Below are 56,937 nucleotides of genomic sequence, written 5' to 3'. Positions count from 1 at the left end.
CTCGCTTAGCGATACGGCGCGTCTATTTCCAGATTGCGGGCGATCTCGGCTTCCCAGCGTTCGCCGTTATCCAGCAGTTTTTCCTTGTCGTAGAACAACTCTTCGCGGGTTTCCGTGGCGAATTCGAAATTAGGACCTTCGACGATGGCATCGACCGGGCAGGCCTCTTGGCAGAAACCGCAATAGATGCACTTGGTCATGTCGATGTCATAGCGCGTGGTACGGCGGCTGCCATCTTCGCGCGGTTCGGCGTCGATTGTAATGGCCTGTGCAGGGCAGATCGCCTCGCAGAGTTTGCAGGCAATACAGCGTTCTTCACCGTTGGGATAGCGACGCAGGGCGTGTTCACCGCGAAAACGCGGAGACAGAGGACCCTTTTCATGCGGGTAGTTCAGGGTGGCCTTCGGTGCGAAGAAGTACTTCAGTCCCAGCTTCATGCCGACCCAGAAGTCCTGTAGCAGGAAGTACTTAGCGGCGCGGGTGTAGTCGATTTGGGTCATGTCAGCCTCCTACGCTCCAACGGGCGAATGCCCCCCAGAACCAGTCGAATTTCGCCGCAAAGGCCACGAAGACTACCCAAGCCAGCGAGAAGGGCAGGAAGACTTTCCAACCCAGCCGCATCAGCTGGTCATAGCGGTAGCGCGGCGTGATCGCCTTGACCATTGCGAAGAGGAAGAAGAAGAACGCCATCTTCGCGACCATCCACAACACGCCGTCGGGCAGGCCCGGGATCGGGGACAGCCAGCCGCCGAAAAACAGCAGCGTGGTCAGCGCGCACATCAGGAAAATGGCGATATATTCGCCAGCCATGAACAACAGGAAAGGCGTGGCCGAGTATTCGACCTGATAGCCCGCGACCAGTTCGGATTCCGCCTCTGGCAAGTCAAACGGTGGGCGGTTGGTTTCGGCCAGCGCCGAGATGAAGAACAGGAAGACCATTGGGAAATGCGGCAACCAGTACCAGCTGAAGAACCCAAAGCGCCCGTCTTGCGCATGCACGATGTCACCGAAGTTCATCGACCCGGTCGACAGGATCACACCGATGATGATCAGACCAATCGAGACCTCGTAGGAAATCATCTGAGCGGCAGAGCGCAATGAGCCAAGGAAAGGGTACTTTGAGTTCGACGCCCACCCCCCCATGATCACGCCATAAACCTCCAACGAGGACACGGCGAAGACATACAGGATGGCGACATTTATATCCGACAGCACCCAGCCGTCGTTGAACGGAATCACGGCCCAGGCGATCATCGCCAGAACAAATGAGGTCAACGGCGCGAGGATAAAGACGGTGCGGTCTGCACCCGCTGGGATAACCACCTCTTTAACAACATATTTCAGCGCATCGGCCACCGATTGCAGCAGGCCATAGACGCCCACCACGTTGGGGCCACGGCGCATCTGAACCGCCGCCCAGATCTTCCGGTCTCCATAGACAAGGAACAACAGCGAGATCATCACAAAGGCCACAACGGCAAGCACTTGTGCCAGAATGATGAGGGCTATTCCGCCTGGGGTGTTAAAGAATTCAGCCATTGGTCCTCACACCGTGGGTATTCCGTTTTCCGCACGAAATGCTAAGGCCATGTGCCTGCGTAAAGTGCGTCTGGGTCGGCGCGTTGGTGTAAACAGCATCTGCAGCCTCTACGCCACCCTTTTTATTCCGTTTCATAGGCAAAACAGGGGCGAGCCCCTGTCCGACCAGCACAGGGTCGAAATGCGATATGACAGAGTTTCGGTTCATTCCGCCGCGATCTTTTCGCCTTTGCGTGCCTGCGTCTGCGCCGATAGCTCAGCCATCAACTGCGAGGCCCGTGCAATCGGGTTGCTCAGGTAGAAGTCCTTGACGGTGTGACGGAAGCTCGCCTTGCCCAGAGGGCCGAGCTTCAGCGCCTGAACCTCGTTTTCGATCACCTCGTCGATACGGGCCAGATGCGGCACCGCCTCGATCAGCGCGGTGCGTAGTTGCGCCAGCGAGTCATAAGGCAGCGTCGCACCCAGTTCGGCAGACAAAGCGCGCAGGATCGCCCAGTTTTCCTTCGCCTCACCTGGTGCAAACCCGGCACGCATCGCCAGTTGCGGGCGGCCTTCGGTGTTCACGAACAGGCCGTTTTCCTCGGTATAGGCTGCGCCCGGCAGGATCACGTCGGCGCGGTGCGCACCTCGATCGCCATGGCTGCCCTGATAGATGACAAAGGCGCCGTCGCCGATTTCAACTTCATCGGCACCGAGATTATAGATCACATCCGCCGCGCTGATTGTATCCATGCCACCTTCGTTGGTGGCATCGACATCCATAGAACCAACACGTGAGGCGGCTGTGTGCAGGACAATCAAACCGCTTTCGGTATTCGCCGCAATGGTTTGCGCAGCGGCCAAAACCGCAGCGCCATCCGCTTCCTGCAATGCACCCTGACCAATGATGACCAACGAGCGTTTGCCCTTGACCTCATCATCTCCGCCCATATCCACCACCTGCTGCAATGCCGCACGATCATCGCCGACATGGTGGTAATCATAGGTCAGATCGACTGCTGGACCGACCACAGCAATCTCAGCCCCATGCGCCCAGGCTTTGCGAATGCGCGCGTTCAGCACCGGCGCCTCATCACGCGGGTTGGTTCCGATCAGCAGAATGCGCTCGGCGCTGTCGATATCTTCGATCGCAGCGGTCCCGGCATAGGCCGCGCGGTTGCCCGTTGGCAACTTGGCGCCATCGGTACGGCATTCGACAACCCCGCCCTGCCCTTCAATCATCTGCTTCAGAGCAAACGTAGCCTCGACCGGGGCCAAGTCGCCCACGATACCGGCGGGCTTTTCAGCCCCTTTCAACGCCTCGGCCGCTTTGGTCAACGCCTCGGGCCACGTCGCCGGGCGCAGCTTACCGTTTTCACGCAAGTATGGCTTGTCCAGCCGCTGACGACGCAGGCCGTCCCACACAAACCGCGTCTTATCACTGATCCATTCTTCGTTCACGCCATCATGATTGCGCGGCAAAAAGCGCATGACTTCGCGCCCTTTGGTATCCACACGAATGTTCGAACCCAATGCATCCATCACGTCGATGCTTTCGGTCTTGGTCAGTTCCCAAGGGCGCGCGGTAAAAGCATAGGGTTTCGAGGTCAGCGCCCCGACGGGGCACAAGTCGATGATATTACCTTGCAGATTCGAATCCAGCGTCTGGTTCAGATATGACGTGATCTCGGCGTCTTCGCCCCGTCCGGTTTGACCCATCTGAGTGATCCCGGCCACTTCGGTTGTAAAGCGCACGCAGCGGGTGCAACTGATGCAGCGGGTCATCGCGGTACCAACCAGCGGACCCAGATCCAGATCATCGACCGCGCGCTTGGCTTCCTTAAACCGCGTGCCCGACATCCCATAAGCCATCGCCTGATCCTGCAGATCGCACTCGCCACCCTGATCGCAGATCGGGCAATCCAGCGGGTGGTTGATCAGCAAGAACTCCATCACTCCTTCGCGGGCCTTCTTGACCATGGGCGAGTTGGTTTTGACCACCGGTGCTTGCCCTTCCGGCCCCGGACGAAGATCGCGCACCTGCATGGCACAAGAGGCCGCAGGTTTAGGCGGCCCCCCAACAACTTCGACCAGACACATCCGGCAGTTCCCGGCAATCGACAGACGCTCGTGATAGCAAAAGCGCGGCACTTCAACCCCGGCCTGTTCGCAGGCCTGAATCAGGGTCATCGCACCATCGACTTCGATTTCCTGTCCGTCGATGTTAACTTTGCGGAGGTCAGACATGATTTAAACTACCCTTTCAGGAATGTGCCGATAGCAGATTTTTTGGCGATTTCGCTTCGCCCTGCCGAGCACATCGTATCTGGAACGCCAATCACGATGCCGTTTCCTTGGATATAACGAATAGCGTCGTCCTGTATCCGCTTCCGCGGCAAATTTCTTTCGAGATAGACAAAATCACTTTCCCGATACCCCTTGGCTTCTAGGTCGTCAGCTACCGTTTTCATGCTTTGCCTGATCTGCGATCGATTGAGCGACAAATTCGGACAACCGCCTGCAATCTGCTCTGCCATAGCGTTGGCAAAGGCCACATCATAGAGGCTCTGCGGAACCTGTGTACGAAACTGAGCGCGAGATGTGTCAGCGTCCAAAGCTTGGCTGGATGTTGACTCGCATCCAGCTAAGACCAAAAGCAAAACACCAGCAAAGCCCGTCATCAAAGCTCTGAAACCCATACTCAATTCGCCCTCAAATACACGCCGATGGCGCTGTTTCTTTCAATTTCCGCACGACCAAGCGTACAGAAGGAATTCGGCCGGTCATACGACACGCCATTTTGGGCCAGATAGGCCTCGCCCTTGGCGCGCATTCGGTCTTTTTCTGCATCCGAATCGACATAAGAGCGGATTTCACTGTCGGAATAGCCCAACTGGTTCGCTTTCGACCGCAAGCCCCACATCACACCAATCGCCTTCATACGCCGTCCGCTGATGGAGGGGCAGTATTCCGAAATTTCGTTCGCGATTGCGATGTAATAGAGTTCGTTGTCGATCTCTTTGACTTCGCGCAAGGGAGGTTTAGCCAAAGCAACCGCAGGCAGTGTCAGCGCCGTTGCAACGGCAAGCATTTTGATACCAGACATGACAAATCCTTTCGTCTTGGAAAGACCAAGACGACGGAGGCCAGCATTGCTATGCAATAGCAATGGGCCTGTCACGGCGTGATATGCAAAAACCCGCTTCATGGACGGCGGCAGCTCCCGGCAAAGGTTAGTCTGTCATCGTTGATCTGAAGGTTTTGTGGTTCGGTATCCGGCCCGACCTTCCAGTCGATCCTGGAGGATCCGAAATTCGCGATGCAAAACTTAGTGCCCTCATAACGGCCAGCCTCGCGCGCACCATCCAATGAGGCAGATACTCCTTTGATCACAACGGTGAAATCCGAAGGAGACGCTTTTTTGTTGATGTGCTTTGCTTTGGCTCTGAACGACTTGCCATCGAATAGAATACGATCTTCCGAAGGCTTAACCAGCCCGCAGGCCGAAACCGCCACCAGCAGTAAAACTGCGCCGATGAGGGAAACATTCTTGGTTCTGGTCACAAGATCAACAGTTCGTTCAATCATTAAAACGCCGCCACCAATGCCATGATCCCCATCACGAACATGCAAAGCCAGGCAACCACGTAAAGAACCGAGCGCAAGCCAGAGTTCGGCTTACCCAGTCCACGCAGATGAACAAACAGCATTGCCAGACGCGAAACCAGTGCCACGGAGGCGAGCAAGTTTACCCAAAACGGGCTGACCCCCAACAAAATTGCCGCTATCGTCACAGCCGCAAAAGCAGGAAGCGTTTCAGTGCCGTTCAGATAGGCACGGTTCAACCGATAGGCCCTGTCTGAATAATCTTGCTCGGGCGTGGCGCCTGGCGCCAGCCCCTTACCCTGTTTGGCCATTGCCGAAAATGGGGCTAGGAACAGGACGACGAGGGTGAAGATCATCACCGATGCAAGTGCATGGCCATAGTCCGAAAATACTTCCATTTGAATCACTCCGCTGCCATCGCACCCGTGCGGCCCGATTTCTGGGCCTTGATGCGGTCTTCGATTTCTTCCCGGAAATTGCGGATCAGGCCCTGGATTGGCCAGGCTGCCGCATCACCGAGGGCACAGATCGTGTGGCCTTCCACCTGTTTGGTCACGTCAAACAGCATGTCGATCTCTTCCAACTCGGCCTCACCGCGCACAAGGCGGTCCATGACGCGCATCATCCATCCGGTGCCTTCGCGACACGGCGTGCACTGACCGCAGCTTTCATGTTTGTAAAACTTCGACAATCGCCAGATCGCTTTGATTATATCTGTGGATTTATCCATCACGATCACCGCAGCCGTACCCAGGCCCGAGCCCAGATCGTTGCGCAGGTGGTCAAAGTCCATGATCGCGTCGCGCATATTCTCACCGCGCACACAGGGCACCGACGAACCACCCGGAATAACCGCCAGCAAATTGTCCCAGCCGCCGCGAATGCCGCCGCAATGGGTTTCGATCAGCTGTTCAAACGGGATCGACATTGCCTCTTCGACCACACAGGGGTTGTTCACATGGCCCGAGATCGCAAACAGCTTGGTGCCTGCATTGTTCTGACGGCCAAAGCCTGCGAACCAGTCGGCCCCGCGACGCAAGATCGTCGGCACTACCGCAATGGATTCCACATTGTTCACCGTGGTCGGGCACCCATACAGACCTGCGCCCGCCGGGAACGGTGGCTTCATCCGCGGCATGCCCTTTTTGCCCTCAAGGCTTTCGATCAGGGCAGTTTCTTCACCACAGATATAGGCGCCCGCCCCGTGATGCAGAAACAAGTCGAAATCCCAGCCTGACCCAGCGGCGTTCTTGCCCAACAAACCGGCGTCATAGGCTTCGTCAATCGCGGCCTGCAGCGCCTCACGCTCGCGGATGTATTCCCCGCGCAGGTAGATATAGCAAGTATGCGCATTCATCGCGAAAGAGGCTATCAGGCAGCCTTCGATCAGCGTATGCGGATCGTGGCGCATGATTTCACGGTCTTTGCAGGTGCCAGGCTCGGATTCATCCGCGTTCACCACCAGATAGGACGGGCGACCGTCACTTTCCTTGGGCATGAAGGACCACTTCAGACCGGTTGGAAAACCCGCGCCGCCCCGGCCGCGCAGCCCTGAATCCTTCATCGTCTGGATGATCCAGTCGCGCCCGTTGCCGATCAGGCCAGCAGTGCCGTCCCAATGCCCCCGGGTCTGTGCACCGCGCAAAGTACGCTCGTGCATCCCGTAGATGTTGGTAAAGATCCTGTCCTGATCCTTCAGCATCATGTATTACCTTCAGCTGTCCTGACGCATGCGCCAGAGTTGAAATATGTTGACGCCCGCATAGATGAAACCGGCCAGCGCGGCAAAATCAAACAACAGCGCATAGCGTCCCGGCAGTTCCATCGCAGGGCCAATGAACATCGTCATGGCAAGCCAGATCAGCATGGTCACGGCGATGACCACTCCGATATGTCGACCCTTGCGGGCCATGGCCTGTTCCTTGTCCTTGTCCATCTTGTCCTAAATGCCCAGAGCGGGCACACATCCTAGTCTTCGTATGTACCGTCGTCCTTGGCCCGCTTGGCGAACTCGGTTTCTTCACCCGCCGCCAGCTTGGTGGCCTGATCAATCCAGCCGTCTCTCTCGATCCGGCCTTTGAACTTCAGCCGCGCATCAACCCAGGCAACCTGCTCAGGCGTCCATTTGGCGATCTGATCATAATGATAGAAGCCCAGCTCGTTCAGCGTCTTCTCAAGCTTAGGCCCGACACCTTTAAGCAGCTTCAGATCGTCCGACTTGCCGTCCCGCGCACCCGAAAGCGTGTCGGGCTGGTCTTCTTTGACCGCCTTCGCCTCAGCCGCTTGTTTCACCGCGGGTTTGGCCGGTGCGGGGGCCTTGGGAGGATTCGGAGCAGCCTTTGTCGCCGCCGCCTTGCCATCCTTGCCCAGCCATGGCGTCAGGATCGGAACCTCGGTCCCGTCGATGCGCTTGACGGTATCCCCCAGATCAGTCGCCAACTGAACGCTGGCGTTATACTGGGTTCGGCCGCTGTCATATTCTGACAGGCTGGTCAGCCCCTTCAAAGGCTCTGCCGCATAGCGCCCGTTCTGAGGGCCCGGTGTCGGCACCTTGCCAGCGGCCAGATCGTCGATGATCTTGCCAAAACCCTCGGCGGTCAGGTCTTCGTAATAGTCCTTGCCGATCTGCGCCATTGGCGCGTTGGTGCAAGAGCCAAGGCATTCGACCTCTTCCCAGCTCAGCTTGCCATCGGCGGACAAAGCATGCGGCTTGGCGGCGATCTTGTCCTTGCAGACCGCAATTAAATCCTCGGCCCCGCAGATCATGCAGGACGTGGTCCCGCACACCTGAATATGCGCCACCGAGCCAACCGGCTGCAGCTGGAACATGAAATAGAACGAGGCGACTTCGAGCACGCGGATATAGGCCATGCCCAGCATGTCAGCGACGGATTCAATCGCCGGACGGCTCAGCCAGCCCTCTTGTTCTTGCGCGCGCCACAGCAGAGGGATCACCGCGCTGGCCTGACGGCCTTCGGGGTATTTGGTGATCTGCGCTTCGGCCCATTGCCGGTTGGCAGCAGTGAAGGTGAAGTTCTCGGGTTGTTCGGGGTGAAGCCTACGCAGCATTCGACGATTCCTCCGCAGGACAGGAGAGCGAGAATCCACCAGCAGTATCGATTTCCATGATACCAACTAATTCAGCTCGGTTGTTGTTCAGTGTCGAAATGAAAATTCCTTCGCAGAAATTCGCATATTCTCGGCTCATCGATGTTTCCCCCGATCGAATTTTGACGAGCAAAGTCGGTGCATCTATCGCTTCTGAATGATTAGTGGAACCTAAAGACCAGCCATACTCCCCAACGATGTAGTACCAGTTGTCCACCTGCTCTTTTATATAGCAGTCGGAATTGCCCCAACCGCTTCGGGCGTTAGGTTCGGCCAATGCGTCTTTTTTGAAGTTACAAATCATTGAACGTTCAAAGTGCTCAGTCGGACCACGAAGAACTGGCATCGCGAATGCAAGCACGACAACTAATGCTCCTGATCCAACAAGATGCGCTTTCTTCACCGGTCAATCTCCCCGAACACGACATCCATGGTCCCAATAATCGCGGCGACGTCGGCCAGTTGGTGGCCTCCGGCGATGTGATCCATGGCTTGCAGGTGCAGGAAGCCCGGCGCGCGCAGTTTGGCCCTGTAAGGCTTGTTGGTGCCATCGGCGACCAGATAGACGCCGAACTCACCCTTCGGGGCCTCGACGGCGGCATAGACCTCGCCCGCGGGCACGTGGAAGCCTTCGGTATACAGCTTGAAGTGATGGATCAGGCTTTCCATCGAGGTTTTCATATCCGAGCGTTTCGGCGGGGTGATCTTGCCGCGGGCCAGCACATCTCCGGGGCATTCGCGGATTTTGGCGATGGCCTGACGGATGATCAGCAAGGACTGGCGCATCTCTTCCATGCGGCAGAGATAGCGGTCATAGCAGTCGCCGTTCTTGCCGACCGGAATCTGGAACTCGAATTCGTCATAGCATTCATAGGGCTGCGCGCGGCGCAAATCCCAGGCCAGCCCCGATCCGCGTACCATGACACCCGAGAAACCGTATTTCTGGATGTCATCCTCGGTCACCACGCCAATATCGGCGTTGCGCTGTTTGAAGATGCGGTTCTCGGTCAGCAGACCGTCAATATCGTCGAGAATGGTGGGGAATTCGTGGCTCCACGTCTCGATATCGTCCAGCAGTTCCGGCGGCAGGTCCTGATGTACGCCGCCGGGGCGGAAATAGGCCGCGTGCAGGCGGGCACCGCATGCCCGCTCATAGAACACCATCAGCTTTTCGCGCTCTTCAAACCCCCAGAGCGGCGGGGTCAGCGCCCCCACATCCATCGCCTGCGTGGTCACGTTCAGCAAGTGGTTCAGGATGCGCCCGATCTCGGAATACAGCACCCGGATCAGAGAACCTCGGCGCGGCACCTCAACTCCGGTCAGCTTTTCAATGGCCAGACACCAGGCATGTTCCTGGTTCATCGGCGCAACGTAGTCGAGACGATCGAAATACGGCAGGTTCTGCAGATACGTCCGGCTTTCCATCAGCTTTTCGGTGCCACGGTGCAACAAACCGATATGCGGGTCGCAACGCTCAACAATCTCGCCATCCAGCTCAAGCACAAGCCGCAAAACCCCGTGCGCCGCAGGGTGTTGCGGGCCAAAGTTAATGTTGAAATTGCGGATCTTCTGTTCTCCGCTCAGCGCGTCCGTGCTGCCGTCATCATATCTTGAGCCGTCCATCAACGCCCCCGCTTATTCTTTTTTGCATCAGCCCGAACCCGGACCTTTTCGGCCTCGGCCGCCTTGGCTGCAGCCCCCGCCAGAAGGACCCCCAGCGCACCCAGCACGATCAGTTCCCCCAGCATCATCATCTCAGCGGCGCTCCAGCTCTTGCAGTTTCAGCCCGACCCACCACAGCAACGCGATCGTGCCAAAGGGGATCAGACAGAGCAGGCACCAGTATTTGTTAATCCCGAAGAACGGCAAAATCTTCACCATCGGGATGATGGTCAGTGCAGATAGGATCAGCCACCAAATGCCACCCATTATTCGCTCTCCTGTTTCTCATCGCCGGGCAGGATGTAATTCGCACCCTCCCACGGAGACATGAAATCAAACTGACGGTATTCCTGCACCAGATTGACCGGCTCATAGACCACACGCTTTTGCGCCTCGTCATAACGGACCTCGGTATAACCGGTGGTCGGGAAATCCTTGCGCAGCGGATAGCCACGAAAGCCATAGTCGGTCAGGATTCGCCGCAGATCAGGATGGCCCGAGAAAAGGATGCCGAACATATCGAACACCTCGCGCTCGAACCAGTTGGCCGAAGGGTGAACGTCGACAATCGACGGCACCATGTCATCCTCACGGATCGACACGCGCAGGCGGATACGCTGGTTCTGGTACATCGACAGGAAGTGATAGACCACATCGAACCGCTTGGCCCGCTCGGGATAGTCAACGGCTGTGATGTCCACCAGGGTCGAGAACTTGCAACTGGCATCGCCCTTCAGAAATTCGATAAATTCCACAAGGTTCGACGGGGCCACGTCCACGTTCAACTCATCATGGGTGACATCCCAGGACAGAACGCAATCGGTCCGTTTGAGTTCCAGCTGCGCGCCGAGTTCTTTGAGTGCTTCGCTCATTGCCCTCTCCTCAGCGTACAATGGTGCCGGTGCGGCGGATTTTGCGCTGCAGCTGCATCAGACCATACAACAGCGCCTCAGCCGTCGGAGGGCAACCGGGCACGTAGATATCGACCGGCACAATGCGGTCACAGCCGCGCACAACAGAATAGGAATAATGGTAATACCCGCCGCCGTTGGCGCAGGATCCCATCGAGATCACATAGCGCGGCTCGGGCATCTGGTCATAGACCTTACGCAGCGCAGGCGCCATTTTGTTGGTAAGCGTTCCGGCCACAATCATCACATCCGACTGACGTGGGGACGCGCGTGGCGCGATACCAAACCGTTCTGCATCATAACGCGGCATCGAGGTATGCATCATCTCAACTGCGCAACAGGCCAGCCCGAAGGTCATCCAGTGCAACGACCCGGTGCGCGCCCAATTGATGATATCCTCGGTCGAAGTTAGCAGGAACCCTTTGTCCTGCAGCTCGGCATTCAGGGCCTGGGTGGCGACTTCTTTATCGACGCCAGCGGTGTTTGCACCCGTCATCACTCCCATTCCAGGGCCCCTTTCTTCCATTCATAGGCAAAGCCGATGGTCAGAACGCCCAGGAATACTATCATGGACCAGAAGCCCACATCGCTGATGTCCTTGAAACCGACGGCCCAGGGAAACAGAAACGCGATTTCCAGATCGAAGATGATGAAGAGAATCGAAACCAGGTAAAACCGAACGTCGAATTTCATGCGCGCATCGTCGAAGGCGTTGAACCCGCACTCGTATGCGCTGACCTTTTCCGGGTCGGGATTGCGGACGGCCAGCACCACAGCGGCAAGAATCAGGACGATTCCAAGGCCCGCAGCGACGACCAGAAACACCAGGATCGGGAGGTACTCCCGCAGCAGGTCTTCCACGAATAGCTCCTTTCCTGCGCGTGCCCCGTAGGGGAGCGCCGTCAATTAGCGTGTTGACTGGACATTCTCTATCCGCGCGGGGTCAGAGGGTCAACCAAACACAACCGCATGGCACCCTAATATTCCGTTTCATTCCAGCCGAACTTCGATCCGTGAAACGCCCAGACCGACAGAACGTAAACCTAACTATTCCATACAGGTTTTCGCTTGTCGAAGAATGCGCTGATTCCCTCATGCGCCTCGTCAGTTTCCCAGCGCGCAACCAGCGCCCGGATCGTTTGGTCGATAACGGGATCGTCAACACGCGGCCCCAGACTATGGACCAAGGCCTTGGCCGAGGCCACCGCACCAGGCGCACATGACAAATAGGGTTCAACCTCGGCCTCGACAGCGTCCGCCAGATCTTCTGCTGAGACCGTTTTGGCCAACAGGCCCAAATCGACGGCCTCGGCCGCGTCAAACAATCGGGCCGACATAAAGACCCGCCGCGCACGTGCCGCCCCCATCCGAGCGACAACATAGGGGCCGATGGTGGCCGGGATCAGACCCAGTCGCGTCTCGGTCAGGCCCATTTTGAGGGTCTCGACACCTACTGCCACGTCGCAGACGGCGGCAAGGCCCACGCCGCCACCGAAGGCGTTGCCCTGTAACGCTCCGATCAGCGGTTTGGGCATCACGTTCAACGCCTGCAACATCTCGGCCAGTTTGCGTGCTTCGACAAAGCGTGTCTGAGGATCCGCTGCCATCTGGTCCTGCATCCAGCCCAGATCCCCACCGGCACAAAAGCTTTTGCCTGCTCCGGTCAGAACGACGACGCGCACAGTTCCATCGCTGCCCAACTGTACTGCCGCTTGTGTCAGTTCCCGGATCATCTGCGCGGACATCGCATTATGCTTTTCCGGGCGGTTCAGCGTCAGGGTTGCAACGCCACGTGGATCAACCGTGACCGAGATCGTTTCAAACATCGCCTACTCCGCCCTCATGGCCAGTGCCATTTGTGCCGCTTGTTCCACGATCCCCAGATCAAGTCCCGTTTCATATCCAAGACGCTCTAAATGCGCGACCACGGCTTCGGTGGCCACGTTCCCTGCGGCGCCGGGTGCATAGGGGCAACCGCCCAGCCCCCCGACTGCTGAGTCAAATGTCCGCACGCCCAGCGTCAATGCAGCGTCGATATTGTCGATGGCCCGACCATTGGTGTCGTGGAAATGTCCCGCCAAGCGGGTAACAGGCACCGTCTCACGCACCGCCAGAAGCATATGGGCGATAGTGTCCGGTGTTCCCTGCCCGATCGTATCTCCCAGCGATACCTCATAGCAACCCAGCGCAAATAGTGTGTCCGCAATCTCGGCCACCTTCTCGGGTGGGGTCGGACCATCATAGGGGCAGTCGGTCACGCAGGACACGTAACCGCGCACTGGCAGGTCAATATGGCGCGCAGCCTCTAGGATCGGTTTGAACCTCTCAATGGATTCGGCGATGGTCGCGTTGAGATTGGCCTTCGAGAACCCTTCCGAGGCAGACGCGAATACGGCAATCTCATCCGCTTTGGCAGACAAGGCGTCCTCGTACCCGCGCATATTTGGCGTCAGCGCCGCATAGCGCACCTTACCAACCCGCTGGATCCCGGCCAGAACATCGGCACTGCCAGCCATCTGGGGCACCCATTTCGGAGACACAAAACTGGCAACTTCGATCCGATTGAAGCCCGCCTTGCTCAGGCAATCGATCAGAGCGACCTTCTCGGCAACAGGAATTTCCCGCTGTTCGTTCTGCAGCCCATCACGTGGCCCTACTTCAAAAATGTCGACCCGTTCACCCATAGCTTTCGCCTCCCGTTATGCCGTGTTGTCCCGACTGTGCCACGTTGCGGCGCAGCGGGACAGATCATTCCTCCTCCAGCCGGACCAGCGCCGCGCCGGCCTCGACCTGAGCGCCCGTTTCGGCCAGCACCTCGGCGATCACGCCATCACGGGCAGCCAGCAAGGAATGTTCCATTTTCATCGCTTCCAGAATGGCCAGTCGATCACCTTCTGAAACGGCTTGCCCTACGGTGGCGAACATGGCCTTGACCAGACCGGGCATCGGCGCCTCGATCACATTGGTATCGCCCAAGGCGCTTGCATCGCGATCCAGCGGATCGACATGCTCAAACACTTGCCCATAGTCATCGAATACTGTGATTGTCGCACCAGCCAGTGCCACGGGCGGCATCGGGCGATCATCAATGTACCAGCCTCCATTGCGCCGTTGCGCCAGAACCGTTGTGTCCTTGATCTGCCAGACCTGCCGGTCAGGTCCTTCGACCTGTACGTCTAGATCAATGAGCTCGCTATCGTACTTCAACTGGACGGCCCGGTGCAGCGGCGCCCACAGGCTGAAACCCGTGTCGGGCCCGGTCTCGACCAGATCAAGCGCCGTCATGGCTGCTGCAACAATCAAGCCCGCGCGCGCATCAGAAGTTCGGACCAGCCCGTCGATATCCCGACCGATCAGCCCGGTATCGACATCGCCCGCCACAAATCCGGGGTGCCGGGTCAGCGCGCCAAGAAACGAGAGATTCGTGACCGTCCCGGCAACCTCGGTCCGCCGAAGAACCCGGTGCAGGTTTTCCAGCGCCACTGCACGCGTCGGGCCATGCACCACGACCTTGGCAATCATCGGATCGTACCAGGGGCTGATTGTATCGCCGGACCGCACTCCGCTATCGGCGCGGCATTCCGCAGGAAAGCGCAGATGTGTCAGCGTACCTGTTGCGGGCAAAAACCCTTTGGGCACGTCCTCGGCGTAAAGCCGGGCTTCGAACGCATGCCCGTTGATCGTCAGGTCATCCTGCGTTTTTGGCAACGCCTCACCCGAGGCGACTCGCAACTGCCATTCGACCAGATCAACGCCGGTAATCGCCTCGGTCACGGGGTGTTCCACCTGCAAGCGCGTGTTCATCTCCATGAACCAGAACCGATCCGGGCGCAGCCCGTCCGATGCATCAACGATGAACTCAACCGTACCTGCGCCTTTGTAGCCAATCGCCTCGGCGGCGCGCACGCCCGCCTGCCCCATGGCCTCACGCATTTCAACCGTCATTCCGGGCGCCGGAGCTTCTTCGATCACCTTCTGGTGCCGCCGCTGCAGCGAACAATCGCGTTCGAACAGATGCACCGCCTGGGTGCCATCGCCGAACACCTGCACCTCGATATGCCGGGGCTTGGAAACGAATTTTTCGACCAGAACGGCATCGTTGCCAAAGGCGGTTTTCGCCTCTCCCCGCGCACTGTCTAGAGCCTCAGTAAAGTCTTCGGGGTGCTCTACCAGCCGCATCCCCTTGCCGCCGCCCCCCGCAACGGCCTTGATCAGCACTGGATATCCGATGGTCTGGGCCGCGCCCGCCAGATGATCAGGGTCTTGGTTATCGCCGTGATAACCCGGAACCACGGGCACGCCCGCCAGCTCCATCAACACTTTTGCCGCGTCTTTGAGGCCCATCTTGCGGATCGCATCCGCCGAGGGCCCGATAAAGATCAGACCCGCAGCCTCAACCGCGTCAACGAAACCGGGGTTTTCAGACAGAAACCCATAGCCCGGATGAATCGCCTGCGCGCCCGTATCCAGCGCTGCCTGAATGATCACATCACCCTTTAAATAGCTGTCCGCCGGGGCCGCGCCACCGATATGCACCGCCTCATCCGCCATTCGCACATGCTTGGCCGAGGCGTCCGCGTCCGAGTACACTGCAACACAGGACACACCCATTTTCTGAACCGTTTCCATCACCCGACAGGCAATCTCGCCTCGGTTAGCAATCAGGATTTTATTGAACATGGCTTATCCCTCAACCCCGAGATCTTCGACAAGTCGGAACCGCTCGCAGAGCAATTCCATTTCGGGATCAAACCCGCCGTTTCGCTCGAAATACCGGCGGTGATCTTCGCGCCATCCTTCAAGCGCCTCATTCTCGCCCTCGGCCAGCGCGAAATCCTCGGTCACATCGCAATATCGGCAGGTCGTTACCTCATTCGTTTCGATCACCAGCGCGGGACGACCATCCCAGTCCAAAGCGATATCGCGCCGCCCAACGACCGGAGTATCCGCACTGCCTTCGGGATAGTCTCGCAAAGCACCGCAGGTCGCTGTTTTCCTTCCTGCACGCACTAAGGCCAAAAGTTCTGCGCTCAACGTTGCGTTGTCCCCAAACTTGAAAGTCTGAGCACCCGGATAGCGGGCCATGACATCATTCAAAGAAACGTTCATCTTACATCCTGAACACGCCGAAACGTGTCTCCTCAATCGGGGCATTCAGGGCGGCACTCAGCGACAAGGCCAGAACATCGCGACTTTTGCGCGGGTCGATAATGCCATCATCCCATAGGCGCGCCGAGGCATAGAGGGGGTGAGATTGTTCCTCGAACATATCCAAAGTTGGGCGCTTGAATTCGATCTCTTCCTCAGCCGACCAGCTGCCACCCTGCCGCTCGATCCCGTCTCGTTTGACGGTGGCCAGCACGCCCGCCGCTTGCTCGCCCCCCATTACGGAAATACGCGAGTTCGGCCAAGTCCACAGGAACCTGGGCTGATAGGCCCGCCCCGCCATGCCATAGTTCCCGGCCCCGAACGAGCCCCCGACAAGCATGGTGATCTTGGGTACCGAAGTCGTAGCAACGGCTGTCACCATCTTTGCCCCGTGCCGCGCAATGCCTTCGTTTTCGTATTTGCGGCCCACCATAAAGCCGGTGATATTTTGCAGGAAGACCAGCGGGATTTTGCGTTGCGAACACAGCTCAACAAAATGCGCGCCCTTTTGGGCGGCCTCGGAAAACAGCACGCCGTTGTTGGCGATGATCCCAACCGGGCAGCCTTTGACATGGGCAAACCCGGTCACAAGCGTTTCACCAAAGCGCGGTTTGAATTCGTCAAATCGCGAGCCATCGACAAGCCGCGCGATCACCTCGCGGATATCATAGGGCGTGCGCAGGTCGGCGGGAACAACGCCCAGAATTTCCTCGGGGTCATAAGCCGGGTCTTCGGGGCTGGCCCAATCCACGGTCTGCGGTTTGCGCAGGTTCAGAGATCCCACCGCCTGCCGCGCCAAAGCCAGCGCGTGGGCGTCGTCCTCAGCCAGGTAATCGGCCACGCCGGACAGGCGGGTATGGACGTCGCCACCGCCCAAATCCTCGGCGCTGACGACCTCTCCGGTCGCGGCCTTGACCAAAGGCGGACCGGCCAGAAAGATCGTGCCCTGATCTTTGACGATGATCGTCACATCCGACATCGCGGGCACATAGGCCCCGCCCGCCGTACACGAACCCATGACCACCGCGATCTGAGGGATTCCTTTGGCACTCATTCGGGCCTGATTATAGAAGATGCGGCCAAAGTGGTCGCGGTCGGGAAAGACCTCGTCCTGGTTGGGCAGGTTCGCCCCGCCGCTGTCAACCAGATAGATACAGGGGAGTTGGCTTTCCTCGGCAATCTCCTGCGCGCGCAGGTGTTTCTTGACCGACATCGGATAATAAGTGCCGCCCTTCACGGTGGCGTCGTTGCAAACCACCATGACCTCGCGCCCCTGCACCCGGCCAATGCCCGCAATCACACCAGCACTTGGCGCGGCATCACCATACATCCCATGCGCCGCCGTCGCGCCGATTTCCAGAAACGGGGACCCCGGGTCCAGCAGGTTCGCCACCCGACGGCGCGGCAGCATCTTGCCCCGCGATTCATGCCGCGCGCGGGATTTCTCACCTCCGCCCAGACGGGCCGCTTCGGCAGCGGCAGAGATTTGCTCCAGCGCGTCGAGATGAGCCGCGCGGTTTGCTTTGAAACCCTCAGAGGTGGGTATGGCTTTGGAATTGAGCTTCATTGGTGTTTACCCTCCAAAAGCCGTTCGGCCAATCGCAAGTTCAGCCACTTCATAGTAGCATCTAACAATAGGCATTCATTTTCAGACATGTCGGCTTCGCATTTCGTTTGAAAATCTTCGGAAGTTCGTCGCCGCGCATTCGCATAAGAGGAGCGCTTGAAACCCTTGAGGTTTGGGTTCGCTGGTAAATACCCCGAAATTTCTGCACTTCTGAGACGAATGTGCTCAATTAAAATCTCGTGGCAAATGTCCTGGTAGGAGTTTTCCTGATTATTTGTGCAATAATCCAAGGCAGATGCAACACAATCCATATCCAACGTCATTTTTGGAACAGACATCACCGTCGTTTTGCTAAGTTGCGTACACCCATCCAACCAATTTTCGACACCTATGACCGGCTCCGAAGCTTGCCCCATGCTTTCGTCCGCCTCAAGGGCCGCTGCGGAAATTAGCAGTGCAACCAACCCCGGCCAAAACATCTTACTCATGATTTCGGCCTCTTCTGCGTTTCAGTTTCCCCCGCCGCCCGCGCCTTCAATTCCTTCCGGATCACTTTCCCCGTCACAGTCATCGGCAGTTCCTCCAGAAACGCCACTTCGCGCGGGTAGGAATACTGCGCCAGACGATCCTTGACCCAATCCTGCAACTCTCGCTCCGCAACCGTGGCTCCCGGTTTCAACACGACATAGGCCTTCACGATTTCGGTCCGCAACGGATCGGGCTTGCCGACCACACCCACTGTCGCCACCGCCGGGTGGGTCAGTAGGCAATCTTCGATCTCGGCCGGACCGATGCGGTAACCGGCCGAGGTGATCACGTCATCGTCGCGACCGACGAAGCGCAGATAATCCCCCTCCCACACGCCGCGATCCCCAGTGATCAGCCAGTCGCCTCGGAACTTCTCGGCCGTGGCCTCAGGTCGATTCCAGTATTCCAGCAGCATCGAGGCCGAGCCTCGGCGGATGGCCACGTCGCCCTCTTGATCTGTGGGCTGGCCATCCTGGTCGATCACTGCAACTTCATGCCCCGGAACCGGTTTACCGATGCAACCCGGGCGCACGGGAAAATCCTGAGCGCAGGAAGACACCACCATGTTGCATTCGGTCTGGCCGTAGAATTCGTTGATCGTCAGGCCGAACGCCTGCTTCCCCCATTCCAACATCTCGGCACCTAGCGGCTCCCCTCCGGAAGCGACCGAGCGCAGACCGGGGATCGCCTGATCCGTGGCCTTGAGCATCCGCAATGCGGTAGGCGGAAAGAACACGTTCCGTACCCCGCCGCGCGCGATCACATCCGCACAGGCCTCGGGGGTGAATTTCTCGAGCCGGGCCGCGACCACCGGAATGCCCAGCGCCAGCCCTGGCATCAACACATCGAACAACCCGCCAATCCATGCCCAGTCGGCGGGCGTCCACAGACAGTCACCTTCGCGCAGATGGCTGTGGCTGATCGAGACCCCCGGCAAATGGCCGGTCAAAACCCGATGCCCATGCAGCGCGCCTTTGGCGCTGCCGGTTGTGCCGGAAGTATAGATCAGAACTGCCGGATCCTCGGGGCCGGTATCCGCAAAGGGCACCGGATCATCAGACGGAGCTATCTGATCGACCAGAACCGGTACGGCAAGATCCCCCAGCAGTGCAGCACCCTCTGCGTCTGTCAACACCAGTTGCGCCCCTGCATCCGCGACACGCGAGGCCAGCGCGTCATGTTTGAACAATTTAAACAAAGGCACCGAAATCGCGCCGATCTTCCAGATCGCAAGATGCGCCGCCGCGCAGCCGGGTGACTGACTGAGCAGTACTCCAACGCGATCCCCAGGCCGCACCCGATCGAGCAAGGCGTGTGCGATGTCATCGGCCAAGCGTCCGAGTTGTGCAAACGAGACGACCTTGCCCTCACCCCCGGTCAGGTCGATGATCGCCGTCTGCTCTGGGGGTTGTTCCAAGCATTGCCGCGCCATGTTCAACCGGTCCGGCAGGTCCCAGCCCCCACCCTGATGCAAACCAGGTATGCCTTCAGCGGGACACATTACCGAAACCCTTTGTTTTTATAGGTTTTTCCTGAATCGAGCCACCAAAGACGGTCACGGGAATTTGATGCAGATCAGAGTCGGCGGGCTTTGCTTCATGCAAAACCCGGTCATCAACAAATCCAAAGGCCGTAAAATGACCAAGAAACTCGCCGCTTTGACCCTTTCGACCGCGCTCGTCGCGTTTGCTGCGCCCGTTTTCGCCCAAAATCAGGGCGACTGGACCGTTGGTGTCGGTGTCGGCTATCTCGACCCGAAATCCGACAATGGATCCCTCGCCGGGCTGGATGCAGATGTCGATTCCGACACACGCCCGATCTTTACTGCCGAGTATTTCGTTCGGGATAATCTGGGTATCGAGCTGCTGGCCGCCACACCGTTCAGCCATGAGGTCACACTGGGTGGCAGCCTCGACGCAGGGACCGTCAAACACCTGCCGCCCACATTGTCGCTGAACTATCACTTCCCGACCAACTCGGTCTGGAAACCCTATGTCGGCGCGGGCATCAATTATACCATCTTCTTCGACGAAAAATCGGCCCTGGGTGATCTCGAGCTCGACAACTCGGTCGGCCTCGCACTGCAGGCCGGTCTGGACTATATGGTCACCGAAAAAGGCGCTGTTCGTCTGAACGTTCGCTGGTTCGATATCGACTCGGACGTCAAACTGAACGGCACCGATATCGGCACCGCTGAAATCGATCCTTGGCTGGTCGGCGTATCCTACGTTCACCGCTTCTGATCCTTTACACAGAACGCCCTGCCGTTACCTCGTCGGCGGGGCGTTTTTTTGCTCAGAGCATTTCGTTCATCAGTTCCCGTCCGATCAGCATCCGGCGGATTTCGCTGGTACCGGCGCCGATTTCCATCAGCTTGGCGTCGCGGAATATGCGGCTGACCGGCGAATCCGACAGGAACCCCGCGCCGCCCATAGCCTGAACTGCCTGATGGGCCTGCGTCATGGCCTGTTCCGAAGCATACAGACAGCACGCTGCCGCATCTTGCCGGGTCACATCCCCGCGGTCACAGGCCTTGGCGACCTCGTAGACATAAGCCCGGGCTGAATTCATGGCCGTGTACATGTCAGCAATCTTGCCTTGCATCAGCTGAAAGCTGCCAATCGGTTTGCCGAACTGCTTGCGCTCGGCCAAATACGGCATGACTTCGTCCAGACAGGCGGCCATGATTCCAGTTCCGATCCCGGCGAGCACAACGCGTTCGTAATCCAGCCCTGACATCAGAACCGCGACACCCTTACCCTCTTCGCCCAGAACATTTTCAAAGGGCACCTCGACGTCATCAAAAATCAATTCCGCCGTGTTTGATCCGCGCATGCCCAGCTTGTCGAAATGGGGCGAGGTCGAAAAGCCCGTCATCTCTTTTTCGACCAGAAAGGCGGTGATCCCTTTGGATCCAGCATCAGGATCCGTCTTGGCGTAAACGACCAGAGTATCCGCGTCCGGCCCGTTCGTGATCCAGTATTTGCTTCCGTTCAGCCGGTAGTGATCATTGCGCTTTTCCGCCTTCAGCTTCATCGAAACGACGTCTGATCCGGCGGACGCCTCAGACATGGCCAGCGCGCCCACATGTTCGCCGGAAATCAACCGAGGCAGATATTTCGCCTTTTGCTCGGGGCTGCCGTTCAGCTTGATCTGATTGACGCACAGGTTTGAATGCGCCCCGTATGACAATGAGATTGAGGCAGAGGCCCGCGCCACTTCTTCAACCGCGACGGTATGGGCCAGATAGGACATGGCCGCGCCACCATATTCCTCGGGCACTGTAATTCCTAGCAGGCCCAACTCACCCATCTCGCGCCAAAGTTCATTGGGAAACGCGTTCGAGGCATCGACCTTCGCGGCCATCGGCTTCACCCGCTCTTGCGCCCAGCGATGCACCATTTCACGCAGTGCGTTCACATCTTCACCCAGATCGAATTGCATGGCCGCCGTGAACATCGAACCCTCCCAGTAAATGAACGATTGTTCAAATAATCTGCCATGACCATGAACCCGGGTCAAGCGCTGACCGAAAAAGGTTCACCCGCGAGCCGATCCGGAGCGTCACAAATTCACCATACTCGACGATTAGATCGCCTAAGCCGTTAAGTTTTTTTGCTTCAAGGATTCTGCGAATGGCCCCAACCAATGTCATCGTAAATGGTACTTTTAATAGCGGTTCCGCAAATTGGTCTGGTACGGATATCGAAGCTGACCACACTGAGGGTGCCTATCTCGGGAATGGTTCATCGAATCGTGTGGCCGAAATGGATGGCAACGCAAGCCAAGTCACGGTGATGGAGCAAACCTTTACGCTGGATGACCCCAAATCCGGCGAGCTTAGCCTGGATTCCGCACTTAGGACGGCATCTAACTCAAATGCAGGCAGCGAAGGATTTACAGTCGAGATTCTGGACAGCAACGGCGTCGTTATCGCCTCGATGACCGTTCTGCCGACTGCGAACAGCTTTTCCACATTCACCATGCAGGTCGATTTCCCTTCCGCCGGTGACTATACCCTGCGCCTTACCGAACTTGGCCTTAATGATAGCCTTGGCGCCATTGTCGATAACATCGAGTTACTGGTGTGTTTTTGTCAGGGCACCCTGATCGAGACGGAACTCGGGGAACATCCCGTTGAAACCTTGCGTGAAGGTGATCTTGTGCTGACCCGATCGGGGCTGAAACCTGTCAGATGGATCGGACAGCGGCATCTTTCGGCAACCGATCTGGCAATCAATCCAAACCTGAAACCGGTTCGAATCGCGAAATCCGCATTAGGGGACGGTTTGCCGAAACAGGATCTTCTGGTTTCCCGGCAGCACAGAATGCAAATCTCTTCGGCGGTGGCGCAGCGCATGTTCGGATCGCCGGATGTGCTGGTCGCGGCCATCAAGCTGTCGGAATTGCCGGGAATCGAGATAGACAACAGCCTTGATCAGGTTGTGTATTACCACCTGCTGTTCGACAATCACGAAATCGTTTTTGCAAATGGCGCCCCGAGCGAAAGCCTGTTGCTGACCGACACGTCGCTGGCATCCGTTACGGCGCAGGCCCGCGAAGAAATCCAAATGATCCTTCCAAATCTGCTGGAAGCCCAGAATACAGTGCCGTCTTATCCGATCCCTGAAAATCGGCTGCAAAAACGACTGGTCGAGCGGCTGCGGAAGAACCAAAAATCCCCGCTCGAATCACAGGAAATGTGATCAGGATTGGAACACCGCGCCGACCTCGGAGCGAATGATCCGTGCGATCAACCGGCAATCATCCAGTGAAAAAGTCAATGGCACCCGCATATCCATGATCCCGGTCAAAATGCGGTCACTCGCAGGCAGAGGCGCGCTTTCCACATATCGCCAACTGTCATAGCGCGAAGTAAACCCGGTGGGCTCTGCTCCGCCGAACCATTTCAGATCCACGCCACGCGCCGCGCAGCGCTGCATCACAAGAGCAATCCGTTCGGGTGACCAGTCCAGCAGCAAGAACTGAATCGACGAGCCCACATAAGTTTCCGCCTCGGGCCGTTCGACAATGGTAAGTCCCGGCGTGCCGCGCAGCCCTTTTTCGATCTCGACATAGCGCTCATTCCACCGGTCAATCTGTTGTTCCAGATTGCGAAGCTGCGGCCTAAGGATCGCGGCCCTCAAATTGTCCATGCGCCCTGAGACATTGGGCGTGGTGTACTTGATCCGCTCGAACACCTCTGGGCCCGGCGCTGCAAGGTGGCGCTCATACAGCATGTAGGATCCTGAAAGGACCGTCGCCTTGGCAGCCAGTTCCACGTCATCGGTAATCAACAACCCGCCTTCACCGGAATTTATGTGCTTGTAGGTCTGGCAGGAATAACACCCGATAACGCCCTGCCGTCCGGATTTTTGCCCGCGCCATGCGGCGCCCATCGTGTGCGCGCAATCTTCGATCACGGCCACACCGGCGGCATCGCAGATTTGCATCAACCGATCCATGTCGCACAGATGCCCGCGCATATGGCTGAGCATCAGCACATCAGACTGATCCAGTTTGCTTTCGAGATCATCCAGATCAATCGTCAGCGCTTCGGTCACACCGACAAATACCGGCTTGGCTCCGATCGAGGCAATCGCCCCCGGCACCGGCGCCAGGGTGAAAGCGTTGGTCAGAACCGTATCTCCGGGCTGCACCCCTATCGCGCGCAATGCTGTCGCCAGTGCATAGCCGCCCGAGGAGACCGCCAGACAGTATTTTGCACCGGTCTGCGCGGCAAATTCCTGTTCTAACAGGGCGGTCTCGGCCAGTTCGCCGGGCGACACGTTATATCTGTGCAACCGGCCGTGACGCAAAACGGCCAGAGCCGCCTCGATCGCCTCATCCGGGATTGGTTCCTGCTGGGTGAAATTGCCAGTAAACTTCTCAGTCATCTTTTCGCTCTTGAGGCCGCGATGGGCCGGGGTCAAGGGGTCAGGCTGCAGCTCCGACCAAATCAAAAACAAGTTTCGGCAGGTCATCAAAATGATGTAACAGCGCTTCGGGTTTCAGCGCAGCCATGTCGTCGCCAGATGGCCCGAATGTTACAAGCACCGAAGGTACACCTGCAGCACGCGCCGTATTCCGGTCGGTGTCGGAATCCCCGATCAGAACGCACAGATCCGGGTGCCCACCTGCCCGGCGGGCAGCTTCACGCAGGGGCTCCGGATCGGGTTTGCGAACCGGCAAAGTATCCGCACCGACGAGTGAGCCGAACCGGTCGCGCACACCCATTTGGGTCAGCAACTGATGTGCCAGAGCCTCGGGTTTATTGGTGCAGATACCAACGCCATAGCCGGCCTCTTTCAACTTTCCAACCGCGTCCAGCGCGCCTGGGTAAAACCGGGTATGGGTGTCAATCGCCTCCGAGTACGCCTCTAAAAGCATAGGGTAATAAGCGTGAACAGCCTGTTCGTCATAGGCCCCAACCCGCTTCAAACCGTGGGTCAGCATCATCCGCCCACCACGCAAAGCGATACCAGCATCCTGCCCGTGGACCAGCACATCGCCGTGCCCCATATCGCGAAAACAATGGTTTGCGGCCTCCAGCAAATCCCCGGAAGTATCCGCCAGTGTCCCGTCCAGATCAAAGATGACTGTTCGCATTACGCCTCCTGCCTCGGCGGGTTTTCGCCACGTCTTGTTGCAAACGGCAATCTAGTTTGATGGCTGAACCGCTTGCGACTTTACCCTCAGCGGATAAAACGGACTGCAACAAAACACAAAGAGAAAACGATTTCATGAGTATCGCCCTTGTCATCCTTGCTGCCGGTAAAGGCACCAGGATGAATTCGGATATCCCGAAAGTCCTGCACCCGATTGCTCAGGCGCCTATGCTGGTCCATGCCATGCGCGCTGGTGCTGTTCTGTCGCCCGAGCGGACCGTCATTGTCACCGGGCACGGGTCCGAAGCCGTTGCCAAGGCAACCCTGGCCGAGGACGAGACCGCACAAATCGCCATTCAGGCCGAACAGCTGGGCACCGCCCATGCTGTCGCACAGGCGCGCGAAGCGCTGCAGGGTTTCAACGGCGACGTGGTTGTTCTGTACGGGGACACGCCCTTTTTGCAACCCGAGACGTTGGAACGTATGATCGAAGCACGGGCCAAGAACGATCTGGTCATTCTGGGTTTTGAGGCCGCAGATCCTGCACGCTATGGCCGGTTGGTCATGAACGGACAGACCCTTGAACGCATCGTCGAATACAAAGACGCCTCGGATAAAGAGCGCGATATAACACTTTGTAATTCTGGTCTTTTGGCCTGTGACGCAGAATTGCTGTTTTCGCTGATCGACAGCGTGGGAAATGACAATGCCGCCGGTGAATATTACCTGCCGGATGTCGTGGCAATCGCCCGATCCCGTGGCCTGAATGTCACCGCAGTCGCCTGTGACGAGGCACAGACGCTGGGTGTGAACTCACGCGTTGACCTGGCCGCTGCGGATGCGGTTTTTCAGGCCCGTGCCCGCGCCGATCTGCTGGATCTGGGGGTCACGCTGATGGCGCCGGAAACCGTTTATCTGGCCGCCGACACCGTCATTGGCCGCGACACGGTGATAGAACCCAATGTGGTCTTTGGCCCCGGTGTCACGGTGGAAAGCGGCGCGACGATCCGGGCATTTTCTCATCTTGAGGGCTGCCATGTCAGCCGCGGCGCCATCGTCGGCCCCTATGCCCGCCTGCGCCCCGGCGCTGAGCTGGCAGAAAACACCCGCGTCGGCAATTTTGTCGAGATCAAGAATGCTGAGATCGCCGAAGGCGCGAAGGTCAACCATCTCAGCTATATCGGGGACGCAACGGTTGGGGCGGCGACGAATATCGGCGCGGGTACGATCACTTGCAATTACGATGGCGTAATGAAGCACCAAACGACCATCGGCCAGAACGTCTTTGTCGGATCGAACACCATGTTGGTGGCACCTGTCACCATTGGTGACGGCGCGATGACGGCCACCGGAACCGTGGTGACGCGCGATGTGGAAGCGGATGCTTTGGCCGTTGCGCGCGCCAAGCAGGACAACAAGCCCGGTTATGCGCGTAAATTGTTTGACATGTTGACGGCGAAGAAGGCTCGTCGCGACAAAGGAGCCTGACAGATGTGTGGGATTGTAGGCGTATTGGGCAAGCACGAAGCTGCCCCTATCCTGGTCGAGGCCCTAAAACGGCTGGAATACAGGGGGTATGACAGTGCAGGCATTGCTACGGTCAATGGCGGATCCCTGGGTCGGCGTCGGGCTGTAGGCAAGCTGGTAAACCTCAGCGACCTGCTGGTGCATGACCCGCTTCCGGGTAAATCCGGTATCGGCCATACCCGCTGGGCCACCCATGGCGCGCCGACAGTTTCGAATGCGCATCCCCACCGGGCCGGGCCGGTTGCCGTTGTTCACAACGGCATCGTTGAAAACTATCGAGAGCTGCGGACAGAGCTGGCGGAACACGGGATCGGGTTCGAAACCGAAACCGATACGGAAACCGTCGCCCTGATGGCTGAACATTACCTCAAATCAGGGCTGCCCCCGGTTGAAGCCGCCTATAAAACCATCGACCGGCTGGTCGGCGCATTTGCCCTGGCCTTTCTGTTTGACGGCGAAGATGACCTGATCGTAGCCGCGCGCAAAGGCTCGCCACTGGCAATCGGGCACGGGGACGGAGAGATGTTTGTCGGCTCGGACGCGATCGCGCTAGCGCCGCTGACGGATCGCATCACCTATCTGGAAGAAGGTGACCGTGCGGTTCTGTCCCGCACATCGCTGGAAATCCGCAACGAAGCAGGTGAGCTTGCCAATCGCGAAACCCGCAAGATCAAAGTGGATCACAGCCGCGCCGACAAGGCCGGGCACAAGCATTTCATGGCCAAGGAAATCGCGGAACAGCCGATTGTGGTTGCCGAGGCGATCCGGTCCTACCTGCCCTCTGCCGGGGATCAGGTCGTTCTGCCGGGGGATCTGGATTTCACCAAGCTGGACCGTCTGACGATGGTCGCTTGCGGGACTGCTTTCTACGCCTGTTTGACCGCCAAATACTGGTTCGAGCAACTTGCCAGAATACCGGTCGAAGTCGATATCGCCAGCGAATTTCGCTATCGTGAACCTCCGATCCCGGAACGCACTATGGCGCTGTTTGTCAGCCAATCGGGTGAAACCGCCGACACGCTGGCCGCCCTGCGGTATTGCGACGGCAAAGCGGACAAGGTCGTCTCAGTCGTCAATGTTCCAGAAAGCTCGATCGCACGTGAAAGTGACATCGCCCTGCCGATCCATGCCGGGGTCGAGATAGGCGTCGCCTCGACCAAAGCCTTCACCTGTCAGCTGAGCGTGTTGCTGATGCTGGCGCTCAAGGCTGCCGCGGACCGTGGCACGTTGAGCGACGAGGAACTTGCCGATCACGCCGCCGCGTTGCGCGGGCTGCCTTCGGTGCTGAACACCGCGTTGGATCAGAACCGGGCTATCAGGAAATCCGCCCAGCGCTTGTCCGAGGCGCGCGATGTTCTGTTTCTGGGACGCGGCCTGATGTACCCGCTGGCGATGGAAGGGGCGCTGAAACTCAAGGAAATAAGCTATATCCATGCCGAAGGTTATGCTTCGGGTGAGCTAAAGCACGGCCCCATTGCCCTGATCGACAAACACATGCCCGTGGTGGTTCTGGCCCCGCGAGACACGGTGTTCGACAAAACCGTGTCGAATATGCAAGAGGTCATGGCACGCAAGGGTAAAGTCATCCTGGTGTCCGATGATGACGGCATCGCCGAGGCGGAAGACGGGGTCTGGAGCACGATCCGCATGCCGCATGTGCACCCCAGCCTTGCGCCGATCCTCTATTCGGTGCCCGCTCAGTTGCTGGCCTATCATACGGCGGTGGCCAAGGGCACGGATGTGGACCAGCCGCGCAATCTGGCGAAATCCGTAACGGTGGAGTGACGCATGTCCAAGCAATTTCCGGCGCTGGATGACGCCCATTGCAAGTTTATCGAGGATCAGCATCTGTTCTTCGTCGGCACCGCCGGACATGAAGGACGGGTCAATATCTCTCCCAAAGGGATGGACTCGCTGCGGGTACTGGGGCCCAATCGGATTGTCTGGATGAACCTGACCGGCAGTGGCAATGAAACCGCCGGGCATTTGCTGGAGGTCAATCGCATGACCCTCATGTGGTGTTCCTTCACCACGCGCCCGCTGATCCTGCGGACCTATGGCACCGCGCGTACATTGCATGCCGGGGACGAGGGCTGGGACGCATTGGCCGGGCTGTTTCCCGACCACCGCAGCGCCCGCCAGATCTATGACCTTGCGATTGACATGGTTCAAACCTCTTGCGGGTATGCCGTACCGTTCATGGAATACCTGTCCGAACGGGACACGATGCAGAAATGGGTCGACGGTAAGTCCGATGACGATATCCGAGATTATTGGGTTGAGCGGAACCATCAGACGATCGACGGCAAGCCAACACGCGCTGCGGACCTATGACGCCCGTCACCTATCTTGACCAGATCCGCGCCCATGCCGACCCAGAGCGCGCCGTGCAGATGGCGGCTTATCACAAGGTCGAACGCCTCTATCTGGGCGTTGCAAATCCGGTTCTGAACGACCTGACCAAACTATGGCGACAGGAACTGGACGTTGCTGCGCGGGTGGATCTGGCTGACGCCCTCTGGCAGACCGATATCCACGAGGGCCGTCTTGCCGCAGCCAAGTTGCTGACCCAAGCCCGTATCCGCCCCGATGAGGCTGCTTGGGCATTGCTGCAAAGCTGGTTGCCTGATTTTGATGCCTGGGCGGCGGCGGATCACGCCTGTATGGCGATGCAGAAACGCTTGTCCGCCGACCCGGAGCGGTTGGATCAGGTCGAACTCTGGACCGCGTCAGACCACATGTGGACACGGCGCGCCGCGCTGGTTGCCACCCTGCCCTGGACCAAACAGAACCACCCCAAGCCAGATGATCTGGACCGGCGCGACCGTATTCTTGGCTGGGCAGCGGGTTATGTGTCTGACCGTGACTGGTTCATCCAGAAAGCAATCGCATGGTGGCTGCGCGAGCTGTCGAAACATGACGCGGACCGAGTGGTTAACTTTCTGCGCGACCATAGTGCGGCCATGAAGCCCTTTGCCCGGCGTGAAGCTGGCAAATATCTGAAAGGTCAGTTGGAATAAACTTCCAGCTCGACAAGTTCGTCATAAGGCAAAAGCAGCGCCCGCATCGCATCCAGCGACAGCCTGCTGCCGCCGCTTTCGGGCCCACGGGCCGGGACCAGCGTGATATAGGCCTGCGCCCCTGTTCTAGACACGACAACGCGCCCCGTGAACTCTGTCTCGACCAAAGGCGTTTCCATCCAGCGTCCCGGCGTTGTCGGATCACCTAAGCTGGCAATGGTGGTCTTGGCACCAACCCAACCAGCGGCGGTTGCGGGGACCGGAACGGATTCGGCAACGTCTGCTTCCGCGGCGACCTCTGGTTCAGCCGCGGGTTTGTCGCGACCGAAAACCCGATCAGTTGTCGAGCGGACAGTGTCACAGCCCGCAACAAGGATACAAATGGTCAGCAGAGCGTATTTCATGGCCTGAACTTAGCCCCCCTCACAGGACTGTGCCAGCACAAAGCACAGTTCAGGCTTGTCGCAGGCCAGTCGCCGCTTTACGTATGACGCATGACAGCTCCGCTTATCGACCCGTTCGCACGTGCCATCACCTATCTCCGCGTCTCCGTTACGGATCGCTGTGATTTTCGCTGTGTTTACTGCATGTCCGAAGACATGAAGTTCCTGCCGAAAAAGGACCTGCTGACGCTGGAAGAGCTGGACCGTATGTGCACGACCTTCGTGAAGATGGGCGTGGAAAAGCTGCGCATCACCGGGGGCGAGCCGCTGGTCCGCCGAAACATCATGTCATTCTTCAATGCCATGACCCGGCATCTGGACAGCGGCGCGTTGAAAGAGCTGACGCTGACAACCAATGGCTCACAACTGCATCGCTTTGCTGACGATCTCTATGCGGCGGGCGTGCGCCGGGTGAATGTGTCGCTGGACACGTTGGATGATGAGAAATTCAGCCAGATCACCCGTTGGGGCCGGTTGAAACAGGTTCTGAACGGAATTGATACTGCCCAAAAGGCTGGCCTGCGGGTCAAGATCAACGCTGTGGCCCTGAAGGGGTTCAACGAGGCCGAACTTCCAACAATCACCCAATGGTGCGCTGAGCGCGACATGGATCTGACCTGGATCGAGGTGATGCCGATGGGCGATATCGGGAACGAGAACCGTCTGGATCAGTACTGGTCGCTCAAGGATGTCCGCAAGGAATATGAAAGCCACTATACCGTCTCCGATCTGGCAGAACGCACTGGTGGACCAGCGCGATATGCGCGGCTTGAAGAAACGGGCCAGAAGATCGGCTTTATCACACCGCTGTCGCATAATTTCTGCGAAAGCTGCAATCGCGTCCGCCTGACCTGTACGGGTGAGCTGTATATGTGTCTGGGGCAAGAGGATATGGCCGATCTGCGTGCCCCCCTGCGAGATCATCTCGATACCGAGGCGCCGCTGGAACAGGCCATCCGCGCGGCGATAAATCTTAAGCCCAAAGGCCACGACTTCGACTATTCCCGCCAGGCGGTCGATGGCAAGATGAGCCGCCACATGAGCCATACGGGCGGCTGACATGACCGCCCCCTCTGGCCAGCCGACGCTGCTTTACCGTTTGTATTGCAGCCTGACCGCCGTTGCTGCACCTTTGGCTTGGCGCACCGTGCGCAAGAAACTCCTGGCGGCAGATGTCCCGACAATTCGCCAGGATGAAAGGCTCGGCCATGCCAGCCTACCACGCCCCAAGGGCCGATTGATCTGGTTCCACGCTGCAAGTGTGGGAGAAACCCTGTCGGTCATCAGCCTGATCAAACGGCTGGGTGAACGCCTGCCGGATGCCCAGTTCCTGGTTACCTCGGGCACCCCAACTTCGGCGGCGCTGATCGAAAAACGGATGCCACCCCGTACGCGACACCAGTATCCGCCGCTGGACACCGCAGGGCCGGTCCGGCGATTTCTGGATCACTGGCGCCCCGAAGCCGGAGTATTTGTCGAAAGCGAAATCTGGCCACGCCTGATCGTTGACGCGGCTGGACGGGGAATCCCTCTGGCCCTGTTGAATGCGCGCCTTTCAGATAAATCCGTCGAAAGTTGGAAAAAACGTCCACAAACCGCACGATTCATTTTGGACAATTTCAGCCTGTTCCTGACCCAGAATGGCAAAACCGCCGCTAATCTGGTGGACATGGGGGCTGTGGCGGACCGCGTGCAACCGGGAACCAACCTCAAAGCGATGTCCGATCCGCTTCCGGTCGATAATTCTGTGTTGGAAGATATTCAGACCCAGATTGCAGGGCGTCCTGTGTGGATCGCCAGCTCGACCCATGCCGGAGAAGAAGAAATCGTTCTGGCTGCCCATGCAAAATTGCTGGAACGCTGGCCCGACCTGCTGCTGTTGTTGATCCCGCGCCACCCCGAACGCAGACAGGATGTGGCCGCGCTGTTGAAACAGGCCGGTCAATCCGCAGTTTTCCGAACATCGGAGGGGCGGATCGAAACTGAAACACAGGTCTATGTTGCCGACACACTGGGCGAGACGGGCACGTGGTATGCGCTGTGCCCAATCGTATTTCTGGGCGGTTCGCTGCACGAGATCGGCGGCCATAACCCGTTCGAACCCGCGCAGGCTGGGGCGGCGGTAATAACCGGTCCCGGATACTTCAACTTTGCCGAAACCTTCGCGCCGCTCATCGAAACCGGTGGCGCGATTGAGGTGAACTCTGCGCAAGACCTGACAAACGCGGTCACGATTTGGCTCACCGATCAGGCCGCGCTGAATGCAGCGCGCGCTGCCGCGAAATCCTGCGTCAACACGCAGAAATCCGCGCTCGATTCCATTGTCGAGACACTGTGCGCCCGGTTGAAACTGGAGACCAAACCTTCATCTGGCTAAGGGCATTAGGGGCAGCGCAGGTGCCTACCCCTTGGGGTCAAGCCGCTGGCATCCTTTGCTCCACGATTTCGGCCCACCAGCTGCATCCCGCGGGGATGGCTTCATCGTTGAAGTTATATTCGGGATGGTGAACTGCTGCGGTGTCCCCATTACCCACCAGAATATAAGCGCCGGGGCGTTCTTCGAGCATAAAGGCGAAATCCTCGCCGCCCATGATTAGCGGGGCCTGGTCACAATCGCCCGAGACGGACCGCGCCACCCGCGCTGCGAAATCGGTTTGATCATCACTGTTCACCATCACCGGGTAGCCCCGGTAATAGGTCACCTCAACCGCTCCTCCAAATGTGGCGGCCACTCCGGTGCAGATCTCGGTCACGCGCTTTTCGGCCATATCCCGCATGTCCCGGCTCATTGTACGGACCGTACCGCGCAGCTTTACAGTCTGAGGGATCACGTTGAATGCGGTTGAAGAGGTCTCAAACGAAGTCACCGACACAACCACCTGATCCACCGGATCGGCATTCCGGGAAGCGATGGTCTGCAATGCCAGAACCGCCTGCGCCGCCATAACGGTTGTGTCCACGGTTTCGTGGGGTTTGGCTGCGTGACCGCCCTTGCCCTCGAACACAATGTCGAACTGATCGGTTGCCGCGAAAAACGCGCCGGGACGGATGGCGAAACTGCCCACCGGACGTCCGGGCCAGTTGTGCATTCCGTATACTTCCTGAATGCCCCAGCGATCCATCATCCCGTCTTCACACATCTCACGACCACCGCCGCCGCCTTCTTCGGCAGGTTGGAAAATGACCACCACTGTCCCGTCAAAATTCCGCGTTTCCGAAAGGTATTTCGCCGCCCCCAACAACATCGCAGTATGACCATCATGGCCGCAGGCGTGCATCGCCCCATCGGTATTCGAGGCATAGTCCAATCCGGTCGCCTCATGGATCGGCAGCGCATCCATATCGGCACGCAAACCGATAACCTTGCCGCCCGTGTCCGCCTTGCCCTTGATCACACCCACCACGCCCGTTCGGCCAATTCCGGTGACCACCTCATCGCAGCCGAACTCTTTCAGCTTTTCCGCCACCAGCGCACTGGTGCGATGGGTTTCAAACAGGATCTCTGGATTTTGGTGGATATCACGCCGCCATTCCGTGATTTCACTCTGCAGTTCTGCGAAGCGGTTTTTGATCGGCATGTGTATCTCCCAAAATCATCGTTCGTCGCTGTCACCGGGACGCAACGCGCCTGACAACAGGACAATGAAAACAGCCAGCGGCAGCAAGGCCATGAATGCAAGACGCAATGTAAGCATCTCTGCCAGAAACCCAATAAGGGGCGGGCCAATCAACAACCCGCCATACCCTAATGTGGCCACGCTGGCGATGGCTTGACCAGGCGGGACATGCGGATCATTTGCCGCCCTGCTGAACGCAAGCGGCATGATCACTGCATATCCAAGCCCCATCAGTCCAAACCCAACCAGAGCAATCCCGGCATCATAGGCCGATACCACAGCCAGCACCCCCAAAGCGGCGCATACCCCTCCGAAACGGGCCGTCGCGGTTGGTCCGAACCGCGCGATCACGACACCACCCACCAGACGGAACGCGACCATTGTCACCGAAAAGACGGCATATCCCAGCGCCGCGACGCTTTCGGGTGCACCGGTCACATCCCGCAGGAAAATCGCGCTCCAGTCCGCGACGGCACCTTCACCCAATGCCCCGCACAGGGCAATAAACCCGACAAGTATCAACGCACCCGACGGAAGTGCAAATATCGCCCCGCCCGAGGGCGCAACGCGGCGTGAATTCCACTGCACACGGGACAGAGCCAGTGTCAGCCCAACTACGATGCCACCGGCCAGCAAAAAGTGCTGTGTCACCGTCAGGCCCATCTGTATCGCACCAAATCCGCTCAGCGCTCCCAGACCGGCCCCCAGGCTCCACATCGCGTGAAAAGACGACATAACGGGCCTGTCATAAGCGCGCTCAACCTCTGCTGCCCAGGCGTTCATCGCCACATCCATTGAGCCGTGGAAGGCCCCGAATACGAACAGGAAAAACGCCAATGCCCAAAAGCTTCCGGCAAAGGCCAGCAAGATAAGGGATGCGGTATAAAGAATGGCGATGATCCGTGTGATCACCACAGCCCCGAACCGATCTGTCAGACGTCCGGTAACCGGGAACGAACACACAGCCCCAGCCGCCATGAACAGCAAGCCATAGCCAAGCGCTTCGTGCGATAGGTCCAGGTGATCCCTGACTGCGGGAATACGCGAGGCCCAGAGCCCGAACAAAGCGCCGTTCAAAATGAACATGGCCGCCACGGCCCGCCAAGCGGCCATAATTCCGATCACGTATTTTCCTTTGCTCCGCGCCCGCCCCTGTCAGTTCTACAGCCTAGGGAAGTTTTAGCAAACGCGGATTAGGCCAACCGCTTTCGTATATGCCTGATACCCAGCCAGACACACAGGACAACCGGCAAGGTTGCCGCCGCGGTCAGCATCCCCTTGCTGATCCCGGTGGCGGTCAACGGGTACAACAGATAGCTGGCCAGTGAGACCGCATAATAGCTAATCGCCACCACGGAAAGCCCCTCGACTGTGTGCTGCAACCTCAGGGCCAGATCAGCACGGCGGTCCATACTTTCCAGCAATGCCTGATTCTGGGCGCTGCGTTCCACATCTACCCGGGTCCGCAGCAACTCACCCCCCCGGATCGCCCGGTCGGACAAGGTCTGCAGCCGACTTTCCGTGGCTTTAACAGTACGAATTGCGGGCTCATACCTGCGCATCATGAAATCGGCAAAGGACTGACGGCCCTCGAACCTTTCCTCGCGCAATACTTCGATCCGTTGGTTCACGATGGCTTCATAGGCCCCGGTAGCCCCAAAGCGAAATGCGCATCGGGCAGAAAGCGTTTCCAATTCGATGGATGTAGACAGCAGATCCGGCAGTAGTTCGTCAGGATGCGCCGAGTTATCTGTCATCTGCCCCATAAGCCGGGTCAGCTTTCCATCCAGCTCTCCGATTTTCGGCATCAGTTGCTTGATGCGAGCAAAGCCCAACATGGACATGGCCTTGTAGGTTTCGATCTCGCACAGGCGCTGGATGATGCGTCCGGTTCGGCGCTGTCCTGTTCCCTTGGTCACGAAGAGCGCGAACCGCATATGCCCAGCCGGATCAATCCGAAAGTCACTGGCACAAATCGCAGCATCATCCAGCACGCGCGCAACCGCAAGGCTTTCGGGTTCGAACCATTCGGCCAGCGCGGCTTTTACCGCCTCATCATCTGGTCTTTCGGTCACCCGAACCATGGCCGAGGTTATCCTCTGGCCCGGGCTGGCCATCAGCCAATCAGGTGGGAAAGCCTCAAAATCAGCGGGGTTGAAGGCCCGGTCACTGACATTCCGGGTGATCGCCGTATAGGTCACAAATTCCGTGTGCTGCTCCCACTTGAGCCAGTGACGCCCGATCTGACCAGCGTAATGCGTCGCGTCCGGCTGCGGGTGCTGCGCACCGTGACGGTCCAGAAGATTGACCAGATGGGCAATGTCTTCGCTCCGGTCCCGCGCAACCGCCGCCACGGGTTTCTTGATGGCCAAAAACGCAACGGTGCATGGCGTCGAGGCCACGGGAAACGGGCGCGCATGCAGCTCGTTGGCCAGCGAATAGCGCAATGGATGATCGTCGATCGGCGTCATTGAATGCTCCGGCGTTGTCCGGCGCACTATACGACAGTTCAAAAATACATCAATTATCTTTTTATTTCAATAGCTTACATGGATACTACGGTATACAAACCCCTTATGTCATTGATTTGGCTGCCACAGTTCGATTGGGTTGCCCTCAGGGTCGTGAATACGTGCGAATTTTCCAACCTCGCTATCCCATTCAGGATTGGTCTCGACGGCAATGCCTGCGGCTTGCAACTGGGTCGTCATGGCAGACAGATCATCAACCCGAAAATTGATCATCCACTGCTGCTCGGCGCGGCCAAAATAATCGGTGTCCTGCGCAAACGGGGCAAAGACCGTATAGCCTTCGCGCTGTTTCCAGGGGACGGGATCGTAATGATGAACGCCAAGATGGGTCTCGTACCAATCCCGCAACGCTTCCGGATCTCTGGCGCGAAAAAACATGCCACCTATGCCGTTGACCTTTTCCATGGGGCACCTCCTTGTCTCTCTATAATAGCCCAAGGATACCACATTCTGCCCGCCTCATCTGGCCAAAAAAATATTGGGGGCTTGGAGGCAAAGCCCCCAACATGACAAACAAGAAAAGGGCGCCCGAAGGCGCCCTTTGCATTTTGGTTAAGGCTTTAGATCAATCGATCATTGGCAGCAGCTTGTCCAGCGATTGTTTCGCGTCGCCATAGAACATGCGGGTGTTCTCTTTGAAGAACAGCGGGTTTTCGATGCCCGAATAGCCGGTGCCCTGACCACGCTTGGATACAAACACCTGCTTGGCCTTCCAGCATTCCAGAACCGGCATGCCGGCAATGGGGCTGTTGGGATCTTCTTGCGCCGCAGGGTTCACGATGTCGTTGGAGCCGATCACAATGGCAACATCCGTATCCGGGAAGTCGTCGTTGATCTCATCCATTTCCAGAACGATGTCATACGGCACCTTGGCCTCGGCCAGCAGAACGTTCATGTGGCCCGGCAAACGACCGGCAACCGGGTGGATCGCAAAGCGCACATTCTTGCCCTGCGCCCGCAGCTTGCGAACCAGTTCGGACACCGATTGCTGTGCCTGCGCCACGGCCATGCCATAGCCCGGAATGATCACCACGCTGTCGGCGTCATTCAGGGCTGCGGCAACACCGTCGGCCTCGATTGCAATCTGCTCGCCTTCGACAGCCATCTGCTCACCTTGCGGACCACCAAAGCCACCCAGGATCACACTGACAAAGTGCCGGTTCATCGCCTTACACATGATGTAGGAGAGGATCGCACCGGACGAGCCCACCAGCGCACCGACCACGATCAGCAGGTCGTTGCCCAGCGAAAAGCCGATGGCCGCAGCCGCCCAGCCTGAATAGCTGTTCAGCATCGACACAACCACCGGCATGTCGGCACCGCCGATGCCCATGATCAGGTGATAACCAATAAACAAGGCGGCCAGCGTCATCAGGAACAGGGGCAGGAATCCGCCCGTGGACGTGTACCAAACCAGACAGATCAGCGAGAGCCCCGCCGCAGACGCATTCAGCGCGTGACCACCGGGCAGTTTGGTTGCCGTCGATGTAACCTTGCCAGCCAGCTTGCCATAAGCCACGACCGAACCGGTAAAGGTGATCGCGCCGATGAAGATGCCCAGGAACAGTTCCACGTGCAGGATTGCCAGCTCTGCCGCTGTCTTCTTGGCGATCAGCTTGGCAAACGCGCCCAGGTCGGAAAGGTCGACGTCTTTGGCGGCATCAACAACCGCAAAAACTTCGGCGACATTCTTGATTTCAAAATGCGCGTTGAAACCCACGAACACAGCCGCCAAACCAACCAGCGAATGCATCGCAGCCACAAGCTGTGGCATCTCGGTCATCTGGACGCGCTGCGCCACATATTGACCGATCAGACCACCACCTATGATCAGCAGCAATGACAGCAGCCACAAGCCCGAACCGGGGCCGACCAGCGTAGCGAAAACCGCCAGCGCCATACCGACGATGCCATACCAGACAGCGCGCTTGGCGCTTTCCTGGTTCGACAGGCCGCCAAGCGAGAGGATGAACAGAACAGCCGCAACAACGTAGGCGGCAGTGGTGAAGCCATAATCCATGTGCCCGGCCTCCTTAAGATTTCTGGAACATGGCAAGCATGCGCCGAGTTACGAGGAAGCCACCGAAGATGTTGATCCCGGCCATGAAAACGGACAGAGCCGCCAGCAGAATAACCAGGAACGACCCGGATCCGATCTGCATCACTGCGCCAACGATGATGATCGACGAGATCGCGTTGGTAATCGCCATAAGCGGTGTGTGCAGGCTGTGCGCGACGCCCCAGATCACCTGGAATCCCACGAAGATCGCCAGCACAAAGACGATGAAGTGCTGCATGAAGCTGGCCGGAGCAATCAGACCGATCAACAGCATTAGCGCACCGCCGATACCCAGCAAGGTGAACTGCTGTTTGGTTTGCGCCTTGAAGGCCGCAACTTCCTGCGCCTTTTTCTCCTCCGGGGTCAGCTCCCTGACCTCAGGCTTTTTCTGAGCGGCAATCGCCTGAACTTTCGGCGGCGGTGGCGGGAAGGTGATTTCACCTTCATGCGTCACGGTTGCGCCGCGGATCACGTCGTCTTCCATGTCATGGTTGATCTGACCGTCCTTTTCAGGCGTCAGGTCTGTCATCATGTGACGGATGTTGGTTGCGTAAAGCGACGAAGACTGTGCCGCCATCCGGCTTGGGAAATCGGTATAGCCGATGATGGTCACGCCATTATCGGTCACGATCTTCTCGTCAGCAACGGTCAGCTTGCAGTTGCCGCCTTTTTCCGCCGCAAGGTCCACGATCACCGAACCCGGTTTCATCGCTTCGACCATGTCCTTGGTCCAAAGCTCGGGCGCTTCGCGGTTGGGGATCAACGCGGTGGTGATCACGATGTCCATTTCCGGAGCAAGTTCGCGGAACTTGGCCAGCTGTGCCTCGCGGAATTCATCGGACTGAACACTCGCGTAACCGCCGGTTGCCGCGCCGTCCTGCTGGTCTTCTTCGAAGTTCAGATAGACGAATTCGGCGCCCATGGATTCAACCTGCTCCGCCACTTCGGGGCGTACGTCGAACGCATAGGTGATCGCACCCAGAGAGGTCGAGGTGCCAATGGCGGCCAGACCGGCCACACCGGCACCTACGATCAGAACCTTGGCAGGCGGTACTTTACCAGCAGCCGTCACCTGACCGGTGAAGAACCGGCCAAAGTTGTTACCCGCTTCGATCACCGCGCGGTAGCCCGCTATGTTGGCCATCGACGACAGAGCGTCCATCTTCTGGGCACGACTGATACGCGGCACCATTTCCATGGCGATCACGTTGGCGCCCTTGGACTTGGCGGCCTCCATGCCCTTTTCATTCCCTGCGGGGTTGAAGAACGAGATCAATGTCTTGCCCTTAGCAAGACGCTTCAGCTCGGTTTCATTTGGCTGACGTACCTTGGCGACGATGTCGGCGGCTTTCCACAGCGCCGCCGCGGTTCCGATAACCTCGACACCCGCCTCTTTATATGTGGCGTCCGAGAACCCGGCCGCAGCGCCGGCCCCTTTCTCGATCAGGCACTCATACCCGAGCTTTTGCAGTTGACGGGCTGAATCCGGAGTCATCGCGACCCGGTTCTCACCGTCAAATGTTTCCTTTGGCGTTCCAATCTTCAACGGCGCGTCCCCCTAATTTTCGGTCAGTTCGCAAGGATAGTTGGCATTCTATCTGAAGAACCAGTTTTAACTGCGCAAGATTATTTCGCAAGCGCAGCATTGTTACGTCGTGTAAAATCCCGTCCACATCAGATCCAGCGGCGGGTTTGCCTTTCATATCTGGCGAAATCCGTGCGAAAGGCACGGCGCATACGGTTTTCTTCCGGCACAATAAACCTGCGTTCCAAAATCCAGACAAAAACAGGCATCAACACCAAGGACAGCACCGCGTCGAAACGCAGAATCAAGCCGGCCAGAATAAGTACATCGCCAACGTAGATCGGATTGCGGCTGCGCTTGAAGATACCTGTTTGAACCAGACTCGATGGAGTTTCATGCGGCAGGACGGTTGTTCGATGCCGACGAAACTCGGCAATCGCCAGCACGACAAGAACGACGCCGCCCCCGATCAGAAGGCCGCTGAGCAGGTCGGTAAACCCGCTGGCCAGCGACAGACCGAAGGACGCATAGTTCGCCTGCATCCAGGCGAGAACAGCAAAGGCCACCAACCAAGCGGGCGGAATGTCGAGTTTGCGCTTCATGCTTGTTCCTTTGATCCTGCGGTATGGATGTCGCATTTGTCGGGGTATGTACCGCTTTGCATCCACGAAAGCAAAACCACAGTTGGTCGCATCTGTGCATTTTCGGCCGAACGCGTAGACACGGCAGAACTGATCAGATAGCCCTTTAGTCAGACATTTGTCAGAATTCTGCACAGGACCTCCATGACTGATTTCGCTGCAACCAAAGCCATGTTCGATCTGCCGAATGGAACCATCTATCTGGACGGCAACTCGCTTGGCCCATTGCCACGTGCTGCCGCCGAGCGGGTGAGTGGAATGATGACACACGAATGGGGTCAAATGCTGATCACCGGTTGGAACAAGGCCGGGTGGATGGGGCTTCCGACCGGGCTTGGCGACCGTATCGGACGGTTGATCGGTGCGGAACCGGGTACCATCGTGACCGGCGATACCCTGTCGATCAAGGTCTATCAGGCTGTTGCCTCGGCGCTGGAGCTTTGCCCCGACCGCAAGGTTGTGCTGTCTGATAACGGCAATTTCCCTTCGGACCTTTATATGGTCGACGGTCTGCTGCGTTCACTCGGATCGGAATACGAATTACGGGTGGTCGCACCCGAGGATGTTGCCGAAAACATCACCAAAGACGTCGCGGTTCTGATGCTGACCGAGGTCGATTACCGGTCTGGCCGGATCCATGACATGGAGGCACTGACGGAACAGGCCCATGCGAACGGCACAATAACCGTTTGGGATTTGGCCCATTCCGCAGGGGCGATCCCGGTTGAGCTGTCCAGTTGCAAAGCGGATTTTGCCGTTGGCTGCAGCTATAAGTATCTGAACGGAGGCCCCGGCGCGCCGGCGTTCATCTATGTGGCGCCCCGCCATGCGGATCGCGTGCGCCCTGCATTATCCGGGTGGCTGGGCCATGAAGCCCCGTTCACGTTCGATCTGGATTACCGCCCCGGACAGGGTATCGAGCGGATGCGTGTCGGCACACCTCCGATCATCCAGATGACCGCGCTGTCTGCGGCGATGGACATCTGGGACATGGCCAACATCATGGACGTGCGCGCCAAGTCAATCGAACTGACCGAGCTGTTTATTTCGGGCGTCGAGGCCACCTGCCCTGACCTGAAACTGGCCAGCCCCCGCGACCCTGCGCAGCGTGGCAGTCAGGTTTCATTCCGTTTCGCCGATGGCTATGCCGCAATGCAGGCCTTGATCGCGCGCGGCGTGATCGGTGATTTCCGCGCTCCGGACATCATGCGCTTTGGGTTCACCCCGCTTTATATCGACGAGCAGGATGTAAACGGCGCGGTGGACATTCTGGCCGACATCATGACCAACCGGTTATGGGACGCACCGGAATACAAAGTCAGACAGCGGGTTACCTGATTTCCAACGCTGCACCAATCATGGCGGCAAGGTTCGAGTTCATCCGGTCAAATTCTTGAAAATCCGTCGCGCTGATTTTGTTTCCCCGCAGCGCAGAGGCAATGGTCTCCGCAGTCTCTCTTGCGCCATCAAACAAACGGACACGATCATTCGACGCTTCTTTCTGTAGCCACCCGGTATATAAAGATTGCAGCCGGGCCTCGCCCTGCGTGATGATATCCGAGGCCAGCGACTTTCCTGCATCCAACAGTTCCATCCCGTGTGGAGAGGACATGATCTGAGCCATACCATCGGTCTGCACGTGGATTGCCTGGCCGATGATCTGCGAAACCGAGCCGTCTGCATGAAGGGCTTTCGTAACGGCTTCGATCTTCTCCTCATAGTGCAACTCGGTGAGTCTGCGCAGGATCGCCTCTTTGTTGTCGAAATACAGATACAATGCCGGGCGCGAGATCCCCACGCCCTTTGCGATTTCATCCATCGACGTCTTTTTAAATCCGTAAGCCGCGAATGCCTTACGCGCCGAATCCAGTATGGCAAGGCACTTTGCGTCTAGCACGAAATCTCTCATCTGAACCTTTTGACACTTTTCGCTCAATTTGTCAGTTGACACTCTGACACTCACACCCATTTATGTCAGAACGTCACTAAATGCCAAGAGGGAGACGCAGCTATGACGGCCAGCTTAAAGATAAATGGGACGTCATATGAGGTCGATCTACCCGAGGATGTCCCCCTTTTATGGGTTCTGCGCGACGAGATCGGACTGACCGGCACCAAGTTTGGCTGCGGGGTTGCGGCATGCGGCGCCTGTACCGTTCATATAGACGGAGAAGCCGTGCGCTCTTGCCAGGTTGCCTTGTCCGATGTCTGGGGTGACGTCACCACAATCGAAGGTCTGGGCAGCCCGGACGCGATGGCCAAGATACAGCAGGCCTGGATTGACCATCAGGTTGCGCAATGCGGTTATTGCCAATCGGGTCAGGTCATGCAAGCCGCCGCGCTATTGGCCGAGAACCCCAGCCCCACGGATCAGGACATAGACGATGCGATGCAGGGCAATCTGTGCCGCTGCGGCACCTATCCCCGTATCCGTGCCGCGATCCATGACGCAGCCTCCAGACTGAAGGAGGCATAAGCGATGGCCTCCGTAGGAAAAATTCTTCGCCGCACGTTTCTTATCGGCTCAGCCGCCATTGTTGGCGGCGTCGCGTTTGGCGCCTATTATGTCAGCCGCCCGGCAGCCAACCCGCTGAAGCCTGGCGATGGGGAAACCGCGCTTAGCCCGTTCATCCTGATTGATCAGCAGGGCGTAACCCTGTTCGCGCCACGTGCCGAGATGGGACAGGGCGTAATGACCACTTGGGTAGCCCTGATTGCCGAAGAGCTGGACGTCGAATTGGACGATATCCGGGTCCTTCACGGGCCTGCGGCAGCCGCCTATTACAACTCGGCCATTTTGGGTGAGAGCCTGCCGAACAAGGGATATGACATCTCGAACTTCCAGCACAATCTCGCACAATCGCTAGGCGTTCTGGGCAAGGTTGTCAGCCTGCAGGTCACCGGCGGATCGACCTCGATGCGCGACGGGTTCGAACGTATGCGCGAGGCAGGGGCCACCGCCCGCGAAACACTGAAACAAGCCGCTGCTGATCGTCTGGGCGTGGAGCGTGACCAGTTGAAGACCGAAAACGGCGCCGTGATCGCGCCGGACGGGACGCGCATTCCCTATACCGAACTGGCTGAGGCCGCCGGACAGATCGAGCCCATGCAGGTCGAGCTGCGCGATCCCTCAGATTGGCGTTTGCTGGGACAGAACCTGCCACGAGTCGACATGGTTGGAAAATCCACGGGCACGGCTGAGTTCGGCATCGACGTGCGCCCCGAGGGTCTGAAATTCGCCTCGGTTCGGATGAACCCGAAACTAGGCGGTGCGATGAACGGCTTTGACGCCAGCGCTGCGGAATCCATGCCCGGCGTAGAGAAGGTGGTCGATCTGGGCAACGGCGTAGCGATTATTGCCAATAACACCTGGCTGGCCATTCAAGCGGTTGAGGCCATAGAGGTCGATTGGGCCGACGCCCCCTACCCGCCGGATACCGACGGTATTTTCGCCAAGATTGCCGAGGCGTTTGACGACTCGCCAAATTCGACCATGCGCGATGATGGGGATGTAGACACCCTGCCCGACGGGGCCACCGAAATTACCGCTGAATATCAGGTACCCTATCTGGCACATTCCACGATGGAACCGATGAACGCCACCGCGCTGTTCACCGGTTCCAGGCTCGAGCTGTGGTGTGGCAACCAGGCGCCGACCTTCCTTCTGACCCGCGCTGCAAACACGGCGAATTTGGATAAAGAAGCGGTCGAGATTCACACCACCTATCTTGGGGGCGGATTTGGTCGTCGCGGAGAGCTGGATTTCATCGAAATCGCAACCAAAGTCGCCATAGCCATGCCCAATACTCCGGTCCAGACCACCTGGAGCCGTGAAGAGGACATGCGCCACGATTTCTACCGCCCCGGCGCGCTGGCGCGGATGCGCGGCGCGGTCAAAGACGGCAAGGCAGTTCTGATCGACGCCAAGGTTGCATCGCAATCCTGCACACAGCAGGCCGTGGAACGCATATCGGGCCTGCCCGGCGCTGGCCCCGACAAGGTCCTGGTCGAAGGTCTTTTTAACCAGCCCTATGCCGTGCCGAACTACCGCGTCAGCGGCCACATCGCCGATCTGCATGTACCTGTCGGGTTCTGGCGTTCGGTCGGCAATAGCCATAACGGGTTCTTCCACGAGACATTCATGGACGAGCTGGCCCTGGCCGCCGGTCGTGACCCGCTGGAGTTCCGTCTTGAGCTGGCCCAAACCGAGCACGCACCGTCGGCAGCTGTCCTGCAAGCCGTCAAGGAAATGTCAGGCTGGACGGGTGAAACGCCCGCCGGTGTTGGTCGTGGCGTGGCAATGACCTACAGCTTTGGCACGCCTGTGGCGCAGGTGGTCGAAGTGGTCGATGAGGACGGCACCATTCGCATCGCAAAGGCGTGGATCGCCTGCGATGTGGGTCTGGCGCTGGATCCCGGAACGGTCGAGGCGCAGATGTTCGGTGGCATGATCTATGGCCTGTCAGCAGCCGTGATGGGCGAGATCACCTTCGCCGACGGTGAGGTCGAGCAATATAACTTCCCCGACTATGACGCGCTGCGGATGCATAACGCCCCGGTGACCGAGGTTCGTATTCTGGAAACCAATCGCCATCTGGGTGGTGTGGGTGAACCGGGCACGCCTCCGTCGATGCCAGCACTTGGCAACGCCCTGTTCGACCTTACCGGCAAGCGCGCCCGCAGCTTGCCGTTGATCAATCAATTCAATCTGCTGGTTTGATAGCAAAGCGCCGGTCCCTTCAATCAGGGCCGGCGGAGGGACTCAGGCGGTTTGTTTAACCAATCCCGATCGCACTCCTGCGGACCAGTCGCGTGCCGCATCGCCAAACGCCTCAAAAAGCGGCCGCGAGACAGGGTCATTGACCGCGTCCCATTCCGGGTGCCATTGCACCGACAGGGTGAAACCGGGCGCGTCCTGCACATAAATCGCCTCGGGCGTGCCGTCTGGTGCAGCGCCGTCAATCACAATGCGATGTCCAACAGTTTTGATCCCCTGCCCGTGCAGCGTGTTGGTCATCACCTCGGCAGCGCCCATCAACCGATGAAACACGCCCCCCTCGGTCAGGTTGACCACATGGCGTAGGGCAAATTTCTCTTCCAAGGTGCCGTCGGGGGGCATCCGATGGTTCATGCGCCCCGGCAGATCGCGGATTTCTGGATAAAGCGTTCCGCCCATGGCCACGTTGACCTCCTGAAAGCCGCGGCAGATGCCGAAAAAGGGCTGCCCTCTTTCGACACAGGCCCGCACCAAGGGTAACGTGATCGCATCGCGCGCCCGGTCGAAATCGCCATGCGCGTCGGTCGCAGGTTCGCCATATTCCTCGGGGTGAACATTGGGACGCCCCCCTGTCAGCAGGAAACCATCACAGACCTCAAGCAGTTCCTCGACACAGACATACCGCGGGTCGGCAGGGATCAGCATCGGCAAGCAACCCGAGACATTGGCCACGGCGTCCGAGTTCATCGTGCCGCCGGCATGAGTCGGATATTGATCGTTCATCAAATATGAATTGCCGATGATACCGACGACAGGTCGAGCCATTATTCTTTCCTAGTTCTTTCCGTACGTTCCGGGAAAGGTATCGACAGGGTCACAGGCGCGCAATAGCACATAGCCTGTGTGTCAGCGCAAGTCTCTGTTCACCCCTGCACAACAAGGGGCCTGATCGGACCACCGCCGAATTGGCCCTATTCGCTTTGCGCGCCGCTTGTGCCTCGTAAAGATCGGAGAGCCTTTGCCGGCTCTCCGAGTTCACCAAAGGTCAAACTTCGCCAGTCAGCCCGGCCGCTTCGATCCCGGCCATGGCAGCGATGGCGTCGTTATCCGACGTGTCGCCGGTCACACCGACTGCGCCGATTACGGCACCTTTTCGGTCACGTAGCAGAACACCACCCGGAACCGGCACGACCTGACCGCCATAAACACCGTTTACGGCGGCCATGAAATAGGCCTGCGCCTCGGCGCGTTGCATCTGGGCTGTGCCCGCCATCCCCAGCATGACCGAGCCGTAGGCCTTGCCCTGCGCAATCGCAAAACGACCAGGGGCAGCACCGTCTTCACGCTCAAACGCGATGACGTGGCCACCAGCATCAAGAACGATGACCGAGAGGGGTTTCAGCCCCAACTCGCGCCCTTTTTCAAGGGCTTTGCGGATAAGGGTACGGGCTTTGCGCAAAGAAATTACCATATTCGATCCAGTCATTTCTGTTGGGTTAAAGGCTGGCTTTCATCTCCAGTCGGCGGGCGTGCAGGACAGGTTCGGTATAACCCGAAGGCTGAACACGGCCTTTGAAAACCAAATCACAGGCCGCCTGGAAGGCGATGCCGTCGAAACCGGGAGCCATTGGGCGATACGCCGGATCGCTATCATTCTGCCGATCGACCACTACGGCCATTTTCCGCATCGCGGCCATGACTTGCGCCTCATCGACAGTGCCATGATGCAGCCAGTTGGCCAAGGCCTGAGACGAAATCCGGCAGGTGGCACGGTCTTCCATCAGGCCAACATCATTGATGTCCGGCACTTTCGAACAGCCAACGCCTTGATCGACCCAGCGAACCACATAGCCCAGGATGCCTTGCGCGTTGTTTTCGATCTCACGCGCAATCTCATCATCGCTGAGGTTGCGGTCGCCCAGCAAAGGCACGGTCAGCAGATCATCCAGCGTACCACGTGCGCCACCGGCAGCCAATTCGTCCTGGCGCTCTAGGACGTTGACCTTATGATAATGTGTTGCATGCAGAGTCGCGGCAGTCGGCGACGGCACCCAGGCGCAAGTTGCACCCGATTTCGGGTGACCGATCTTGGCGTCCAGCATGTCACCCATACGGTCGGGCATCGCCCACATGCCTTTGCCAATCTGTGCCTTGCCCTTCAAGCCACATGCCAGACCGATATCAACATTGCGATCTTCATAAGACGCAATCCACGGCGTGTTCTTGATGTCGCCCTTGGGCAGCATTGGTCCTGCCTCCATCGAAGTGTGGATTTCATCCCCGGTCCGGTCCAGAAAGCCGGTGTTGATGAAGGCCACGCGCGATTTGGCGGCGCGGATACATTCCTTGAGGTTCGCCGAGGTGCGGCGCTCTTCATCCATAATACCGAGCTTTACGGTGTTGCGCGGCAGGCCGAGGATGTCTTCAACCATATCGAAAATTTCGACGGCAAAGGCAACCTCTTCAGGTCCGTGCATCTTAGGCTTTACCACGTAGACCGAACCAGTGACCGAGTTGCCGCCATCGCGCTGCAGGTCGTGCATCGCAATGAGAGTGGTGCACAGCGCGTCCATCAGACCTTCGCCGATCTCGCGCCCTTCGGCATCCAGAACGGCGGGGTTGGTCATCAGGTGCCCCACATTGCGGACCAGCATCAGCGACCGGCCCTTAAGAACACCAGCGCCACCGTCCGCCGCGGTAAAGGTCAGGTCATCGGCCAGTTTGCGTGAAAAAGTCGTGCCGCCTTTGCTGACCTCTTCGGTCAGATCACCCTTCATCAGGCCCAGCCAGTTGCCATAGGCAACCACCTTGTCCTCGGCATCCACACAGGCGACTGAATCTTCGCAGTCCATGATCGTCGACAGCGCCGATTCAAGATGCACGTCAGCAATACCGGCCGGGTCGGTGGCGCCAATGGTGCTAGAGGTGTCAATCACGACTTTGACATGCAGACCGTTGTTCTTCAGCAGAACAAAGTCCGGGTTTTCAGCGGCACCGCCAAAACCCACAAACTGCGCTGCATCTGCCAGCGCGGGCACCAGAACCCCATTTTCAACGCGCAGTTCTGACATTTCAGCCCACGATCCGCTGGCCAGCGGGGCGGCATCGTCCAGAAACGCTTTGGCCCAAGCAATCACGCGTGCTCCGCGCGCATCATCATAACCACCACCGACGGGAAGATCGCCCATCGCGTCGGTGCCATAAAGCGCGTCATACAAGCTGCCCCAGCGCGCATTCGCAGCGTTCAGTGCAAAACGCGCATTGGTAATAGGAACCACCAGCTGAGGACCGGGAATCAACGCGATCTCGGGATCCACATTGTCAGTTTCGATCTGAAAATCCCCGCCTTCAGCCACCAAATAGCCGATCTCGCGCAGGAAATCCTGATAGGCGGCAGCATTATGCGGCTGGCCATTGTTTTCCAGATGCCAGGCATCGACGCGCGCCTGGATATCGGCCCGCTTTGCCAAAAGTGTACGGTTCTTTGGGCCCAACTCGTGAACCATCTGCGCAAGCCCGTTCCAGAAGGTGTCAGCCGCAACGCCTGTTCCAGACAGAGCATGCCCTTCTATGAATTCGGTCAGAATCCCGTCGACCTTGAGTCCGCTCCGCATCCGTCTGCTGCTCATGCCACATTCCCTCGTATGTACGCCGTTGTATACAGGCCCCAATTAGGGCGGATATTTCCGATAGGCAACATGTCTTGGTCAGTTTGGGTCTTTGGTCGTCAGGCCACTTCGACATCGACAGATGCTTATCGCCTATTGAGCAAGCTTACTTGCACCGCTTGCAGCCCATCGCAGCAACCCATAACGTCGCGCCTGATACCAACCCATTCGAGGCCACCGATGCGCGACGCAGCCCCCACGACGATCTTTCTGAAAGACTACACACCGTTTGGTTATCTGGTGGACAGCGTACATCTGACCTTTGATCTGGCCCCAAATGCGACCCGAGTGACTTCGCGCATCGCCTTCCGGCCCAATCCTGATGCCTTAGACCGTCAGTTTTTCCTGCATGGTGAGCAACTGAAACTGATCCGTGCTACTGTTGACGGGGTTGAGATCACTCCAGACGTCACAGAGACCGGCCTGACGGCGGTTGTTCCCGACGCGGCATTTGTCTGGGAAGCCGAGGTCGAAATCGACCCAGGCAATAACACTGCGCTTGAGGGGCTCTACATGTCGAACGGCATGTATTGCACCCAATGCGAGGCCGAGGGGTTTCGCAAGATCACCTTCTATCCCGACCGACCCGACGTGATGTCGATCTTCACCGTACGCATTAATGGCGCGTTGCCGGTTCTGCTGTCGAACGGCAACCCGACCGGCAAGGGGGATGGCTGGGCCGAATGGAATGACCCCTGGCCCAAACCCGCCTATCTGTTCGCCCTTGTCGCAGGCGACCTGATTACACATCCCGGTCAGTTCACAACCAAATCGGGCCGCGAGGTTGAACTGAACCTGTGGGTGCGCCCGGGCGATGAGGGAAAATGCGCCTTCGGTATGGAGGCGCTGAAGAAGTCGATGAAATGGGACGAGGACGTCTATGGTCGCGAATACGACCTGGATGTCTTTAACATCGTCGCCGTCGATGATTTCAACATGGGGGCGATGGAAAACAAGGGTCTGAACATTTTCAACTCGTCCGCCGTGCTGGCCAGCCCTGAGACATCCACCGATATGAATTTCGAACGGATCGAGGCGATCATCGCGCATGAGTATTTCCACAACTGGACTGGCAACCGCATCACCTGCCGCGACTGGTTTCAGCTGTGCTTGAAAGAAGGTCTGACGGTGTACCGCGATGCGCAGTTCACCTCGGACATGCGCTCGGCCCCGGTCAAACGTATCCACGATGCCATCGACCTGCGGGCGCGCCAATTCGCAGAAGATAACGGCCCGCTTTCACATCCGGTAAGGCCAGAGAGCTTTCAGGAGATCAACAACTTCTACACCGCGACGGTCTACGAAAAAGGCGCCGAGGTGATCGGCATGCTGAAGCGTCTGGTAGGTGACGAGGCCTATGCGCAGGCGCTGGAGCTGTATTTTGATCGGCATGACGGTCAGGCCTGCACCATCGAGGACTGGATCAAGGTGTTTGAAGACACCACAGGTCGCGACCTGACCCAGTTCAAACGCTGGTACAGCCAGTCTGGCACCCCGCGCGTATCGGTGACCGAAGAATGGACTGATGGCATCTACACCTTGACGCTGAAACAGCGCACCGACCCGACCCCCGGACAGTCAGATAAGCTGCCGCAGGTTATCCCCGTTGCGGTCGGGCTGATCGGCGCGAACGGGGATGAAACCATGCCCACAACCATTCTGGAGTTCACGCAGGAAACCCAAAGCTTTGCTTTCGAATACACAGTAGAAGGCTGGCGCTTGCAGGGTTGCGAAGGACCGGAACGCGTGTCCGGTGCCAATCCGCCCAAACCCACGGCCTCAATCCTGCGCGATTTCTCGGCCCCCGTGATTCTGGAACATGACCAGAGCAGCGCTGAGCGAGCTTTTTTGCTGGCTCATGACAGCGACCCGTTCAACCGCTGGCAGGCGGGGCGATCTTTAGCCGAAGACACGCTGATCAAGATGATCGTGACGGATGCGGCACCGGAAACGGATTATCTCGATGGCATCCTCGCCGTATTGCGCGACAGCGATCTTGACCCGTCTTATCGCGCCTTGATGCTGGGGTTGCCGTCCCAATCTGAACTTGCTGCGATGATGCATGAACAGGGTGTCACGCCCGACCCGATGGCCATTTGGACCGCTGTTGAAACGCTGCGGCAGGTAACGGCCCAGCACGTTCAGGATCTGCTGCCCCGCCTGCATAGCGAAACCAGCATCGAAGCAGCCTTTAGCCCGGACGCAGAACAAGCCGGCCAGCGGGCTCTGGGTGGGGCCGCATTGGCGTTGACCTCACGGTTGGACGGGGGTGCAAAAGCGGCCGAGGATTATCAGCGCGCCGATAACATGACCCTTCAGCTTTCGGCTTTGTCCTGCCTGTTGCGTGCGGGCAAAGGGGAACAGGAACTGAACGCGTTTTATGACCGGTGGCAAGATGACCGGCTGGTGATGGACAAATGGTTCGGCCTGCAGGTGGCGATGTCAGCCCCGGCAGAGACTGCAGATATCGTAAGCCACCTGACCGGGCATCCGGATTTCAACTGGAAGAACCCGAACCGTTTCCGGGCTGTTCTGGGGGCATTGGCGACGAATCACGCCGGTTTCCACCGTGCTGATGGAGCTGGTTATTCTCTGCTGGCGGACTGGCTGATCAAACTGGATCCGGTCAATCCGCAGACTACGGCGCGGATGTGTTCGGCTTTCCAGACGTGGAAGCGCTATGACGCAGATCGCCAGGCCCTTATCCGCACCCAGCTGACCCGCATCGCCGAAACGCCAGACCTTTCACGGGACACGACCGAAATGGTGACGCGCATCCTGAACGCATGACCCCCTATTCCTATACACGGCATAACAGGTCACCGCAGGTCATCGCCATTCTGCTGTCGGTCTATTCCGCGCTGGCTGTGTTGGTCATCGCCTTTGATGCCGTCTGGTGGCTGATTGGCCTGCTGGCCCTGTTCACCCTGCCCGCATTATGGGACTTTGCACAAAACACCCGTTCGGGGCTCCGGCTGGATCAGGATGGGCTGCAGTGGTTCTCGGGGCGGCGCGAGGCTGGCGTAAGATTGAGCGAAATCGACCATGTGCGTCTGGATACACGCTGGGATTTCTCGGTGCGCATGTCGCTGGTGCTGACCTCGGAAAAGCGGATTCGCCTGCCTGATGAGTCGACCCCTCCGCATAAGGAACTCGAGTCCCGCCTGAAAGAGGCTGGCCTAAAGGTTGAACGGCATCATTTCGGCCCATTTTGAAACGATCCCGAGTCTCAGGGCGCATTGACCGGAACAAAGCGACAATAAGACGGTTGTAGCTTGAATTTGAGCCAAATAGAGGCCAGTCTCTAAAGCTAGGTTACGATTTTTTTTGTTTCGAGTGTAAGCATGTTCCGGTTTCTGATGGCCCAAAAGGCCCGCGTTCCACATCCATCCTTGAAAATTGCGTCAGATTTCGACGCCGCCGATGCAGTGCTGGCCGCTGCTCTGCCAGATCAGGGTTCGGTAAATATCCCCGTCGCAAATGTCTCGGCCGATGAACTGATCGGTCAGGACGTCATAGAGCTTGGCCGCGATCTGGCCCGTCAGGATCGGTGGGCAGACCTTTCTGCAAAGATGCGTGCCGCCGATGACGCGCGCGAAACTGCGCCCGATGGGATGCCAATCGCGGATTTGCTGGCATTCGGCGCTCGGTCCGATGTAGTGCTGGCGGTCGAACACGCTCTGTCCGATTATCGGGCATTGTCAGACTATGATCTTCTTGGCGGAATTTCTGAGCTTGAGGATGAAATGCGGGCGCATGAGGATGATCCGATGATCGCCCTTGTTGTGGCTATGGCGCATATTGACCTGGCCTGGGCGTGGCGCGGCACTGCGACAAACGCAGTTCTTCCCCCCTTGCACCGGTCTCGCTGCACCGCCCATTTCGACCGCGCGGCCGATATCCTGCCAAAATGCCGCGAAGCCGCGCCCAACAATGCGCTGGTTGCGGCTGTTGGCTGTGCTCTGCTGGCAGGTCAGCGCAAGTCCAATCTGCGCGTGGCTGATCAGTATGAACAGTTGATTACGTTGGACCCGCATAACCAACGCCATATGCGTGCAATGGGCACTCATCTGCTGCCACGCTGGTTCGGCAGCTATGAAGAGCTTGAGGTTCAGGCCCTGCGCAATGCAGCCCGTACCCATGACCTTTGGGGCGCCGGTGGCTACACTTGGGTCCAGTTTGATGCCATCGCCCTAGACGACGAAGCCTGCGCACGGCTGGATATCGAATACTTCCTGCAGGGTTTGCACGATATACTGCGCAACCGCCCCGACCAGCAGATGGTCAATATGCTGGCTGCCTATTGTGCGATAACCATCCAGAACGGCCTTGGGGGGAATGAAAAGGCCGACGCGGTGCGCGCTCAGATCCACGACGCGGCCAACTGGCTGATCCGTGATCACCTGACCGAACTGCATCCGCTGATCTGGGCCCATGCGGCACAAGGGTTCAATAACTCGGTCCGCATCAACTCGCCCGAACGGTTTGCAGCCCGCGGGCACCGCGATGCGTTGCGGGCAATCGGCGACCTGTTTCGCGAGGAACTGCGCAGCGGCATGGATGTGACCTTTACTCCGACAGGGTTGCACCTGTCCGGACACTGATTCCCCCTTGCCCCTTTGGCGCGCCGAGCCTAATACGCAGGCTTAGACTTCTGCGGAAATGAGGCGCGCCATGCTCGACTTGACATACGAAATGCCTAAGCCCAAAACCATTGCCGGGGCCAAGCACGATTGGGAACTGGTAATCGGGATGGAGGTGCATGCGCAGGTCTCGTCCAATGCCAAGCTGTTCTCTGGCGCGTCGACCCAATTCGGGGCCGAGCCGAACTCGAACGTGGCCTTTGTGGACGCGGCAATGCCGGGGATGCTGCCGGTGATCAACGAATATTGCGTCGAACAGGCCGTGCGCACCGGGTTGGGCCTGAAAGCCGATATCAACCTGAAATCGGCTTTTGACCGCAAGAATTATTTCTACCCCGACCTTCCGCAGGGTTATCAGATTTCCCAGCTTTATCAGCCTATTGTCGGCGAAGGTGAAGTTTTGGTCGAGATGGGCGACGGCACTGCGCGCATGGTGCGGATCGAACGCATCCATATGGAACAGGACGCGGGCAAATCAATCCACGACATGGACCCGCATATGTCCTTCGTCGACCTGAACCGAACCGGTGTTTGCCTGATGGAGATCGTCAGCCGCCCCGACATTCGCGGCCCGGAAGAGGCCGCCGCCTATATCGCCAAGTTGCGTCAGATCCTGCGCTATCTGGGCACCTGTGATGGCAACATGCAGAACGGCAATTTGCGGGCAGACGTGAACGTCTCGATCTGTTTGCCGGGGGCCTATGAAAAGTATCAGGAAACACAGGATTTCTCGCATCTGGGCACCCGTTGTGAGATCAAGAACATGAACTCGATGCGCTTCATCCAGCAAGCCATTGAGGTCGAGGCCCGCCGCCAGATCGCCATCGTCGAAGGTGGTGGCAAGGTCGATCAGGAAACCCGCCTGTATGACCCGGACAAGGGCGAGACGCGTTCGATGCGGTCCAAGGAAGAAGCGCATGACTATCGCTACTTCCCTGACCCTGACCTGCTGCCGCTAGAGATCGAGCAGGCCTGGGTTGACGACATCGCCGCCAACCTTCCCGAGCTGCCTGACGATAAAAAAGCGCGTTTTATCAGCACATTCGGACTGACGGACTATGACGCATCGGTGCTGACTGCTGATGTTGAATCGGCTGCCTATTTCGAAGAGGTCGCGCAGGGTCGCAATGGCAAACTGGCTGCAAACTGGGTCATTAACGAACTGTTTGGCCGCCTGAAAAAGGAAGATCACGAGATCACAGACTCGCCGGTTTCACCTGCACAGCTTGGCGGTATCATCGACCTGATTTCCTCGGACGCGATCTCGGGCAAGATTGCCAAGGACCTGTTCGAAATCGTCTATACCGAAGGCGGAGATCCGGCGCAGATCGTCGAAGACCGCGGTATGAAGCAGGTGACCGACACGGGCGCGATCGAGGCCGCTTTGGACGAGATCATCGCCGCCAATCCGGCACAGGTCGAGAAGGCCAAGGTAAACCCGAAACTGGCCGGCTGGTTCGTTGGTCAGGTAATGAAGGCGACTGGCGGCAAGGCAAATCCCAAGGCCGTCAACGAGCTGATTGCCAAGAAACTGGGATCGTAGATCTTTCGGTTTTACTGATTTCGGCGGCGGGACTTTAGCCTTTGCGCAAAGTCCCGCCGCTTGTCATTTGTGGCACCAGGCCCGCACCAGCAGATGTGCCGGAATTCGCCCGCCGCGCTATGATGACTTTCCCATTGTGATCAACCTGCTAGATTACCCGGATCTTACAGGTAGGAATTCCGATGCCCCGCTACGAATACAAAGTTGTCCCTTCCCCCCAAAAGTCTGCCAAGACCAAGGGTGAAAAGTCAGCCGAGGGACGTTTCGCTGCTTCTATTGAACAAGTGCTAAACCAGATGGGGCAGGATGGCTGGGAATATCAACGCGCCGAGTTGTTGCCCAGCGAGGAACGCTCCGGCCTGACTGGCAGCACCGTGAACTGGCGCAATGTGCTGATATTTCGCCGTGAAATTGATGTGCCTGTTGCCCCGACACCTGGCCCGACCGAAACGAAGGATGGCGTTGCTCTTGCTCAACCTGTTCCTGGTCCCGATACCGTTCAGGCCCCGGCCCCCATTGCGGAACAGGCCAAAGAGCCGCCTTTGTCGCTGAAAGGTGCTGAAACAGAAAAATCGGAAGACGAAACTGCAGAGACTGAAGGTCAAAAAATCTGATTGCCCCAACCGGATCTGTCAAAAACAGCTGTCAGGAGTAGCGTTTTGAATCTCAGCTCGTGACGTCGCGAATTAGCGTGTCCCATTGGGCAAAGACCTGATCCGGGGACAGATCGGCCTTTAGCGTAGGTGACACCTTGGACATCTGCGCCCTGAGGTCGGGTTCATGGATCAGCTTCAGCACTGCCTGTTCCAAACCACTGACATCGTTGACGGGAACCAGATATCCGTTCCGTCCGTTTTGAATGAACTCTGACGGACCGTAATCGCAATCGAAAGACACGACCGGTATCCCGCTGACCGCCGCCTCAGCGACGACATTGTGAAACCCTTCGAACCGCGAGGTCGCTACCAGAATGTCCGCACGCTGCGCCCATTCCCCGACCTCGATCGTATTGCCGGGCAGCCGAGCAACCGACTGTAGCCCCAGATCATCGCGCAGTTTCTGCAGATTTTCCCGCTCGCTGCCCTCACCATAGATAATCAGCCTGGTATCTGGAGCTTGGGAATGAATGCGCTGCATCGCCTGCAGCAGCATATCGAACCCCTTTTGCCGAACGAGGCGGCCAACCGCGACCAGTTGCACACCCCGCCTCGTGCCAGAGGATTCAACTCGCTCAAAGGGGAGGATCGGGTTCGGAATAACCATCCCCTTCTTGCGCAAAGTGAAGGGAAGATCCGCCAATCCCCGATGTGTCAGCCCGACAACCTTTGCTGCCTTTATCCCCGCAATCCCCTGAAGCGGTGCCCAAAGGGGATGTGCGTCCTGTCGCAGCGGATTATTGCGTTCAGAAATGATAACGGGAATCCCGGTTCCAACGCTGGCCAGAAGAGTCTGAACATTCACCTTGGTCAGGAATGAGATTACAACGTCCGGTCGAAATTTCTTTATGACAGAGCGGATATGCGCAATACGTGACGCCTGTCCCGTCACCTTTTCTGCAACGCTGAGTTCAACATTGAGATGCATCGGGAAATAGGGACCATCGGTCGGCATCTGAAAACCGGTAACGTGAACAGCACAACCGCGCCGGGCAAAATGCCCTGAAAGCATGGCTATTACTTTCTCTGCCCCCCCAGGCCCAAATCCAGCCTGCACAAAAAGAACTCTCAAAACCAAATACCTGAAAAACATCCCGTCAATGGAGGGTAGATTAGGGCCCGCGTTCGAGCAACTGTTATGCATGGAATGTTTTCACATTCAGACTGAATTTCCTGATTTGTTGCAATCACTGCAAGAAACCGGTCGAAATCACCAAAACACCGAAAAATTACCGGCCGGCTTTCACCTATCCAACCCGCGACCCTGTGCCAATCTCTGAACGATCACGGCAAAACCCGCGAATTGTCTTCGCTGCAGGGGTGCGACCGTTCCGGGCCGCGTTACAAAAGCCTGCCTAAACACCGATATCCAATGCCAAAGCATGGATCCGCGGCACGATATCTCCAAGCGCTTTGTGCACTGCGCGGTGGCGGGCAACGCGAGATTGCCCCTCGAATGCAGCCGCGCGGATTCGGATGTTGAAATGGCTTTCACCACCTTCTTGGAATCCGGCATGCCCGCGGTGGCTTTCGCTGTCGTCAACGATTTCAAGCTCATGTGGATCAAACGCCGATTGCAGGCGGCTTCGCATTTCTTCGGTCACGGTCATTTTTACGCTCAGCGGCAAAAATATTACCGCCCCCCCTCTTCTACTTTCGGCTGCTTAGACTAAACTGCTGCCTCCGAGTCG

General features: G+C 58.1%; 57 protein-coding genes. 16 read left to right on the top strand and 41 right to left on the bottom strand.

All coding sequences use genetic code 11. The features are described 5' to 3' along the window. Positions 1-5: 5 nt before the first annotated feature. The 24 genes from nuoI to AC2FH8_RS10785 form a co-directional block, all read right to left on the bottom strand. Positions 6-500, bottom strand: a complete 495-nt coding sequence (gene nuoI, locus AC2FH8_RS10900) for an NADH-quinone oxidoreductase subunit NuoI (RefSeq protein WP_496689756.1) — start codon at positions 498-500, stop codon at positions 6-8. 1 nt (position 501) lies between these two features. After that, positions 502-1,539 (bottom strand): NADH-quinone oxidoreductase subunit NuoH, encoded by a 1,038-nt coding sequence (nuoH, locus tag AC2FH8_RS10895; protein ID WP_142634879.1) that lies wholly within the window; start codon positions 1,537-1,539, stop codon positions 502-504. 204 nt (positions 1,540-1,743) lie between these two features. Then, positions 1,744-3,765 carry an NADH-quinone oxidoreductase subunit NuoG gene (gene nuoG, locus AC2FH8_RS10890; protein WP_496689755.1) on the bottom strand — a complete coding sequence of 674 codons (2,022 nt, stop codon included), beginning with the start codon at positions 3,763-3,765 and terminating at the stop codon, positions 1,744-1,746. An 8-nt stretch (positions 3,766-3,773) separates the two neighbouring features. Continuing rightward, on the bottom strand, positions 3,774-4,199 hold the full coding sequence (locus tag AC2FH8_RS10885; protein ID WP_271950187.1) for a DUF5333 family protein: 426 nt from the start codon (positions 4,197-4,199) through the stop codon (positions 3,774-3,776). A gap of 20 nt (positions 4,200-4,219) precedes the next feature. Further along, a complete protein-coding gene (locus tag AC2FH8_RS10880) occupies positions 4,220-4,624 on the bottom strand; it encodes a DUF5333 domain-containing protein (RefSeq protein ID WP_271950189.1) in 405 nt (134 codons plus the stop codon). Positions 4,625-4,722: 98 nt separating this feature from the next. Beyond that, positions 4,723-5,106 (bottom strand): hypothetical protein, encoded by a 384-nt coding sequence (locus tag AC2FH8_RS10875; protein WP_496689754.1) that lies wholly within the window; start codon positions 5,104-5,106, stop codon positions 4,723-4,725. Continuing rightward, positions 5,106-5,522, bottom strand: a complete 417-nt coding sequence (locus tag AC2FH8_RS10870) for an MAPEG family protein (protein ID WP_142634887.1) — start codon at positions 5,520-5,522, stop codon at positions 5,106-5,108. The genes AC2FH8_RS10875 and AC2FH8_RS10870 overlap by 1 nt, the downstream gene beginning before the upstream one ends. Before the next feature lie 5 nt (positions 5,523-5,527). Continuing rightward, complete coding sequence (gene nuoF / locus AC2FH8_RS10865) at positions 5,528-6,826, bottom strand: NADH-quinone oxidoreductase subunit NuoF (RefSeq protein ID WP_496689753.1); 1,299 nt, start codon at positions 6,824-6,826, stop codon at positions 5,528-5,530. Between the two features lie 12 nt (positions 6,827-6,838). Next, a complete protein-coding gene (locus AC2FH8_RS10860; RefSeq protein ID WP_271950193.1) occupies positions 6,839-7,060 on the bottom strand; it encodes a DUF5337 domain-containing protein in 222 nt (73 codons plus the stop codon). A gap of 32 nt (positions 7,061-7,092) precedes the next feature. Then, a complete protein-coding gene (gene nuoE / locus AC2FH8_RS10855) occupies positions 7,093-8,193 on the bottom strand; it encodes an NADH-quinone oxidoreductase subunit NuoE (RefSeq protein ID WP_496689752.1) in 1,101 nt (366 codons plus the stop codon). Further along, positions 8,183-8,635: a hypothetical protein gene (locus AC2FH8_RS10850; protein ID WP_142634892.1), complete on the bottom strand. Its 453-nt coding sequence runs from the start codon at positions 8,633-8,635 to the stop codon at positions 8,183-8,185. Before AC2FH8_RS10850 ends, nuoE begins: the two co-directional genes overlap by 11 nt. Beyond that, entirely contained in the window at positions 8,632-9,855 is a 1,224-nt protein-coding gene (locus tag AC2FH8_RS10845; protein ID WP_496689751.1) for an NADH-quinone oxidoreductase subunit D, read from the bottom strand. Before AC2FH8_RS10845 ends, AC2FH8_RS10850 begins: the two co-directional genes overlap by 4 nt. Beyond that, positions 9,855-9,980, bottom strand: coding sequence for a hypothetical protein (locus tag AC2FH8_RS10840; protein ID WP_496689750.1), 126 nt, complete (start codon positions 9,978-9,980; stop codon positions 9,855-9,857). Before AC2FH8_RS10840 ends, AC2FH8_RS10845 begins: the two co-directional genes overlap by 1 nt. A gap of 7 nt (positions 9,981-9,987) precedes the next feature. Next, positions 9,988-10,161: a hypothetical protein gene (locus tag AC2FH8_RS10835; RefSeq protein ID WP_170433422.1), complete on the bottom strand. Its 174-nt coding sequence runs from the start codon at positions 10,159-10,161 to the stop codon at positions 9,988-9,990. Beyond that, positions 10,161-10,766: an NADH-quinone oxidoreductase subunit C gene (locus AC2FH8_RS10830; RefSeq protein WP_271950203.1), complete on the bottom strand. Its 606-nt coding sequence runs from the start codon at positions 10,764-10,766 to the stop codon at positions 10,161-10,163. The genes AC2FH8_RS10835 and AC2FH8_RS10830 overlap by 1 nt, the downstream gene beginning before the upstream one ends. A gap of 10 nt (positions 10,767-10,776) precedes the next feature. Beyond that, entirely contained in the window at positions 10,777-11,310 is a 534-nt protein-coding gene (locus AC2FH8_RS10825; protein WP_037307875.1) for a NuoB/complex I 20 kDa subunit family protein, read from the bottom strand. Further along, on the bottom strand, positions 11,301-11,666 hold the full coding sequence (locus tag AC2FH8_RS10820; RefSeq protein WP_142634899.1) for an NADH-quinone oxidoreductase subunit A: 366 nt from the start codon (positions 11,664-11,666) through the stop codon (positions 11,301-11,303). Before AC2FH8_RS10820 ends, AC2FH8_RS10825 begins: the two co-directional genes overlap by 10 nt. Before the next feature lie 182 nt (positions 11,667-11,848). Then, positions 11,849-12,631, bottom strand: a complete 783-nt coding sequence (locus AC2FH8_RS10815) for a crotonase/enoyl-CoA hydratase family protein (RefSeq protein WP_496689749.1) — start codon at positions 12,629-12,631, stop codon at positions 11,849-11,851. Between the two features lie 3 nt (positions 12,632-12,634). Beyond that, complete coding sequence (locus tag AC2FH8_RS10810; RefSeq protein ID WP_496689748.1) at positions 12,635-13,489, bottom strand: hydroxymethylglutaryl-CoA lyase; 855 nt, start codon at positions 13,487-13,489, stop codon at positions 12,635-12,637. Positions 13,490-13,553: 64 nt separating this feature from the next. Then, on the bottom strand, positions 13,554-15,485 hold the full coding sequence (locus AC2FH8_RS10805) for an acetyl/propionyl/methylcrotonyl-CoA carboxylase subunit alpha (RefSeq protein ID WP_496689747.1): 1,932 nt from the start codon (positions 15,483-15,485) through the stop codon (positions 13,554-13,556). 3 nt (positions 15,486-15,488) lie between these two features. Continuing rightward, entirely contained in the window at positions 15,489-15,914 is a 426-nt protein-coding gene (locus tag AC2FH8_RS10800) for an ASCH domain-containing protein (RefSeq protein ID WP_142634907.1), read from the bottom strand. A gap of 1 nt (position 15,915) precedes the next feature. Next, on the bottom strand, positions 15,916-17,520 hold the full coding sequence (locus AC2FH8_RS10795) for a carboxyl transferase domain-containing protein (RefSeq protein ID WP_496689746.1): 1,605 nt from the start codon (positions 17,518-17,520) through the stop codon (positions 15,916-15,918). After that, entirely contained in the window at positions 17,517-18,008 is a 492-nt protein-coding gene (locus tag AC2FH8_RS10790; protein ID WP_496689745.1) for a hypothetical protein, read from the bottom strand. The genes AC2FH8_RS10795 and AC2FH8_RS10790 overlap by 4 nt, the downstream gene beginning before the upstream one ends. Then, positions 18,005-19,549 (bottom strand): AMP-binding protein, encoded by a 1,545-nt coding sequence (locus AC2FH8_RS10785; protein ID WP_496689744.1) that lies wholly within the window; start codon positions 19,547-19,549, stop codon positions 18,005-18,007. Before AC2FH8_RS10785 ends, AC2FH8_RS10790 begins: the two co-directional genes overlap by 4 nt. Before the next feature lie 136 nt (positions 19,550-19,685). On the opposite strand from AC2FH8_RS10785, the gene AC2FH8_RS10780 reads away from it, so the two are divergent. Then, positions 19,686-20,291 (top strand): OmpW/AlkL family protein, encoded by a 606-nt coding sequence (locus AC2FH8_RS10780; protein ID WP_271950306.1) that lies wholly within the window; start codon positions 19,686-19,688, stop codon positions 20,289-20,291. Positions 20,292-20,343: 52 nt separating this feature from the next. On the opposite strand, the gene AC2FH8_RS10775 is transcribed toward AC2FH8_RS10780, so the two are convergent. Next, positions 20,344-21,507, bottom strand: coding sequence for an isovaleryl-CoA dehydrogenase (locus AC2FH8_RS10775; protein ID WP_271950212.1), 1,164 nt, complete (start codon positions 21,505-21,507; stop codon positions 20,344-20,346). Positions 21,508-21,683: 176 nt separating this feature from the next. Between AC2FH8_RS10775 and AC2FH8_RS10770 the strand changes: the two genes are divergently transcribed. Then, on the top strand, positions 21,684-22,754 hold the full coding sequence (locus AC2FH8_RS10770) for a Hint domain-containing protein (RefSeq protein WP_496689743.1): 1,071 nt from the start codon (positions 21,684-21,686) through the stop codon (positions 22,752-22,754). Here AC2FH8_RS10770 and AC2FH8_RS10765 read toward each other — a convergent pair whose 3' ends face one another. Then, positions 22,755-23,945, bottom strand: a complete 1,191-nt coding sequence (locus AC2FH8_RS10765; protein WP_496689742.1) for a DegT/DnrJ/EryC1/StrS family aminotransferase — start codon at positions 23,943-23,945, stop codon at positions 22,755-22,757. It abuts the gene before it with no gap. A gap of 40 nt (positions 23,946-23,985) precedes the next feature. Then, positions 23,986-24,657 carry an HAD-IA family hydrolase gene (locus AC2FH8_RS10760; protein WP_142634920.1) on the bottom strand — a complete coding sequence of 224 codons (672 nt, stop codon included), beginning with the start codon at positions 24,655-24,657 and terminating at the stop codon, positions 23,986-23,988. A 134-nt stretch (positions 24,658-24,791) separates the two neighbouring features. Here AC2FH8_RS10760 and glmU point away from each other — a divergent pair, with 134 nt between their 5' ends. From glmU to AC2FH8_RS10740, 4 genes are read left to right on the top strand one after another with little or no spacing between them, the layout of a single operon-like run. After that, positions 24,792-26,144, top strand: a complete 1,353-nt coding sequence (gene glmU, locus AC2FH8_RS10755) for a bifunctional UDP-N-acetylglucosamine diphosphorylase/glucosamine-1-phosphate N-acetyltransferase GlmU (RefSeq protein ID WP_281994882.1) — start codon at positions 24,792-24,794, stop codon at positions 26,142-26,144. A gap of 3 nt (positions 26,145-26,147) precedes the next feature. Then, positions 26,148-27,968, top strand: a complete 1,821-nt coding sequence (gene glmS / locus AC2FH8_RS10750) for a glutamine--fructose-6-phosphate transaminase (isomerizing) (protein WP_496689741.1) — start codon at positions 26,148-26,150, stop codon at positions 27,966-27,968. A 3-nt stretch (positions 27,969-27,971) separates the two neighbouring features. Next, complete coding sequence (locus tag AC2FH8_RS10745) at positions 27,972-28,517, top strand: pyridoxamine 5'-phosphate oxidase family protein (RefSeq protein ID WP_496689740.1); 546 nt, start codon at positions 27,972-27,974, stop codon at positions 28,515-28,517. Continuing rightward, positions 28,514-29,203: a DNA alkylation repair protein gene (locus tag AC2FH8_RS10740; RefSeq protein WP_496689739.1), complete on the top strand. Its 690-nt coding sequence runs from the start codon at positions 28,514-28,516 to the stop codon at positions 29,201-29,203. The genes AC2FH8_RS10745 and AC2FH8_RS10740 overlap by 4 nt, the downstream gene beginning before the upstream one ends. On the opposite strand, the gene AC2FH8_RS10735 is transcribed toward AC2FH8_RS10740, so the two are convergent. Beyond that, a complete protein-coding gene (locus AC2FH8_RS10735) occupies positions 29,191-29,607 on the bottom strand; it encodes a hypothetical protein (protein WP_496689738.1) in 417 nt (138 codons plus the stop codon). The genes AC2FH8_RS10740 and AC2FH8_RS10735 overlap by 13 nt on opposite strands. 90 nt (positions 29,608-29,697) lie before the next feature. On the opposite strand from AC2FH8_RS10735, the gene moaA reads away from it, so the two are divergent. Together moaA and AC2FH8_RS10725 are read left to right on the top strand one after the other, a co-directional pair. Then, the gene (gene moaA, locus AC2FH8_RS10730) at positions 29,698-30,705 is read left to right on the top strand and encodes a GTP 3',8-cyclase MoaA (protein WP_142634932.1); all 1,008 of its coding nucleotides are present in this window, start codon (positions 29,698-29,700) and stop codon (positions 30,703-30,705) included. Between the two features lies 1 nt (position 30,706). Next, the gene (locus AC2FH8_RS10725; protein WP_496689737.1) at positions 30,707-32,023 is read left to right on the top strand and encodes a 3-deoxy-D-manno-octulosonic acid transferase; all 1,317 of its coding nucleotides are present in this window, start codon (positions 30,707-30,709) and stop codon (positions 32,021-32,023) included. 37 nt (positions 32,024-32,060) lie between these two features. Here AC2FH8_RS10725 and AC2FH8_RS10720 read toward each other — a convergent pair whose 3' ends face one another. From AC2FH8_RS10720 to AC2FH8_RS10690, 7 genes are all read right to left on the bottom strand, one after another. Further along, positions 32,061-33,224 (bottom strand): M20 aminoacylase family protein, encoded by a 1,164-nt coding sequence (locus AC2FH8_RS10720; RefSeq protein ID WP_496689736.1) that lies wholly within the window; start codon positions 33,222-33,224, stop codon positions 32,061-32,063. Between the two features lie 15 nt (positions 33,225-33,239). Beyond that, a complete protein-coding gene (locus AC2FH8_RS10715; protein WP_496689735.1) occupies positions 33,240-34,388 on the bottom strand; it encodes an MFS transporter in 1,149 nt (382 codons plus the stop codon). A 68-nt stretch (positions 34,389-34,456) separates the two neighbouring features. Next, positions 34,457-35,734, bottom strand: coding sequence for a DUF3422 family protein (locus tag AC2FH8_RS10710; protein WP_142634941.1), 1,278 nt, complete (start codon positions 35,732-35,734; stop codon positions 34,457-34,459). Between the two features lie 108 nt (positions 35,735-35,842). Beyond that, positions 35,843-36,199 (bottom strand): VOC family protein, encoded by a 357-nt coding sequence (locus AC2FH8_RS10705; protein ID WP_496689734.1) that lies wholly within the window; start codon positions 36,197-36,199, stop codon positions 35,843-35,845. Positions 36,200-36,359: 160 nt separating this feature from the next. Next, on the bottom strand, positions 36,360-37,814 hold the full coding sequence (locus tag AC2FH8_RS10700) for an NAD(P)(+) transhydrogenase (Re/Si-specific) subunit beta (RefSeq protein WP_271950227.1): 1,455 nt from the start codon (positions 37,812-37,814) through the stop codon (positions 36,360-36,362). Positions 37,815-37,827: 13 nt separating this feature from the next. Continuing rightward, a complete protein-coding gene (locus AC2FH8_RS10695; protein WP_496689733.1) occupies positions 37,828-39,399 on the bottom strand; it encodes a Re/Si-specific NAD(P)(+) transhydrogenase subunit alpha in 1,572 nt (523 codons plus the stop codon). Positions 39,400-39,527: 128 nt separating this feature from the next. Continuing rightward, positions 39,528-39,980, bottom strand: a complete 453-nt coding sequence (locus AC2FH8_RS10690; RefSeq protein ID WP_496689732.1) for a methyltransferase family protein — start codon at positions 39,978-39,980, stop codon at positions 39,528-39,530. Positions 39,981-40,163: 183 nt separating this feature from the next. Here AC2FH8_RS10690 and kynU point away from each other — a divergent pair, with 183 nt between their 5' ends. After that, the gene (gene kynU / locus AC2FH8_RS10685) at positions 40,164-41,357 is read left to right on the top strand and encodes a kynureninase (protein WP_496689731.1); all 1,194 of its coding nucleotides are present in this window, start codon (positions 40,164-40,166) and stop codon (positions 41,355-41,357) included. Here the strand turns inward: kynU and AC2FH8_RS10680 are convergent. Then, the gene (locus AC2FH8_RS10680; protein WP_496689730.1) at positions 41,350-41,928 is read right to left on the bottom strand and encodes a TetR/AcrR family transcriptional regulator; all 579 of its coding nucleotides are present in this window, start codon (positions 41,926-41,928) and stop codon (positions 41,350-41,352) included. The two genes, kynU and AC2FH8_RS10680, sit on opposite strands and share 8 nt — an antisense overlap. A gap of 102 nt (positions 41,929-42,030) precedes the next feature. On the opposite strand from AC2FH8_RS10680, the gene AC2FH8_RS10675 reads away from it, so the two are divergent. Together AC2FH8_RS10675 and AC2FH8_RS10670 are read left to right on the top strand one after the other, a co-directional pair. After that, the gene (locus AC2FH8_RS10675; RefSeq protein WP_282021435.1) at positions 42,031-42,495 is read left to right on the top strand and encodes a (2Fe-2S)-binding protein; all 465 of its coding nucleotides are present in this window, start codon (positions 42,031-42,033) and stop codon (positions 42,493-42,495) included. A gap of 3 nt (positions 42,496-42,498) precedes the next feature. After that, positions 42,499-44,739: a xanthine dehydrogenase family protein molybdopterin-binding subunit gene (locus AC2FH8_RS10670; protein ID WP_496689729.1), complete on the top strand. Its 2,241-nt coding sequence runs from the start codon at positions 42,499-42,501 to the stop codon at positions 44,737-44,739. Positions 44,740-44,781: 42 nt separating this feature from the next. Here AC2FH8_RS10670 and AC2FH8_RS10665 read toward each other — a convergent pair whose 3' ends face one another. The 3 genes from AC2FH8_RS10665 to AC2FH8_RS10655 all read right to left on the bottom strand — a co-directional run bounded on the left by AC2FH8_RS10665 (position 44,782) and on the right by AC2FH8_RS10655 (position 48,365). Next, positions 44,782-45,561 carry a gamma-glutamyl-gamma-aminobutyrate hydrolase family protein gene (locus tag AC2FH8_RS10665; protein ID WP_142634959.1) on the bottom strand — a complete coding sequence of 260 codons (780 nt, stop codon included), beginning with the start codon at positions 45,559-45,561 and terminating at the stop codon, positions 44,782-44,784. Between the two features lie 220 nt (positions 45,562-45,781). After that, positions 45,782-46,207, bottom strand: coding sequence for a GlcG/HbpS family heme-binding protein (locus AC2FH8_RS10660; RefSeq protein WP_271950308.1), 426 nt, complete (start codon positions 46,205-46,207; stop codon positions 45,782-45,784). 25 nt (positions 46,208-46,232) lie between these two features. After that, on the bottom strand, positions 46,233-48,365 hold the full coding sequence (locus tag AC2FH8_RS10655) for a malate synthase G (RefSeq protein ID WP_496689728.1): 2,133 nt from the start codon (positions 48,363-48,365) through the stop codon (positions 46,233-46,235). A 219-nt stretch (positions 48,366-48,584) separates the two neighbouring features. Between AC2FH8_RS10655 and pepN the strand changes: the two genes are divergently transcribed. The 5 genes from pepN (at position 48,585) to AC2FH8_RS10630 (ending at position 55,204) form a co-directional block, all read left to right on the top strand. After that, a complete protein-coding gene (gene pepN / locus AC2FH8_RS10650) occupies positions 48,585-51,194 on the top strand; it encodes an aminopeptidase N (RefSeq protein ID WP_281994892.1) in 2,610 nt (869 codons plus the stop codon). Next, positions 51,191-51,619, top strand: coding sequence for a hypothetical protein (locus AC2FH8_RS10645; protein WP_281994893.1), 429 nt, complete (start codon positions 51,191-51,193; stop codon positions 51,617-51,619). The genes pepN and AC2FH8_RS10645 overlap by 4 nt, the downstream gene beginning before the upstream one ends. A 177-nt stretch (positions 51,620-51,796) precedes the next feature. Then, positions 51,797-53,008, top strand: a complete 1,212-nt coding sequence (locus AC2FH8_RS10640; protein ID WP_246097153.1) for a hypothetical protein — start codon at positions 51,797-51,799, stop codon at positions 53,006-53,008. Positions 53,009-53,078: 70 nt separating this feature from the next. After that, positions 53,079-54,590 (top strand): Asp-tRNA(Asn)/Glu-tRNA(Gln) amidotransferase subunit GatB, encoded by a 1,512-nt coding sequence (gatB, locus tag AC2FH8_RS10635; protein ID WP_271950243.1) that lies wholly within the window; start codon positions 53,079-53,081, stop codon positions 54,588-54,590. Between the two features lie 182 nt (positions 54,591-54,772). After that, on the top strand, positions 54,773-55,204 hold the full coding sequence (locus AC2FH8_RS10630) for a DUF4177 domain-containing protein (RefSeq protein WP_496689727.1): 432 nt from the start codon (positions 54,773-54,775) through the stop codon (positions 55,202-55,204). A gap of 52 nt (positions 55,205-55,256) precedes the next feature. On the opposite strand, the gene AC2FH8_RS10625 is transcribed toward AC2FH8_RS10630, so the two are convergent. Continuing rightward, positions 55,257-56,339 (bottom strand): glycosyltransferase family 4 protein, encoded by a 1,083-nt coding sequence (locus tag AC2FH8_RS10625; RefSeq protein WP_496689726.1) that lies wholly within the window; start codon positions 56,337-56,339, stop codon positions 55,257-55,259. A 262-nt stretch (positions 56,340-56,601) separates the two neighbouring features. Further along, a complete protein-coding gene (locus AC2FH8_RS10620; protein ID WP_142634975.1) occupies positions 56,602-56,856 on the bottom strand; it encodes a BolA family protein in 255 nt (84 codons plus the stop codon). Positions 56,857-56,937: the final 81 nt, after the last annotated feature.

It is taken from the genome of Ruegeria sp. CDSC025 (genome assembly GCF_059610805.1).
The sequence above is the reverse complement of the archived record's forward strand: the minus strand, read 5'-3'. Positions and strand labels throughout refer to the sequence as shown.

Coding starts and splice junctions, on each gene's coding strand:
- AC2FH8_RS10740 (WP_496689739.1), top strand. CDS start 28,514: ATGACGCCCGTCACCTATCTTGACCAGATCCGCGCCCATGCCGACCCA.
- AC2FH8_RS10675 (WP_282021435.1), top strand. CDS start 42,031: ATGACGGCCAGCTTAAAGATAAATGGGACGTCATATGAGGTCGATCTA.
- gatB (WP_271950243.1), top strand. CDS start 53,079: ATGCTCGACTTGACATACGAAATGCCTAAGCCCAAAACCATTGCCGGG.
- AC2FH8_RS10845 (WP_496689751.1), bottom strand. CDS start 9,855: ATGGACGGCTCAAGATATGATGACGGCAGCACGGACGCGCTGAGCGGA.
- AC2FH8_RS10815 (WP_496689749.1), bottom strand. CDS start 12,631: ATGTTTGAAACGATCTCGGTCACGGTTGATCCACGTGGCGTTGCAACC.
- AC2FH8_RS10885 (WP_271950187.1), bottom strand. CDS start 4,199: ATGACGGGCTTTGCTGGTGTTTTGCTTTTGGTCTTAGCTGGATGCGAG.
- AC2FH8_RS10790 (WP_496689745.1), bottom strand. CDS start 18,008: ATGAGTAAGATGTTTTGGCCGGGGTTGGTTGCACTGCTAATTTCCGCA.
- AC2FH8_RS10710 (WP_142634941.1), bottom strand. CDS start 35,734: ATGACGCCGATCGACGATCATCCATTGCGCTATTCGCTGGCCAACGAG.
- AC2FH8_RS10620 (WP_142634975.1), bottom strand. CDS start 56,856: ATGACCGTGACCGAAGAAATGCGAAGCCGCCTGCAATCGGCGTTTGAT.
- AC2FH8_RS10830 (WP_271950203.1), bottom strand. CDS start 10,766: ATGAGCGAAGCACTCAAAGAACTCGGCGCGCAGCTGGAACTCAAACGG.
- nuoE (WP_496689752.1), bottom strand. CDS start 8,193: ATGCTGCGTAGGCTTCACCCCGAACAACCCGAGAACTTCACCTTCACT.
- AC2FH8_RS10645 (WP_281994893.1), top strand. CDS start 51,191: ATGACCCCCTATTCCTATACACGGCATAACAGGTCACCGCAGGTCATC.
- AC2FH8_RS10735 (WP_496689738.1), bottom strand. CDS start 29,607: ATGAAATACGCTCTGCTGACCATTTGTATCCTTGTTGCGGGCTGTGAC.
- AC2FH8_RS10870 (WP_142634887.1), bottom strand. CDS start 5,522: ATGGAAGTATTTTCGGACTATGGCCATGCACTTGCATCGGTGATGATC.
- pepN (WP_281994892.1), top strand. CDS start 48,585: ATGCGCGACGCAGCCCCCACGACGATCTTTCTGAAAGACTACACACCG.
- AC2FH8_RS10760 (WP_142634920.1), bottom strand. CDS start 24,657: ATGCGAACAGTCATCTTTGATCTGGACGGGACACTGGCGGATACTTCC.
- AC2FH8_RS10860 (WP_271950193.1), bottom strand. CDS start 7,060: ATGGACAAGGACAAGGAACAGGCCATGGCCCGCAAGGGTCGACATATC.
- AC2FH8_RS10655 (WP_496689728.1), bottom strand. CDS start 48,365: ATGAGCAGCAGACGGATGCGGAGCGGACTCAAGGTCGACGGGATTCTG.
- AC2FH8_RS10665 (WP_142634959.1), bottom strand. CDS start 45,561: ATGGCTCGACCTGTCGTCGGTATCATCGGCAATTCATATTTGATGAAC.
- nuoG (WP_496689755.1), bottom strand. CDS start 3,765: ATGTCTGACCTCCGCAAAGTTAACATCGACGGACAGGAAATCGAAGTC.
- AC2FH8_RS10625 (WP_496689726.1), bottom strand. CDS start 56,339: ATGTTTTTCAGGTATTTGGTTTTGAGAGTTCTTTTTGTGCAGGCTGGA.
- AC2FH8_RS10670 (WP_496689729.1), top strand. CDS start 42,499: ATGGCCTCCGTAGGAAAAATTCTTCGCCGCACGTTTCTTATCGGCTCA.
- AC2FH8_RS10630 (WP_496689727.1), top strand. CDS start 54,773: ATGCCCCGCTACGAATACAAAGTTGTCCCTTCCCCCCAAAAGTCTGCC.
- AC2FH8_RS10725 (WP_496689737.1), top strand. CDS start 30,707: ATGACCGCCCCCTCTGGCCAGCCGACGCTGCTTTACCGTTTGTATTGC.
- kynU (WP_496689731.1), top strand. CDS start 40,164: ATGACTGATTTCGCTGCAACCAAAGCCATGTTCGATCTGCCGAATGGA.
- moaA (WP_142634932.1), top strand. CDS start 29,698: ATGACAGCTCCGCTTATCGACCCGTTCGCACGTGCCATCACCTATCTC.
- AC2FH8_RS10825 (WP_037307875.1), bottom strand. CDS start 11,310: ATGGGAGTGATGACGGGTGCAAACACCGCTGGCGTCGATAAAGAAGTC.
- AC2FH8_RS10765 (WP_496689742.1), bottom strand. CDS start 23,945: ATGACTGAGAAGTTTACTGGCAATTTCACCCAGCAGGAACCAATCCCG.
- AC2FH8_RS10880 (WP_271950189.1), bottom strand. CDS start 4,624: ATGTCTGGTATCAAAATGCTTGCCGTTGCAACGGCGCTGACACTGCCT.
- AC2FH8_RS10700 (WP_271950227.1), bottom strand. CDS start 37,814: ATGGATTATGGCTTCACCACTGCCGCCTACGTTGTTGCGGCTGTTCTG.
- AC2FH8_RS10775 (WP_271950212.1), bottom strand. CDS start 21,507: ATGTTCACGGCGGCCATGCAATTCGATCTGGGTGAAGATGTGAACGCA.
- AC2FH8_RS10805 (WP_496689747.1), bottom strand. CDS start 15,485: ATGTTCAATAAAATCCTGATTGCTAACCGAGGCGAGATTGCCTGTCGG.
- AC2FH8_RS10835 (WP_170433422.1), bottom strand. CDS start 10,161: ATGGGTGGCATTTGGTGGCTGATCCTATCTGCACTGACCATCATCCCG.
- AC2FH8_RS10785 (WP_496689744.1), bottom strand. CDS start 19,549: ATGTGTCCCGCTGAAGGCATACCTGGTTTGCATCAGGGTGGGGGCTGG.
- AC2FH8_RS10795 (WP_496689746.1), bottom strand. CDS start 17,520: ATGAAGCTCAATTCCAAAGCCATACCCACCTCTGAGGGTTTCAAAGCA.
- AC2FH8_RS10875 (WP_496689754.1), bottom strand. CDS start 5,106: ATGATTGAACGAACTGTTGATCTTGTGACCAGAACCAAGAATGTTTCC.
- nuoH (WP_142634879.1), bottom strand. CDS start 1,539: ATGGCTGAATTCTTTAACACCCCAGGCGGAATAGCCCTCATCATTCTG.
- AC2FH8_RS10720 (WP_496689736.1), bottom strand. CDS start 33,224: ATGCCGATCAAAAACCGCTTCGCAGAACTGCAGAGTGAAATCACGGAA.
- AC2FH8_RS10770 (WP_496689743.1), top strand. CDS start 21,684: ATGGCCCCAACCAATGTCATCGTAAATGGTACTTTTAATAGCGGTTCC.
- AC2FH8_RS10705 (WP_496689734.1), bottom strand. CDS start 36,199: ATGGAAAAGGTCAACGGCATAGGTGGCATGTTTTTTCGCGCCAGAGAT.
- glmU (WP_281994882.1), top strand. CDS start 24,792: ATGAGTATCGCCCTTGTCATCCTTGCTGCCGGTAAAGGCACCAGGATG.
- nuoF (WP_496689753.1), bottom strand. CDS start 6,826: ATGCTGAAGGATCAGGACAGGATCTTTACCAACATCTACGGGATGCAC.
- AC2FH8_RS10680 (WP_496689730.1), bottom strand. CDS start 41,928: ATGAGAGATTTCGTGCTAGACGCAAAGTGCCTTGCCATACTGGATTCG.
- nuoI (WP_496689756.1), bottom strand. CDS start 500: ATGACCCAAATCGACTACACCCGCGCCGCTAAGTACTTCCTGCTACAG.
- AC2FH8_RS10840 (WP_496689750.1), bottom strand. CDS start 9,980: ATGCTGGGGGAACTGATCGTGCTGGGTGCGCTGGGGGTCCTTCTGGCG.
- AC2FH8_RS10780 (WP_271950306.1), top strand. CDS start 19,686: ATGACCAAGAAACTCGCCGCTTTGACCCTTTCGACCGCGCTCGTCGCG.
- AC2FH8_RS10810 (WP_496689748.1), bottom strand. CDS start 13,489: ATGGGTGAACGGGTCGACATTTTTGAAGTAGGGCCACGTGATGGGCTG.
- AC2FH8_RS10745 (WP_496689740.1), top strand. CDS start 27,972: ATGTCCAAGCAATTTCCGGCGCTGGATGACGCCCATTGCAAGTTTATC.
- AC2FH8_RS10800 (WP_142634907.1), bottom strand. CDS start 15,914: ATGAACGTTTCTTTGAATGATGTCATGGCCCGCTATCCGGGTGCTCAG.
- AC2FH8_RS10690 (WP_496689732.1), bottom strand. CDS start 39,980: ATGAAGCGCAAACTCGACATTCCGCCCGCTTGGTTGGTGGCCTTTGCT.
- AC2FH8_RS10660 (WP_271950308.1), bottom strand. CDS start 46,207: ATGGTAATTTCTTTGCGCAAAGCCCGTACCCTTATCCGCAAAGCCCTT.
- glmS (WP_496689741.1), top strand. CDS start 26,148: ATGTGTGGGATTGTAGGCGTATTGGGCAAGCACGAAGCTGCCCCTATC.